Origin of the sequence: Caenibacillus caldisaponilyticus (genome assembly GCF_002003465.1) — a bacterium.
Lineage (GTDB): Bacteria > Bacillota > Bacilli > Bacillales > Sporolactobacillaceae > Caenibacillus > Caenibacillus caldisaponilyticus.
Genome location: NZ_BDDQ01000003.1, coordinates 1 through 57,671, shown reverse-complemented (window position 1 = coordinate 57,671; position 57,671 = coordinate 1). Strand labels below are relative to the sequence as shown.

52 protein-coding genes, 2 pseudogenes and 1 CRISPR repeat array are annotated in these 57,671 nt (G+C 51.7%); of the genes and pseudogenes, 23 read left to right on the top strand and 31 right to left on the bottom strand.

Annotated features, from left to right (window positions below; genetic code table 11):
- Window positions 1–268 precede the first annotated feature (268 nt).
- The 3 genes from msrB to CCB157_RS17175 all read right to left on the bottom strand — a co-directional run bounded on the left by msrB (window position 269) and on the right by CCB157_RS17175 (window position 4,027).
- Window positions 269–1,228 carry a peptide-methionine (R)-S-oxide reductase MsrB gene (gene msrB, locus CCB157_RS01285; protein WP_274519604.1) on the bottom strand — a complete coding sequence of 320 codons (960 nt, stop codon included), beginning with the start codon at window positions 1,226–1,228 and terminating at the stop codon, window positions 269–271.
- 724 nt (window positions 1,229–1,952) lie between these two features.
- Window positions 1,953–3,557: an APC family permease gene (locus tag CCB157_RS01280; protein WP_077614121.1), complete on the bottom strand. Its 1,605-nt coding sequence runs from the start codon at window positions 3,555–3,557 to the stop codon at window positions 1,953–1,955.
- Window positions 3,557–4,027 (bottom strand): hypothetical protein, encoded by a 471-nt coding sequence (locus CCB157_RS17175; protein ID WP_143286875.1) that lies wholly within the window; start codon window positions 4,025–4,027, stop codon window positions 3,557–3,559. Before CCB157_RS17175 ends, CCB157_RS01280 begins: the two co-directional genes overlap by 1 nt.
- Between CCB157_RS17175 and CCB157_RS01275 the strand changes: the two genes are divergently transcribed.
- The 6 genes from CCB157_RS01275 (at window position 4,020) to CCB157_RS01250 (ending at window position 9,251) form a co-directional block, all read left to right on the top strand.
- Window positions 4,020–4,811, top strand: coding sequence for a hypothetical protein (locus tag CCB157_RS01275; protein ID WP_077614120.1), 792 nt, complete (start codon window positions 4,020–4,022; stop codon window positions 4,809–4,811). The genes CCB157_RS17175 and CCB157_RS01275 overlap by 8 nt on opposite strands.
- Before the next feature lie 56 nt (window positions 4,812–4,867).
- Entirely contained in the window at window positions 4,868–5,416 is a 549-nt protein-coding gene (locus tag CCB157_RS01270) for a hypothetical protein (protein WP_077614119.1), read from the top strand.
- Window positions 5,417–5,666: 250 nt separating this feature from the next.
- The gene (gene pdxK / locus CCB157_RS01265) at window positions 5,667–6,476 is read left to right on the top strand and encodes a pyridoxine/pyridoxal/pyridoxamine kinase (protein WP_077614234.1); all 810 of its coding nucleotides are present in this window, start codon (window positions 5,667–5,669) and stop codon (window positions 6,474–6,476) included.
- 322 nt (window positions 6,477–6,798) lie between these two features.
- Window positions 6,799–7,965 carry an FtsW/RodA/SpoVE family cell cycle protein gene (locus CCB157_RS01260; protein WP_077614118.1) on the top strand — a complete coding sequence of 389 codons (1,167 nt, stop codon included), beginning with the start codon at window positions 6,799–6,801 and terminating at the stop codon, window positions 7,963–7,965.
- A 129-nt stretch (window positions 7,966–8,094) separates the two neighbouring features.
- Complete coding sequence (locus tag CCB157_RS01255; protein WP_077614117.1) at window positions 8,095–8,526, top strand: Rrf2 family transcriptional regulator; 432 nt, start codon at window positions 8,095–8,097, stop codon at window positions 8,524–8,526.
- Between the two features lie 89 nt (window positions 8,527–8,615).
- Window positions 8,616–9,251 carry an NAD(P)-dependent oxidoreductase gene (locus CCB157_RS01250; protein WP_077614116.1) on the top strand — a complete coding sequence of 212 codons (636 nt, stop codon included), beginning with the start codon at window positions 8,616–8,618 and terminating at the stop codon, window positions 9,249–9,251.
- Between the two features lie 125 nt (window positions 9,252–9,376).
- Here the strand turns inward: CCB157_RS01250 and CCB157_RS01245 are convergent, their stop codons facing one another.
- Both CCB157_RS01245 and CCB157_RS01240 read right to left on the bottom strand, forming a co-directional pair.
- Complete coding sequence (locus tag CCB157_RS01245) at window positions 9,377–10,630, bottom strand: BaiN/RdsA family NAD(P)/FAD-dependent oxidoreductase (protein ID WP_077614115.1); 1,254 nt, start codon at window positions 10,628–10,630, stop codon at window positions 9,377–9,379.
- Window positions 10,631–10,850: 220 nt separating this feature from the next.
- A complete protein-coding gene (locus CCB157_RS01240; RefSeq protein WP_077614114.1) occupies window positions 10,851–11,171 on the bottom strand; it encodes a PTS sugar transporter subunit IIB in 321 nt (106 codons plus the stop codon).
- A gap of 231 nt (window positions 11,172–11,402) precedes the next feature.
- Here CCB157_RS01240 and CCB157_RS01235 point away from each other — a divergent pair, with 231 nt between their 5' ends.
- Window positions 11,403–12,155, top strand: a complete 753-nt coding sequence (locus CCB157_RS01235) for a PIG-L deacetylase family protein (RefSeq protein ID WP_158077161.1) — start codon at window positions 11,403–11,405, stop codon at window positions 12,153–12,155.
- Between the two features lie 40 nt (window positions 12,156–12,195).
- Complete coding sequence (locus tag CCB157_RS01230) at window positions 12,196–13,503, top strand: MFS transporter (protein ID WP_077614112.1); 1,308 nt, start codon at window positions 12,196–12,198, stop codon at window positions 13,501–13,503.
- A gap of 351 nt (window positions 13,504–13,854) precedes the next feature.
- On the opposite strand, the gene CCB157_RS01225 is transcribed toward CCB157_RS01230, so the two are convergent.
- From CCB157_RS01225 to CCB157_RS01200, 5 genes and pseudogenes are all read right to left on the bottom strand, one after another.
- The gene (locus CCB157_RS01225) at window positions 13,855–14,487 is read right to left on the bottom strand and encodes a response regulator (RefSeq protein WP_077614111.1); all 633 of its coding nucleotides are present in this window, start codon (window positions 14,485–14,487) and stop codon (window positions 13,855–13,857) included.
- Window positions 14,480–15,544, bottom strand: a complete 1,065-nt coding sequence (locus CCB157_RS01220; RefSeq protein WP_077614110.1) for a HAMP domain-containing sensor histidine kinase — start codon at window positions 15,542–15,544, stop codon at window positions 14,480–14,482. The genes CCB157_RS01225 and CCB157_RS01220 overlap by 8 nt, the downstream gene beginning before the upstream one ends.
- The gene (gene liaF / locus CCB157_RS01215) at window positions 15,544–16,320 is read right to left on the bottom strand and encodes a cell wall-active antibiotics response protein LiaF (RefSeq protein ID WP_077614109.1); all 777 of its coding nucleotides are present in this window, start codon (window positions 16,318–16,320) and stop codon (window positions 15,544–15,546) included. Before liaF ends, CCB157_RS01220 begins: the two co-directional genes overlap by 1 nt.
- Window positions 16,321–16,661: 341 nt before the next feature.
- A pseudogene (locus tag CCB157_RS01205) lies at window positions 16,662–17,347 on the bottom strand (PspA/IM30 family protein).
- 39 nt (window positions 17,348–17,386) lie between these two features.
- Entirely contained in the window at window positions 17,387–17,761 is a 375-nt protein-coding gene (locus tag CCB157_RS01200) for a LiaF transmembrane domain-containing protein (protein WP_077614107.1), read from the bottom strand.
- Window positions 17,762–18,165: 404 nt separating this feature from the next.
- Between CCB157_RS01200 and CCB157_RS01195 the strand changes: the two genes are divergently transcribed.
- From CCB157_RS01195 to tpx, 4 genes are all read left to right on the top strand, one after another.
- Window positions 18,166–18,519 carry an SH3 domain-containing protein gene (locus tag CCB157_RS01195; protein WP_077614106.1) on the top strand — a complete coding sequence of 118 codons (354 nt, stop codon included), beginning with the start codon at window positions 18,166–18,168 and terminating at the stop codon, window positions 18,517–18,519.
- A 283-nt stretch (window positions 18,520–18,802) separates the two neighbouring features.
- A complete protein-coding gene (locus tag CCB157_RS01190; RefSeq protein ID WP_077614105.1) occupies window positions 18,803–19,621 on the top strand; it encodes an ATP-grasp domain-containing protein in 819 nt (272 codons plus the stop codon).
- Between the two features lie 249 nt (window positions 19,622–19,870).
- Complete coding sequence (locus CCB157_RS01180; protein WP_077614103.1) at window positions 19,871–20,731, top strand: NAD(P)-dependent oxidoreductase; 861 nt, start codon at window positions 19,871–19,873, stop codon at window positions 20,729–20,731.
- 320 nt (window positions 20,732–21,051) lie between these two features.
- On the top strand, window positions 21,052–21,549 hold the full coding sequence (tpx, locus tag CCB157_RS01175) for a thiol peroxidase (protein ID WP_077614102.1): 498 nt from the start codon (window positions 21,052–21,054) through the stop codon (window positions 21,547–21,549).
- Between the two features lie 209 nt (window positions 21,550–21,758).
- On the opposite strand, the gene CCB157_RS01170 is transcribed toward tpx, so the two are convergent.
- On the bottom strand, window positions 21,759–22,127 hold the full coding sequence (locus CCB157_RS01170; RefSeq protein WP_077614101.1) for a hypothetical protein: 369 nt from the start codon (window positions 22,125–22,127) through the stop codon (window positions 21,759–21,761).
- A 450-nt stretch (window positions 22,128–22,577) separates the two neighbouring features.
- Between CCB157_RS01170 and CCB157_RS01165 the strand changes: the two genes are divergently transcribed.
- Together CCB157_RS01165 and CCB157_RS01160 are read left to right on the top strand one after the other, a co-directional pair.
- Window positions 22,578–23,831 carry an ATP-binding protein gene (locus CCB157_RS01165; RefSeq protein WP_158077160.1) on the top strand — a complete coding sequence of 418 codons (1,254 nt, stop codon included), beginning with the start codon at window positions 22,578–22,580 and terminating at the stop codon, window positions 23,829–23,831.
- A gap of 137 nt (window positions 23,832–23,968) precedes the next feature.
- Window positions 23,969–24,808, top strand: coding sequence for a phosphotransferase family protein (locus CCB157_RS01160; RefSeq protein ID WP_077614099.1), 840 nt, complete (start codon window positions 23,969–23,971; stop codon window positions 24,806–24,808).
- Between the two features lie 112 nt (window positions 24,809–24,920).
- Here the strand turns inward: CCB157_RS01160 and helD are convergent, their stop codons facing one another.
- Window positions 24,921–27,263: an RNA polymerase recycling motor HelD gene (gene helD / locus CCB157_RS01155; RefSeq protein WP_077614098.1), complete on the bottom strand. Its 2,343-nt coding sequence runs from the start codon at window positions 27,261–27,263 to the stop codon at window positions 24,921–24,923.
- 623 nt (window positions 27,264–27,886) lie between these two features.
- Here helD and CCB157_RS01150 point away from each other — a divergent pair.
- The 4 genes from CCB157_RS01150 (at window position 27,887) to CCB157_RS01135 (ending at window position 32,516) form a co-directional block, all read left to right on the top strand.
- Window positions 27,887–28,678, top strand: a complete 792-nt coding sequence (locus tag CCB157_RS01150) for a phosphotransferase family protein (protein ID WP_077614097.1) — start codon at window positions 27,887–27,889, stop codon at window positions 28,676–28,678.
- 310 nt (window positions 28,679–28,988) lie between these two features.
- Window positions 28,989–30,278: an alkaline phosphatase gene (locus tag CCB157_RS01145; RefSeq protein WP_238594546.1), complete on the top strand. Its 1,290-nt coding sequence runs from the start codon at window positions 28,989–28,991 to the stop codon at window positions 30,276–30,278.
- Between the two features lie 286 nt (window positions 30,279–30,564).
- The gene (locus tag CCB157_RS01140; protein ID WP_077614095.1) at window positions 30,565–31,302 is read left to right on the top strand and encodes a glycerophosphodiester phosphodiesterase; all 738 of its coding nucleotides are present in this window, start codon (window positions 30,565–30,567) and stop codon (window positions 31,300–31,302) included.
- A gap of 5 nt (window positions 31,303–31,307) precedes the next feature.
- Window positions 31,308–32,516, top strand: coding sequence for an SLC45 family MFS transporter (locus CCB157_RS01135; RefSeq protein WP_077614094.1), 1,209 nt, complete (start codon window positions 31,308–31,310; stop codon window positions 32,514–32,516).
- A 216-nt stretch (window positions 32,517–32,732) separates the two neighbouring features.
- Here CCB157_RS01135 and CCB157_RS01130 read toward each other — a convergent pair whose 3' ends face one another.
- The 9 genes from CCB157_RS01130 to CCB157_RS01095 all read right to left on the bottom strand — a co-directional run bounded on the left by CCB157_RS01130 (window position 32,733) and on the right by CCB157_RS01095 (window position 40,964).
- The gene (locus CCB157_RS01130) at window positions 32,733–33,071 is read right to left on the bottom strand and encodes a PTS lactose/cellobiose transporter subunit IIA (RefSeq protein WP_077614093.1); all 339 of its coding nucleotides are present in this window, start codon (window positions 33,069–33,071) and stop codon (window positions 32,733–32,735) included.
- Between the two features lie 27 nt (window positions 33,072–33,098).
- Complete coding sequence (locus CCB157_RS01125; RefSeq protein WP_077614092.1) at window positions 33,099–34,397, bottom strand: PTS sugar transporter subunit IIC; 1,299 nt, start codon at window positions 34,395–34,397, stop codon at window positions 33,099–33,101.
- Between the two features lie 29 nt (window positions 34,398–34,426).
- On the bottom strand, window positions 34,427–34,744 hold the full coding sequence (locus tag CCB157_RS01120) for a PTS sugar transporter subunit IIB (RefSeq protein ID WP_077614091.1): 318 nt from the start codon (window positions 34,742–34,744) through the stop codon (window positions 34,427–34,429).
- Window positions 34,745–34,756: 12 nt separating this feature from the next.
- Window positions 34,757–34,921 carry a hypothetical protein gene (locus CCB157_RS17500; RefSeq protein ID WP_158077159.1) on the bottom strand — a complete coding sequence of 55 codons (165 nt, stop codon included), beginning with the start codon at window positions 34,919–34,921 and terminating at the stop codon, window positions 34,757–34,759.
- Window positions 34,922–34,991: 70 nt separating this feature from the next.
- Window positions 34,992–35,216 carry a hypothetical protein gene (locus CCB157_RS01115; RefSeq protein WP_077614090.1) on the bottom strand — a complete coding sequence of 75 codons (225 nt, stop codon included), beginning with the start codon at window positions 35,214–35,216 and terminating at the stop codon, window positions 34,992–34,994.
- 367 nt (window positions 35,217–35,583) lie between these two features.
- Window positions 35,584–38,697, bottom strand: coding sequence for a sigma 54-interacting transcriptional regulator (locus tag CCB157_RS01110; RefSeq protein WP_077614089.1), 3,114 nt, complete (start codon window positions 38,695–38,697; stop codon window positions 35,584–35,586).
- A 258-nt stretch (window positions 38,698–38,955) separates the two neighbouring features.
- Window positions 38,956–39,159, bottom strand: coding sequence for a hypothetical protein (locus tag CCB157_RS01105; RefSeq protein ID WP_077614088.1), 204 nt, complete (start codon window positions 39,157–39,159; stop codon window positions 38,956–38,958).
- Window positions 39,146–39,412 carry a sensor histidine kinase gene (locus CCB157_RS01100; protein ID WP_077614087.1) on the bottom strand — a complete coding sequence of 89 codons (267 nt, stop codon included), beginning with the start codon at window positions 39,410–39,412 and terminating at the stop codon, window positions 39,146–39,148. The genes CCB157_RS01105 and CCB157_RS01100 overlap by 14 nt, the downstream gene beginning before the upstream one ends.
- Window positions 39,387–40,964 carry a multicopper oxidase family protein gene (locus tag CCB157_RS01095; RefSeq protein ID WP_077614086.1) on the bottom strand — a complete coding sequence of 526 codons (1,578 nt, stop codon included), beginning with the start codon at window positions 40,962–40,964 and terminating at the stop codon, window positions 39,387–39,389. The genes CCB157_RS01100 and CCB157_RS01095 overlap by 26 nt, the downstream gene beginning before the upstream one ends.
- A 246-nt stretch (window positions 40,965–41,210) precedes the next feature.
- On the opposite strand from CCB157_RS01095, the gene CCB157_RS01090 reads away from it, so the two are divergent.
- The 3 genes from CCB157_RS01090 (at window position 41,211) to CCB157_RS01080 (ending at window position 44,045) form a co-directional block, all read left to right on the top strand.
- Window positions 41,211–42,293 (top strand): tetratricopeptide repeat protein, encoded by a 1,083-nt coding sequence (locus CCB157_RS01090; protein ID WP_077614085.1) that lies wholly within the window; start codon window positions 41,211–41,213, stop codon window positions 42,291–42,293.
- Window positions 42,294–42,311: 18 nt separating this feature from the next.
- Complete coding sequence (locus CCB157_RS01085) at window positions 42,312–42,587, top strand: hypothetical protein (RefSeq protein WP_077614084.1); 276 nt, start codon at window positions 42,312–42,314, stop codon at window positions 42,585–42,587.
- Between the two features lie 282 nt (window positions 42,588–42,869).
- Window positions 42,870–44,045, top strand: a complete 1,176-nt coding sequence (locus tag CCB157_RS01080; protein ID WP_077614083.1) for a L,D-transpeptidase family protein — start codon at window positions 42,870–42,872, stop codon at window positions 44,043–44,045.
- A gap of 165 nt (window positions 44,046–44,210) precedes the next feature.
- Here the strand turns inward: CCB157_RS01080 and CCB157_RS01075 are convergent, their stop codons facing one another.
- The 6 genes and pseudogenes from CCB157_RS01075 to CCB157_RS01055 all read right to left on the bottom strand — a co-directional run bounded on the left by CCB157_RS01075 (window position 44,211) and on the right by CCB157_RS01055 (window position 50,701).
- Entirely contained in the window at window positions 44,211–45,533 is a 1,323-nt protein-coding gene (locus tag CCB157_RS01075; protein ID WP_077614082.1) for a 6-phospho-beta-glucosidase, read from the bottom strand.
- Between the two features lie 42 nt (window positions 45,534–45,575).
- Complete coding sequence (celB, locus tag CCB157_RS01070; RefSeq protein WP_077614081.1) at window positions 45,576–46,904, bottom strand: PTS cellobiose transporter subunit IIC; 1,329 nt, start codon at window positions 46,902–46,904, stop codon at window positions 45,576–45,578.
- 93 nt (window positions 46,905–46,997) lie between these two features.
- Window positions 46,998–47,303 (bottom strand): PTS sugar transporter subunit IIB, encoded by a 306-nt coding sequence (locus CCB157_RS17910; protein WP_238594556.1) that lies wholly within the window; start codon window positions 47,301–47,303, stop codon window positions 46,998–47,000.
- Between the two features lie 84 nt (window positions 47,304–47,387).
- Window positions 47,388–47,663, bottom strand: a pseudogene (locus tag CCB157_RS17905) (PTS sugar transporter subunit IIB); the annotation flags it as partial.
- Window positions 47,664–47,774: 111 nt separating this feature from the next.
- Complete coding sequence (locus CCB157_RS01060) at window positions 47,775–49,616, bottom strand: BglG family transcription antiterminator (protein ID WP_158077158.1); 1,842 nt, start codon at window positions 49,614–49,616, stop codon at window positions 47,775–47,777.
- Between the two features lie 482 nt (window positions 49,617–50,098).
- Window positions 50,099–50,701 carry a nucleotidyltransferase family protein gene (locus tag CCB157_RS01055; RefSeq protein ID WP_077614078.1) on the bottom strand — a complete coding sequence of 201 codons (603 nt, stop codon included), beginning with the start codon at window positions 50,699–50,701 and terminating at the stop codon, window positions 50,099–50,101.
- A gap of 424 nt (window positions 50,702–51,125) precedes the next feature.
- Here CCB157_RS01055 and pepT point away from each other — a divergent pair, with 424 nt between their 5' ends.
- Complete coding sequence (pepT, locus tag CCB157_RS01050; protein WP_077614077.1) at window positions 51,126–52,358, top strand: peptidase T; 1,233 nt, start codon at window positions 51,126–51,128, stop codon at window positions 52,356–52,358.
- Window positions 52,359–52,574: 216 nt separating this feature from the next.
- Here the strand turns inward: pepT and CCB157_RS01045 are convergent, their stop codons facing one another.
- The 3 genes from CCB157_RS01045 to CCB157_RS01035 are packed head-to-tail and all read right to left on the bottom strand — an operon-like array spanning window position 52,575 to window position 55,185.
- A complete protein-coding gene (locus tag CCB157_RS01045) occupies window positions 52,575–53,279 on the bottom strand; it encodes a hypothetical protein (RefSeq protein ID WP_077614076.1) in 705 nt (234 codons plus the stop codon).
- Window positions 53,251–54,120 carry an ATP-binding cassette domain-containing protein gene (locus CCB157_RS01040; protein ID WP_077614075.1) on the bottom strand — a complete coding sequence of 290 codons (870 nt, stop codon included), beginning with the start codon at window positions 54,118–54,120 and terminating at the stop codon, window positions 53,251–53,253. Before CCB157_RS01040 ends, CCB157_RS01045 begins: the two co-directional genes overlap by 29 nt.
- Before the next feature lie 15 nt (window positions 54,121–54,135).
- Window positions 54,136–55,185: a M1 aminopeptidase family protein gene (locus tag CCB157_RS01035; protein WP_143286872.1), complete on the bottom strand. Its 1,050-nt coding sequence runs from the start codon at window positions 55,183–55,185 to the stop codon at window positions 54,136–54,138.
- A 109-nt stretch (window positions 55,186–55,294) separates the two neighbouring features.
- On the opposite strand from CCB157_RS01035, the gene CCB157_RS17170 reads away from it, so the two are divergent.
- On the top strand, window positions 55,295–55,528 hold the full coding sequence (locus CCB157_RS17170) for a hypothetical protein (protein WP_143286871.1): 234 nt from the start codon (window positions 55,295–55,297) through the stop codon (window positions 55,526–55,528).
- Between the two features lie 346 nt (window positions 55,529–55,874).
- Here CCB157_RS17170 and CCB157_RS01030 read toward each other — a convergent pair whose 3' ends face one another.
- Window positions 55,875–56,255 carry a hypothetical protein gene (locus CCB157_RS01030; protein ID WP_077614073.1) on the bottom strand — a complete coding sequence of 127 codons (381 nt, stop codon included), beginning with the start codon at window positions 56,253–56,255 and terminating at the stop codon, window positions 55,875–55,877.
- 495 nt (window positions 56,256–56,750) lie between these two features.
- Window positions 56,751–57,646: a CRISPR direct-repeat array (repeat unit 28 nt; unit sequence TTCAATTCCTCATAGGTAAGATCTAAAC).
- Window positions 57,647–57,671: the final 25 nt, after the last annotated feature.

Below are 57,671 nucleotides of genomic sequence, written 5' to 3'. Positions count from 1 at the left end.
TGACGTTTGTCATCGACAAACGTCGGTCCGCGCTCCCAAAAAAGCGACGCTTGTGAAAAAACAGGCCGGCGTACATCCCATTTCCCCGGATGCATCCGCCGGCCGAAAGAAAAACGACGCAGCTGGCCTGCGTCTAGTGATAAGGAATTCATTGTATAAAAAAGGCAGCCGAAACCTAGGGCTCAATCCGCCGAAGCCGTTCTCATCGGCGCAACGGCACGGCCTCCGCCCAAAACAAAACGGTGCGCTTCGCCGCACCGTTCATCGGTCAATCTTCGAATAAAACTTTGTATTCCCCATATCCTTCTTTTTCGAGATCTTCTTTCGGAATAAAGCGGAGAGCCGCGGAATTGATGCAATAACGCAAACCGGTGGGCTCCGGCCCGTCATCGAAAACATGGCCGAGGTGGGAATCGCCGTAGACGCTACGCACTTCCGTCCGGATCATCCCATGGCTTGTATCCAGCCGTTCTTTAATGAAGGCATGGCTCAACGGCTTGGTGAAACTCGGCCAACCGCAATGGGCGTCGAATTGATCTTTCGTGCTGAAAAGCGGTTCTCCGGAAACAATGTCAACATAGATGCCTTCCCGTTTATTGTTCCAATACTCGTTTTCAAACGGCGGTTCCGTTCCGTTGTTCTGCGTCACTTCATATTGCAAAGGCGTCAGGCGCTTGCGCAATTCCTGATCGTCCTTTTTGACCGTCCAATGTTTTTCTATGAACGCCTTGCGGCCGGATCCTTCGAAGTAGCGGTTGTAATGATACGGGTTTTTCTTGTAATAATCTTGATGCGCTTCTTCGGCCGGATAAAACGGCCCGGCCGGCAAAATTTCCGTGACGATCGGCTTGTCGAACCGGCCGCTTTTCTCAAGCTCCGCTTTGGATTTTTCCGCCAGTTCCTTTTGCCGTTCATTGTGATAAAAAATCGCCGTTTTGTAGGATGTGCCGCGGTCGTAGAACTGACCGCCGGGATCCGTCGGATCGATTTGCCGCCAAAAAATATCGAGCAATTTTTCATAAGGAAAGATGGCGGGATCAAAGGTGATTTCCACCGCTTCACGATGGCCGGTTCCCCCGGCGGCGACTTCTTCATAAGTCGGATTGGGTTTATGCCCGCCGGTATAACCGCTCACGACGCGTTCAATCCCGGGCAGTTCGTCGAATGGTTTGACCATGCACCAGAAACAACCGCCGGCAAACGTCGCCTTTTCGAAACGGTCCGTCACATTCATCCCTCCTAGCGAACAGGTTGCTTCTTAGTTTAAACAAAGCCCCCATCGCATACACTTCATTGGGCAAACATTCCTATATTATATATTGTACCTATATTGTACCGGTCACGGCCGATATTCCCCAAATATTGTGCCGCCCGGACATCCTCGCTTGCGGCACGGGCGGCTGGAGAAAAATCGATGGGTGCACTCGGCCGAACCGGATCGCACGGCGACGTGAAATATTTATCTTTATTATCGCAACGAATGGACAAAAACACCAGTCGCTGCACTCCGAAAAGATCGGTGTGGGCTGCGGCGCTTTCAAACCGAATCCGGGGATCTTCATGCCATGACCGTAAGTAACGGCTCCGAAGAGAAGCGGCCTTTATACAGCCGAATCCTATTCTAGTTGCCCCGCTTCATGTACAGAGAAGCAGGCGTTCGGTTATGATCGCCGTGGTCTATAAGCAACACACGAAATCCATCCGCTTCATGAAGATCGGGTCTGAGCGATCAACGTGAAAAATGGCCGATAACCGTGTCAATCCTTCTTGCCAGCGATTCAGACTATCCTGAGGTCTATCGGGAACGCGCGCGATGCGGCGGTTCATCCCCGCTAACAATCACTCGGCCACAGGTATTCCTGTGGGCCGAGTGAACCGCGGCGGAACACTTCGTTGCCTCGGTAAAAAACCGATCTCCAATCAGCCAAAGGTTCAGTGAACGGCCGACGCGATCACGCGTTCACCGCCTTGACCTCGACGTCTTCTTCTTCATCCGAGTCTATCACCGGCTGCGGCAAGGCGCTGGCGACGGCCCAGTAGTACACAATCAACGAGCCGGCAGCGACCGCTAGCAGATCCCAGCCGTACGGAATCACCGGATGCTTCAGCGGACCAAAGGAACCCAAGTAAGACATCACCATCATGAAAATATAGTAAGTGATCAGCCAGATGCCGGCCCGCCACTCCGTCTTCAGTTTATGATGCCACTCCTTATCGCGGTCCATGAAAGCAAAGTAGAGGATCAGCGAAGCGAGCGACAGGCCAATCAGAATGCGGTTGTTGTTCCATCCGCCCCAATAGATGATGAACGAGCCGGCGATGAACGCCAACGGCGCGATGACCGAAACGGCCGGCAGGCGGAAGGGGCGAGGCAAGTCGGGCGAAGTTCGGCGCAAAGACGCGATCGAAATGGGACCGCAGACGTAAGTCAAAACGGTCGCTCCGGTAACGGCGCCGACCAGGCCGCTCCAAACGCTATAGTTTTCCGGCAGGATCCAAGCTATCGCTAAGACTACGGACAGCCACAAGGCGCCGCGCGGGATCCCCGTTCTCCGGTCGATTTTGCCGAAAAGCGAGTAAAACAAGCCCGTCTTCGCCCAAGCGAACAAGACGCGCGTCGTGCCCGAGACATAAATGTTTCCGGTGCCGGACGGCGAGATCACCGCATCCACGTACAGCAGATTGGCCAGCCAGAGCATGCCGAGTGACGTCGCCAATTCGGCGTAAGGCGCTTGATCGAACTTCAAGTTAGCCCAGCCCCCGGCCTTCGCCAGCACTTCGGGCGGCACCGCGCCGATGTACACCAACTGCAACGCGATGTACAGCAAAGCGCTGATGACGATGGACAGGATAATGGCGAGAGGAATGTGCCGCTGCGGGTTTTTCGCTTCCGACCCAAAGTCGACCGCTTGCCGCCAGCCGAGAAAAGCGAAGGCAATGCCGGACAAGGCGACCGCCTGCATGACGCCTTTAAGACCGCCCGGGCTGGCGCCGTCAACCGAGTAGTTGCCGCTATGGAAATTGAGGAGCAAAATCACCAACGTCACCAACGGCACCAAAAACTTAAACATGGTCACCACCGAATTGACCTTGCCAAACACATTGACGCTCCAATAGTTTAACAGGAAGAAGAGGACGAGCAGAGCGATCTCTAGAATGTACCCCCAAAACGAAGGCCCGCCGCTGTCGGTCGCCAACCCCGGCAGCCAGCGCGAGGCATAACCGCGCACGGCCTCCACTTCGACGCCGGAGACGCTGGAATAAGCCAGCATCGCGATAAACCCGGTCAGGTAGCCGGTAAGGCTCCCGTGCGTATAGTTTGGGTAGCGGACGAAGCCGCCCGCCCGCGGCAACATGCCGCCCAGTTCAGCGTACGTTAAACCGATAAGAATAAATGCGATAGCCGTGATCACCCAGGCCAGCCAAGCCGTCGGACCCGCATACACGGCCGCCCCTTGCGCCGCAAACAACCAGCCGGATCCGACGATGGATCCAACCCCCAGGAACGTGAGGTCGAGCAAGTTTAACTTCTTTTTGAACGATGCCGACCGAGCCATCATTCTTCTCTCCCTTCACTATAAAAAGTTGAATGCTTTCTGATAATAGCCATTATAATAAGGTTGTTCAGATAAATCAAATGATTTTTTATGGTATTATTTGTCATAATTAATAGCCGATGAAATAAAATAAAGCGCCCTATTTTGTTAACCCAAACGTTAAAAAGTTCATGCTGTCCGCCGAACGCGCGCGGTGTCGCCGCTCCCTTTTGAAAACGCACCGCAGGAAATGGGCCCGGATGTGGAATCGAACCATTTTTTGTCGAATCATAAAAGCGACAAGATCGCCTAAATTTTTTTAACAGGCGAAAAACAATGTCCGGGATGAGGTGCTCTGAATCCAGACGGAACGACAAAGGCCATCGGCCATCATGTGGACGTCGCGCACTCTTTTTTATTTTTACAAATTCGCCTAAACGCGCTAAAATTATCACAATTATCGAAAAAGGTGTGGAAAAGCGGATGAACAAAGCGCTCTCAATCGGCTTGGTTTCTTTGTTAATCGGTGAGTGGCTTGCGGGATGCAGCCATGACAACCACGATAAAGGCCGTCGAATCGCGGCTGCCGAAACGAAAACGGCCAAACATCCAACAGCATCTAAACAAAAAACAAAAGAAGAAAATCAAAGCGCGCTCGAAAAATTGACGGGCGATTATCGCCGCATCGCCATCATCGCACGGGATTATCAACTTCCCAAAGAAGGAAGGATTTCAAAAAAAGAACGGCCGGATTTATACAAATACGAGCCTGACGGCGTCATCATTTATGACAATCTTTATGTCTTTCAAAACGATGGCCGCCTTGACAGCCGAATAGCCACCAATGACCATCCCGCGATCCAACCACCGACGAAAGGGCAATATCTCGGTGTAATCATGGCGATGGTGGACGATATCGTTGACGAGCTCGATTTCAAAGGTCTCCTACTAAATCCCGGCGTTTTGAGTCAAGAAGAAAAAAGAGAACAATATTTTAAAGACTGGAATACCCAAACCGACGGAAAACCGACGGATTTGGCCCATAAATACAAACGATTAAATGAACTCATCCGCTATGCCCAGGGCTACCCGATCATTTTGACCAAGCTGAAAGACATCCAAGCCACATTCGAACAAGCGGAACAATACGGGCAGTCCAAAGACACCATCGAAAAGGCATTAGAGCTTTATCATCAAGGGTGCGAAAAAGCGAAAAAATTAAGCGAAGCATTTGCCATCGGCCGGGAATTAAAAAGGCGGAATGGATCTTTATAAAAACCATGCAACCCTTGATGCGGGCGATTATTAGACTGAAAGGATAGATAGGATAGATGAAAAACAAATACGCCGCCATTTTCGTTCAAATCCTGATCACGGCAACGTTCATTTTGATCATTGGGTGTTCAATCGCAGAGTACAAGAGCGATGAAACCAAGCATGCATCCTTAACCATCGGCGTTTTTGGCAAAATTCCCGGGATAAATGACCGAAACGTCCGATTCAAAAAGGTAAACTTAAAAGACTTAAACCGGAAGATCGATGATCACCTGGACGGTTTATTTATAATGCCTGATCGGCTCATCGAAGCGGATAAAGGACAGTACGCCGATTTATATAAAAAATTGCCTTACCCCACTTTTTTTATCGGTTCTGAAAAGCCTTATTATGTGTTTACAGATAAATCCATATCTTATGAAGAGGGAATCACCGTAAAGGATGGCATATACGCTTGGGGAGTATTGGGATTAGAAAACGGTCAGTTCAAAGTTTGGGGATTCGGGCTAAAAGCCGATGTTAAAAATGATAAAAATATAAAAGAAATGTATGAAGAAATTTTCCAACTGCTGAGTGATCTAAAGAAAACGAAAAATGAACAGTGATTTCACTGTTTATTTTTTTAGGGTTTGTTTTTACCGCTTCCGGATGGTGAACATAGCCTCATGAACCTTCCACCCATATGTGGATGATGTTTGCTTGTTCATGTCAGCGGCTGATGGATCCAGCAATGATTCATGAAGCGCCGCATCACGCGATGTGAGCGGCAAGTCCATCCGTTTGGCGAAAGCCGGCGATTATTATTATAATAAAATTGATATTTCCGAACCTCTTTATGAAGGAGAAGAATGCAAAATGAAAAAAGCATTAACCGTCGCGGGATCGGACTCTTCGGGAGGAGCCGGTCTGCAAGCGGACTTAAAAACCTTTCAAGAGCTCGGCGTTTACGGCATGTCGGCCGTAACGACGATCGTCGCGATGGATCCTTATAATAGTTGGTTCCACAACGTCTTTCCGGTGGACGTCGATACGGTCAAAGCCCAGCTGGACACGATCGTCGTCGGCGCCGGTGTGGACGCGATGAAAACGGGCATGCTCGGTTCGCCGGCGATCATCGAACTGACGGCCAAATACATCGACGACCACGGCATCGAAAAAGTGGTCATTGACCCGGTCATGGTGTGCAAAGGCGCGGATGAAGAGCTCCACCCGGAAAACACGGAAAGCTTGCGCGAATACTTAATCCCAAGAGCGTTGGTCACGACGCCGAACCTTTTCGAAGCGGCGAAACTGGCGAAAATGCCGCCGATCACGACGATCGAGCAAATGAAAGAGGCGGCAAGCGTCATCCATGAGCTCGGCGCCAAATACGTCCTCGTCAAAGGCGGCAACAAAATCCAACACGATAAAGCGGTCGATGTGCTTTACGACGGCAAGACGTTTGAAATTCTCGAAGGCGAACGGATCGACACGACGTATACGCACGGCGCGGGCTGCACGTCTTCCGCGGCCATCACCGCGGAACTTGCCAAAGGCGCCGATGTGAAAGACGCGATTCGCACCGCAAAAGCGTTCATCACGGAAGCGATCAAAAACGGCTGGAAATTAAACCAATACGTCGGGCCGGTCGACCACGGCGCTTACCGCCGGCGCGCGAACGCCTAACCGGCGTATTTAGACCGTCCGAACCCAATCCAATCGGAACTGTTCATAAGATAGGGGCTAGCCTCCTATCTTTTTTCCTTTGTAGTGAGGCGTCAGGGTGACGGCTAAAAACGAGGGCTGGTCCCTTTTTCCCTGGCTGCGAAGAAACGGCGCCATTCCCGGAGAATCCATCGCCAATTTTTCCGGCACGAAACCGAAGGCGGATTGCGCTCGTAATCAAATTGAGTAGACCAGCCTTCTTTCGACGCCGTTCGGGATCATCCATGATCGTTTGACCCTTGCGGAAAATCATGGTTTTTGTTGCGGAGGAGGTGGCATCCGTATGGAACGGAATAACCCCATCGGCCGACGCATCGATGTCAATATGTTGTTCGTCCTGTTTCTGTTGATCGCCACCAGTTTGGTCGCGGTTTACGCCGCCCAACTCAGCGATTCGTCGCTCGGCAATATCGCCGTCAAACAAGCGATGTGGTTTTTGGTCGGCGCCGTTATGCTCGTGCCGATGACGCTTTTTGATATGGAGCAATACGAAAAAATGGCATGGGGGCTGTACGCGATCGGCCTGGCGTCGCTCGGTTTTTTGATGGTCGCGCCCGCGAGCATCGTCCATATCGGAAACGGGGCGAAAAGCTGGTATTCATTTCCCGGCATCGGCACCTTCCAACCCTCGGAATTGATGAAGCCTTTTCTGATCGTGTGTCTCGCCCGGGTCATCGACCGCCACCATCTCAATGAACCGGACAACAAAACATTAAAAGACGATGGGCTGCTCGTATTGAAAACAGGGCTCATCACGCTCGTTCCGATCGCCTTCATCATGATGCAACCCGATCTCGGCACCTCGCTCGTCATCATCGCCATTTACTTTACCATGCTGATCGCCTCGCGCATCTCCGGAAAAATCCTCATCCCGTTGTTCGCTGGCGTCGCCGCCTTCGCGAGCGCGGTCATTTACATCGCCGTCCGCTACGGAGAATGGCTTAAGAAAATCGGCGTCGACACGTATCAGCTCAACCGGATCACGAGTTGGTTAAGCGGCGGGCAAATCAATAACGACCAGACGTATCAACTCCATCAATCGCTGCTTGCGATCGGTTCGGGGAAAGTGTACGGCAGCGGCTTTTCCCCGAGCGACGCCGTCTATTTGCCCGAGAGCCACACCGATTTCATCTTTAGCGTCATTACCGAACATTTCGGCTTCATCGGCGGTGCGCTCGTCATTTGCCTCTATTTCATCCTCATTTATCACATCATCATGACGGGCATCCATTCAAACCAGGCTTTCGGCAGTTATCTATGCGCCGGCGTCGTCGGCATGCTTTCCTTCCACGTGGTCGAGAACATCGGTATGGTGATCGGCCTTTTGCCCATTACCGGCATCCCGCTCCCCTTTATCAGTTACGGGGGAAGCTCCGTGCTCGGCAGCATGATGTCCATCGGCCTTGTGATGAGCGTAAAATATCACACCCGCTACTTAATGTTTTCATAGTCCATAGATAGCCGACATGCCCGTCCGCTTGGAACACCCATCCGGCGCCATGGATGGCCGGACAGGTCGGCCAAGTTGACTTCCACACAAAAATGTAACTATAATGGTTACAACAAGAGGGTGAACGCGTTGAAAATCAGCAGCCGTTTTTCTGTTGCCGTCCACATTTTGTCGCTATTGGCCATCGCAAAAGATGCGCACTGCACCTCGGAATGGATCGCGCAAAGCGTCAATACCCATCCCGTCGTGATCCGCCGCATTTTGGGCATGTTAAAAAAAGCCGGATTCGTGAAGATACCGAAGGGCTCCGGTGGCGCATATTTGATCAAAGACCTCGATGACATCACGTTGCTCGACGTCTACCGGGCCGTGGACGCCGTTCCCGGCGGAGAATTGTTCCAATTCCATGAACATCCCAATCCGGCGTGTCCGGTGGGCGGCAACATCGAGGCCGTCCTCCAACTCATTCTGTTGCGCGCCCAGGCGGCAATGGAGCAGATCTTGGCCGATGTGACGATGGAACAGCTCGTGGAAAACCTAAACGAAAAAATCGGATCGTAGAAACGGTTTTACAAAGATATTGTAACGTAATCGGTTACGTTACAATACGCCCTCTCAATTATGAATCCTGCGAAAAGGTGGAATGAACCATGAAAATCGCTTTGCTCGGCGCTACGGGAACGATCGGACAACGCATTTTAAAAGAAGCGCTGAACCGCAATCATGAAGTAACCGCCGTCGTTCGCGATCCGGCGAAGCTGACGGTCCAGGACGCCAACTTGCACGTGGCCACCGCCGACGTCCTCCATGCCGACCAAGTGGCCGACGCCGTGCGCGGCCACGACATCGTCATCAGCTCGATCGGGCCGGATCCCGGGCAAGAACGCACCTTTATAGACATGTCGAAATCGTTAATTGAAGGCGTCAAACGTTCCGGTGTCCGCCGTTTAATCGCGGTGAACGGCGCGGGAAGCCTGGAAGTCGCCCCCGGTGTTCAACTGATGAACACCCCGGATTTCCCGGAAGAGTGGAAGGCGATTGCCCAAACGGCCGCTGAAGTCCTCGACATTTATCGCCAGGAATCCGAGCTGGACTGGACCAACATCAGCCCCGCCGCGTTCATCGCGCCCGGGGAAAGAACCGGGAAATACCGCACCGGCACGAACCAACTCGTGACCGATGAAAAAGGCGAAAGCCGGATTTCCGCGGAAGATTTTGCGGTCGCCATCCTGGACGAGGCGGAAAACCCGAAATTCATCCGCCAACGATTTACGGTTGCCTATTAACGGTTTGCCGGGGCCATGCCCCGGCTTTTTTATTATGAACGGGCGGACTCATTTGGCAGATTCGTCCGACTGTGACAGTCTCAAATTGGACGCCTGAGCCGGAAAGCGCGTCAAATCAGGCGGCCTCAACGCATGGCGGCGGCGCGGCCCGCCGTGTAGCCGGTCGCAAATGCGGCGGTGATGTTGTAGCCGCCGGTGTAGCCGTGGATGTCCAAAATTTCGCCGCAAAAATACAAACCGGGCATTAACTTGGACGCCATCGTTTTCGGATCAATTTCTTTTAACGACACGCCGCCGCCAGTGATGAACGCCTTTTCGATCGGCAGCGTCCCGTTCACTTTCACGGCGAAGGCTTTCAACGCGTGCGCCAGATCCCGCACTTTGTTTTTCGGCAGGTCGTGAAATGTGGCATCCGGATGGATGCCCATCCGTTCGAGCAAAAACACGAGATACCGCTCCGGCACGATCCCCTTCCACACGTTTTTCACCGCTTTTTTCGGCTGCTGTTGTATCCGCTTCATCAACATTTGAAAAACGGTTTCCTCGTTCTCGTCGGGGAGTGCGTCGATCAACACATCGATCGCATCGGTCTTGAACTTTTTCAAGGCTTTGACGACGAATTGGCTCGCGCGCAAGACGGCAGGACCGGACAGCCCGAAATGGGTAAAGATCATATCCCAACGATGCGTGATGAGGATTTTCCCTTTCGGATCGCGGACCGATACCGCGACATCGCGGAGCGATAAACCTTGCAGCGTTCTCGCCTGAATGAACGGTTCATTCGATGTGAGCGGGACCTCGGTCGGATAAAGATCGGTGATCGTATGCCCGGCCGCCTCCGCCCACGGGTAGCCATCCCCAGTCGATCCCGTCTGCGGCACGGACTTGCCGCCGACGGCGACGATGACGTTCCGGGCCCGGATCTTTTCCCCGGAGGCGGGGACCACACCGGTCGTTCTCCCTTCTTCATACAGAACATTCGCCACCGGCGCGTTCACCCGGATTTCCACCCCAAGATCTTTCACCTTTTGGACGAGGGCGCGGACGACGGTTTTCGCGCTGTCGGTCACCGGAAACATCCGGCCGAAATCTTCCTCTTTCAATCGAATGCCGAGATTTTCAAAAAAGCGGATGATATCTTCATTGTTAAACACCGAAAACGCGCTGTATAAAAATTTGCCGTTTCCGGGAATGTGGCGGATGAGTTCGGGGATCGGCATGCGGTTCGTCACATTGCAACGGCCGCCGCCCGAAATGGCCAGCTTGCGCCCGAGCTTGTCCCCTTTGTCGACCAAAAGGACGCGCGCGCCGTGCTCGGCCGCCGCGACCGAAGCCATCAATCCCGCCGGTCCGCCGCCGACGACGATCACATCGTACATAGATAACCCCTCCCGATTCCATTGCCTACTATAGCATAAACGGAAGGGGGCCGCTTTAAAACGGAAGCATCGGCGCGGCGGGGATCGGGGCAACCGGGTTTAAGGATTTCGGGATGGGCTTTCTCATCTTTTCCGCTGATGGCCCAGGCGCCCTGGCAAAGCCGCGGCGAGCCATGGCCTTTCCTACCGTAAGCTCGAGATGGCTCGACCGCCGCTCCGATTATAAATTCTCGTGACTTCCTTGCAGCCGCAAAGCTTGTTGAAGGACGGCGTCCCCATGGATCATTCCGTAATGCACCGGATCGATGACCCCGACGCGGATCCCGTATGGCTCGGCGTCTTTTTGCACCTTATCAACCATATAACGGACTTGCGGGCCGAGGAGCACCACGTCGGCTTGATCGAGATGGCGAGCGGCCTCGGATACGGCAACCGCCCGGATGTTCACTTCAAGCGCTCGGGCTTTGGCCGCGTTTTCCATTTTGGCGACGAGCAAACTGGTCGACATGCCCGCGGCGCAGACGAGAAGAATGTTGACCATCGGAGCACCCCTCTTTTGTAATCGGTTTCATCCTATTATAATCGAAAACAATGGCGTTGTTTATCCTCTTTATCCGCCCGAACCGCTGCCGGCAGCGTCTTGAAAAATCCCTTTTTACAGTCGGCATGATCACGCGAATATCCAGGCAGGAATCGTCTTCGTTCGGTAAGAATATTTATAATAATAACATTTCTGATGCGGACAAGAAGCCGGAGAACGGAGGAGACGGCTGTGAATGTGTTTGATGTCAACCGCCTGACGGAGATCAAGCGGGCACTGTTCATTCAACCCCATCCCGACGACAACGAAATCGGCGCCGGCGCCACGGTGGCCTGGCTCGCCGACCGAGGATGCGATGTCCATTATTTAACGGTCACCGACGGCCGAGCCGGCAGCGACGACCCCCATGCGGCGCCGGAACAAATCGCCGCCATGCGCCGCCAGGAACACGAAGCGGCCGGCCGCATCCTCGGCGTCTCTCATTTTCATTGGCTCGGTTTTCCCGACGGCCGCCTTCGCGATACAGAACAGCTGCGGGAAGCGATGACCCGGGTGATCCGCACGGTTCGACCGGAAATCCTTTTTACCGTCGATCCTTGGCTTCCATATGAAGGGCATCTCGATCACATCGTCACCGGACAGGTCGCCGCCTTTTGTGCTTTAACGAGCGGGAATCCGCATTTTTTCCCGGAGCATCGGCACCAAGGCCTTGCCCCTCACGCCGTGCACGCCGTCGCCTTCTATACGACGCGTGCACCGAATGCCTTCATCGCAGCCGACCCCTATTGGGAGAAGAAACTGGCGGCCATCGGCGCGCACAAGAGTCAATTCAGCGGCGAATATTTCGCCTTCGTCAAAGAATATTTGACGACGAAAGCGCGGGAATACGCGAAAAAAGCTGACACACCTTGGAAGCTGGCGGAAGCGTTTAAAGTGCTGACGCCGGTCATGCTGCACATGAACGTTGACGCCGCCGAGATGTAAAACAGGCGCCAGATGTCCGGCCAAAACAGAGGGAGAAAAAATGAACGCTCAAACGCGTGCAACAGGAAGCAAAAAAGTCGCCTACAGCTCCGGCCATTTTGCGATCCAGCTCATGAGCCAGGCCTTTGCGACGTATATCGTCTTCTACTATGCCGACGTGTTGAACGTCCCGCCGGCATGGCTCAGCTTCGCCATGGTCCTTCACGGCATGGTGAACGCGCTTTGGAATCCCATATTCGGCTATCTGTCCGACCACACCCAAAGCCGCTGGGGCCGGCGCACGCCTTACATCGCCATCGGTTTTGCGCCGCTTGCGGCCAGCTTTGCCCTATTGTGGTGCCCCTTTGTGCCAAGCCATCTCATATTCGGCTATTTTCTCGTCGCCGTCTTGATTTACGATACGTTGTTCGTGCTCGTCGTTCTCAACTGGACGGCGCTCTATCCGGAAATGTATCCCGATTTGAAAACGCGGACCGAAGTTTCTTCATGGCGGCAAATGTTCGGCCTCGTCGGCATGATCGTCGGCGTCGCCTTGCCGCCGCTGATTTACGGAAGCGTCGGCTGGCCAGCGATGGGGATCCTCTTCGGAGTACTGGTCGGCCTCGTCTTTGCCTTCACCCTCACCGGAATACGGGAAAACCCGCGCATGCCGAATCGTCCGATCCCTTTGGTTCAAGCGCTGCGCGATGCATTGGTGAACCGCTCGTTCATTTGGTACGTGGCGGGCAGTTTTTTCGCCCAATTGACGTTTGCGCTCCTGCCGGCGGCGCTGCCGTTTTTCTCAAAATATGTCTTGCACATCTCCGACGCCGAACATTCCGCCATGCTCGGCGCGATCTTTTTGACGGCCATCCCGTGCGTTTATCTGTGGGGAAAAGCGGCCCGGCGCTTCGGACCGAGGAAAACGGCGCTCGCCGCGACCGGCCTTCTCCTCATCGCCCTCTTGCCGTTCGCCGCGATCCGTACGTTCGCTTTCGGCATCGTCACGTCGGCCGGTGTCGGCGTCGGATTGGCAGGCCTCATCGTCCTGTTGGACGTCATGCTCGCCGAGATCATCGATGAAGATGAAAAGCGCACCGGCCTGCGCCGTGAAGGCCTGTATTTCGGCGTCAACGGCTTCATCGTCCGCTGGAGCGTCTCGCTTCAAGCCGTCATCATGGGATGGATGCTGGCGTCCACGGGCTATTCGGCGAGACAGACCGTCCAGCCGGAGGCGGCGCTATGGGGCTTCCGGCTATTGCTGTCCGCCGTGCCGATCGCCTTTTTGCTGCTGTCTCTCTTATGCTTTTATTTATATCCCATCGGAAAAACGCCGTCTTCAACAACAAACAGCCAAAACGCCTCATAAGCAGGATTACCCAGAAAGAAGTGGTTGCGGAGTTTTCAAGCAGGTCGATAAGGGCGCTTTCATTCGAGGAAAAGTCGGATCAGACCGGAAAAGCGTTTAAAAAAAAGATTGACCCTGACATCACGTCACCTTTCATTCTAACAAGAGAAAAGAGAGGAGCGAACCTTGAATAGGACTTGAATCAACGGCGTTCTTATCAAGACCGGCAACCGACGGGCAAAAAGACACCGGACGAAACCTCGGAAAAATCCATGAGGGGCTCGGCGTAAAACCGAAGGCCATAAAAAAATACGGCGAGGCACGCCGGCGTTCCTCCCGTCCGGCCGATCGCCGCCTTTCTTGGCGCATTTTTTATTTGACCAACCCGTTCCGATGCGCGTAAATGGCCGCCTGGGTCCGATCCTCGACTTCGAGCTTCGCGAGGATGTTCGTGACGTGGGCCTTGACGGTTTTCAGTGCGATGCAAAGCCGATCGGCGATCTCCTGATTCGACAAGCCTTCGGCAATCAAGTTCAATACTTCCCGTTCCCTGTCCGTCAATTGTTCATGGGGAAGGGGCGCCTGTTTCTTCCGCATACGGGACAACACCTTGCCGGTGACGGCCGCTTCCAGAACCGGTTCGCCTTTGGCCGCACGGCGGATCGCCTCGGCAATTTCAGCGGCTTTGGACGTTTTGAGCAAGTAGCTGAGCGCCCCCGCTTCGATCGCCGGATAAACTTTATCATCATCGACGAAGCTCGTGAGCACGATGATCTTCGGATCGTCCAGCGCCTGGCAGATGCGGCGCGTCGCTTCGATGCCGTCCATGCCGTCCATCACCAAGTCCATGAGGATCACATCCGGGCGCGTCTCGAGCGCAAGGCGTACGCCTTCTTCCCCGTTGCTCGCTTCCCCCACGACTTCAATGTCCTTCTGGGTGGACAAATAAGCGGACAGCCCCAAGCGCACCATTTCATGATCGTCGACCAACAACACTCTAATCATGCGGCTCCTTTGCCTCCTTTATCACCGGAACTTTGACGTCGATTTCCGTGCCTTTGCCGGGCATCGAAAAGATTTCCACCACCCCGCCGATTTCGCTCACGCGTTCGCGGATCGATTTCAACCCGTAGGACGACGCCTTTTGGGCTTTGACATCAAAACCGATGCCGTCATCCGTAATTTTCAAATGGATTTGCTTCTCCGAGCGAATGAGGCGGACGTTCAAGGTTTTCGCCTTCGAATGGCGAAGCACGTTGGACAACCCTTCCTGCACGATGCGGAAGAGATGGTCTTCGACCCCTTTCGGCATCCCGGCCACATCATCGATTTTCCATTTAATATTGATAGGCTGCTTCGCTTGGAATTCGGCCAACAATTCCTCGACGCCTTGTTTCAGCCCTTTCCCGTCAAGGCGGGCCGGGCGCAAATGCAAAAGAAGCGCGCGCATTTCATTTTGAGCGTGCCCGGCCATCTCTTCGATGATCGCGAGTTGCTTCGGCGTCGCCTCCGGATCGACGCGATGGGTTTCCCGAACGGCGGAAGACAACATGGAAATGGCAAAGAGCTGCTGGCTGACGGCATCGTGCAATTCCCGCGCCAACCGCTGCCGCTCCTCGGCGATGGCGGCGTGCTTCAACTCTTCGTTCCATTTGGCTTTCTCCGACGACAATTTCTGCAAAGAGGCGACCTGGTTCTCGATATGTTCGGCCATGGCATTCAGGTGAAGCGCCGCTTGTCCGATTTCGTCATCGCCGAGATCCGGGACGCGGTACGCGTAATTCCCTCTTTCAAACCTCAAGATGGCGGCGACGAGCTCCTCGAGCCGTTTTTTCAAAGATTTGCCGAAAACGTAGCCAAAGGCGGCTCCGACGGCCAAAACGACCACAAGGAGGAAAGCCCCGCTCGGAATGCCCCATACGCGATGGAACAACAAGCGCCCGAGCTCTACGTTTTCCATGTAACCCGCAACGACGAGAGCGACGGCCGCGGCCAGAACCGCCGCTCCGACGGTATATTGAATGACGCGCCATTGAACGTTGACCAATTTCCTTCGCTTCATCATAAAAACCTCACATTAATGTCGCCGATAAAAAGCGATACTATGATTTTCACCCGGCGCGTAGACAACTTATAATCCTTGGTCGCTACGGAAAGATGGCGCTGAACGCCGGCCGCCCGCCGATCGAGAATATCCAATTCGCCGACCGTGACCGTCGCGTTGACGGACACGTCCAAATCATACGGAATGTAAATGTCGACGTCCCCAAACCAGCCGTTGATCACGAGCACGGTTTCCCCTTCGGGAATGATCGCTTTGGACAGGTCGATCTTCACATCCCCGATGCCGTGCCAAATATTCATGTCCTCGAGCACAAAGCGATGATGCATGAGATGAAGATCGCCGATAAACGAACGCTGGAAGAGCGGGCCGCCGGCCGTGACCGGCTCCGGGTCCGGATGAATATGCTTCTTGATCCGTTCGATTTCGGCGTCGATCCAATCGCTTCCCCCGTCCCGGCCGCGCCTTTTGCGGCGATCCCGTTGAAAAGCAGGGCCATCCGATTCATCGCGTCTTTTCAACATCCGATAACCAAAATACAAAAATAGGATGGCGACCAGTACGGTACCCAGATTGATATGAAAAACTGTGTTAAAGAAAGCGACGATGCCGAGAGCCAGCAGGATGATGCCGATCAGCCGCCGCTTCTTCTTCAAAAAGACAATGCCGAGAACGATGAAAATGAGCGGACCGATGAGCATGGCTCCGATTCCGATGAGGGTCAACAAGACGATGAAGCCGATCAAAATCAAAATCGCGCCGATCAAGCTGTTCATTGAAGACACGATGTCCCTCCTTTCAACGGGATCGCTATCACGCTGTCTCTATTTTACTATTTGCACCGGGAAAGCAAAACGTAGCCGGCAGACTGCCGCCGCGATCACTCCTGCGCGCAATCGGCCACATGGGCTATCCCTTTAACACAGGGCTTTTCCTCATTCCGGCAAGCTTTCAAGAGAGCGCTTTGCCGCTGTCCGACGCCCGGGATCCGGCGGCCGAAACAATCGTTTCACGACCGGGCTTTCGTATCGCTGACGGCGGACGCCCTCCTTCACTCCCGGATTTTCCCATCATGGCTTCCGCGTAAAATAAGCGGCGGTGACACCCGCCGCTTTTGTCAGGCTCTTTCCTCCGCGCTATCGGTGTCTTCCGGTTTGTTTTCACGAAGAGCCTTCTGTTTCCGCATATGTTCTATTTCTTTTTCGATCTCGTCATTCCACTCCAGTTTCGCCAATTTGGCGTCCGCACAACGTGCGCCGTAAAACGCCGCGACGTTGGCGCGAATTTCCATTTCCCGGATGCGGTCTTCCATCCTTTCGAATTCCCTGAGCGCTGACTCTCCGTTATATCGGTGCAGGGAGGCTTGAATCCGCTCCTTGGTCATGGCGGCATTCGCCCGCGCTATCAGCGAAAACTTGCGATCGCGAAGGGCTTCATATTTGTCCTGCAACCGGCGGAGATCCTTTTCCAACTCGGCCGCTTGATGGCTCGCTTTATCGGCCAAGTCCTTGTAATACTCGGCCCGTTCTTCATAATATTTTCGTTCGCCGATCGCCTTTCTGGCGAGATCCTCTTCGCCAGCATCAAAGGCAACTGCGCTTGACGCGACCGTTTTTCCGCCATGTCTGCCGCATGGCGTCCTTGGCGCATAAAGCTTTCCGCCAGCGTTTTATGCTTGACGACCGAGGCCTTCGCCCGGTCGATCTCCGCTTCCATGTCCCGCAAGTACTGGTTGATCATAACCACCGGATTTTCAATTTTGTCCAAACCTTCGTGAATGGTCGCAACGAGGATGTCGCGCATGCGTTTCAATACCATCACCGGTACCTCCTTAATTATGAGTTAATCCTTCATGAACCGTTGCCATTCTCTATCAAAATCATCATCGATACGCGAGCGGAGAACCCCACCTTCGTGAACCGCTTCCCGTTTTCCTCCGGTGAGAAGCCTGAATCCGAAATAGACGATCATCAAGGCGAACAAGGCCTGAAAAATCAAGCCGGGGATGCCGACGATCAGGAGTAAACCGAAGGCCAGAACGGCGCTGCCGAACCATTTTTGCCCATTGGCGATTTTCTTTATGCCGTATATCACGAGGCAGAGGGCGACCGCCAGTTTGACCAGACCGCCGAGATGAATCCCGAAAATGTTCAGCATGACCGTCGCGCCGACGACCACGAAAACCAATCCGATCATCGTTTTGCCGGTGACGCTCATCAGGCCACCTCCTTTCCTTTGCTGTCTTAAGCATAAAAAAAAAGCCCGGCCGGCCGAAACGAGCCGCGGCTTTATTTTTGAATAAGACTTAAGTCCAACCGGACGTCGGGCTTTCAGACGTCACGGACATGGGATCGGGAAGCCCTGGATGCGTTTCACGGCGGGTATTTCGCAACCGCCATCCGGAAATGCGAAAGCCCGCATCGCTCCTCCGGCACCCCACCGCTTTTACGAGAAGAGCACTCCAAAAAAGCAGCCCTATTTTCAACGGACGCTCCTGTTTAACGCCAACACTCCTTTAGTTTTTGGCAAAATATTGCGGCCATTGCCGCTTTTGATACAATAGAAAATGAGAAAGTTTGTTCGCCGGCACTGTTCCTTTTCGGAAAACAAGGAGGATGGGCATGGACTATGAAGTAATAAAAGAACACCGGAGCAATTATCCGAATCCGATCACTCTATCAAAGGGACAATCCGTCATCTTGGGAAAAAAATACGATGGCCCCGAGGATTGGGACAACTGGGTTTATTGTTCCACCATCGATGGCTCACAGGAAGGCTGGGTCCCGGAACAAATCATCCAAGCAAAAAAAGGTGTAGGCGTGGTATTGGATGATTATACGGCTAAAGAGTTAAATGTCGAGGTAGGGGAAACCGTGGTTGGGATAAGAGTCCTTAACGGCTGGATCTGGTGTGAAAAAGCGAACGGCAAAGAAAGCGGTTGGGTGCCGAAAGACCACTTAAAACCTTTACGATAACCCTTCTGCGATTAAATCGGACATTTCATAACAAACCCATTTAAAAAACCATCATTGGCGCAAATCCGGCCGATCCTTTATACGCGGCCGGCGCATGCATGTATGCAAGATAGGTGGCCTCCTTATCGCTGATTTGTTGAACGGCATGCCATCATCAACGCGTTTATACAGGACCGCCAAGCGCGAAAACTCTTTCACCTTGCTTTTTATACCGCCCGATTTATAATAGTTTCGGCGGAATTCGTTCTTTAAGAGATTTTCATAAATCAGGAGCTTGAGAACGGTGAAGTGTGTGACCTTCAACCCGCTGAGAACGATTGGCATTCCTCACGCGCTTTACATCAAACCGGAACATATGCACCGGCATATGGAGGCCATCATGCAGGCGGACTGGGTGTTGTTCCCGGAATATTGGCAAGTGAACGCCCTCCATTATGCTTTGAAAAAACGGATTTTTCCGAGCGTGGCAAGCTTCCATCTGGGGCACGACAAAATCGAAATGACCCGGGCGTTGGAAGCGCTCTGTCCGGAGCACGTTCCGTACACGGAGATTTTGGCCAGCACGCCGGCCAACGTCGAACGCGTGCTCGAAACGTTTACGTTCCCGTTTGTCGCCAAAACGGTCCGAAGTTCCATGGGCCGCGGCGTCTATCTGATCGAAAACGAAAGCCAATTCCGCCACTATGCCGACACGCACGAAATTCTATATGTCCAGGAAAAACTCGACATTGACCGCGACGTCCGCATCGCCGTCGTCGGCCGCAAGGCGATCGGCGCCTATTGGCGCATTGCCGGACGCGACGGATTTTTAAACAACGTCGCCCAAGGCGGGCGCATCGCCTTTGACCCGGTGCCGCGCGCCGTCATCGATCTCGTGGAAAACGTCGCCCGCGCCCTCGATATCAATCACGCGGGCTTTGATGTGGCGATCGAAAACGGCTGGCCTTATTTCCTTGAATTTAACGTGCTGTTCGGCCATGACGGTTTTCAAAAAATGGGCGTCTCGGTGGAACAACACATCCTCGAATATTTGACGAACGAACACCATACGACGACCCCGCCGTTTACACCGGTTTCGTTCGGCGGGAAAAAAACGTCGTGACGACTTCGAAGGGCCGATGGGCTACCATCGGTCCTTTTTTGCCGACGCCTGTACGCCTGCCGAGAGCGGTGCGCAAACCGTTTGGATTTCGCTTCGCCGATGTCGACCGCACCAACGGCCATTTGCCGCCAAAAATCGAAAAAGTTGTCACCCGGGTGGGCATCATCAATAATAAAAGAAGAAACGTCGCCAAGCGTCATCGATTTCTGAACGCGAATCATAGCCTTCCATGTCGGAGGAGGATTTCCAATGATCGGATTTATCGGATTGGGCATCATGGGCAGCCGGATGGCCGGCCGCCTGCTGGCGCACGGCCATGCGCTGATCGTGCACAACCGTTCGCAAGAAAAAGCCGAGCCGCTTTTAAATCAGGGCGCCCGCTGGGCGGCTTCGCCGAAAGAAGTGGCAGAACACGCCGACATCGTTTTTACGATGCTCGCGAATCCGAAAGCCGTCGAAACGGTCGCGATCGGCGAGAACGGCTTTTTGGATCATCTGGCCGAAGGCAGCCTTTGGGTCGATATGAGCACGGTTGATCCGTCCTTCAGCCGTCGAATGGCCCAAGAGGCAGGCAAACGGAAAGTCCGCTTTCTCGATGCGCCGGTCGCCGGATCTAAAATCCCTGCGGAAAAAGGCGAACTCGTCTTTCACGTCGGCGGGAAGGCGGAAGATCTAGAGGAAGTCCGCCCGCTGCTCGAATGCATGGGCCGTGCGGTTCATCATCAAGGAGAGGTCGGCAGCGGCACGGCGATGAAAATCGTCATCAACTTGATGCTCGCCCAGTCGATGGCCGCCTTTGCCGAAGCGGTCACGCTCGGCGAAGCGCTCGGATTCGACAAAGCGCACGTCGTCGATACATTGCTCGGCGGAGCGACCGCGGCACCGTTTCTCCGCGGCAAACGCGACAAAATCGTCAATGGCGATTTCGAGCCGGAATTTCCGCTCGAACACATGCAAAAAGATTTGCAGCTCGTCGCCCAAACCGCTTTTGAGCAAAACGTGGCGCTTCCCTTAGCCAATGCCGGCAAAGAGCTCTACGCCTTAGCCAAGCAAAAAGGTTACCGCGGACAAGACTTTTCAGCGATCTACCAATTTTTAAAAGACCGGTAAACGCGGCCAGGTAACGGGCGTCGCCTATTCCAAAACCGGGAAAGCAAGCGGACAGGGCCATGCGCCCCTATCTTCACCTGCGGCGCTTTAAGAGGCGTTGCATCAGCTCCCGCTTTGACTGAAGCATCACCGCTTTCATGGCGGCGCGCCGTCCGGCCACTTTCCACCAAATTCCGAATGACCGCTTGCGCGCTTTAAAGGCGCCGCGCCCGTGCAAGCCGTTATATCTGTCGTTTGTGTCCCTTACGTCGCTTTTTCTTTGCTTTTTCTCACCGGATCGCGCTATGATGAAACTAATACATATTGCGGAGGTGTTCGAAATGGCTCACGTCACTTTTGGCGGCAAACCCGTCACGTTGCTCGGCAATGAGGTCAAAGTAGGCGATAAAGCGCCGAACTTCACGGTGCTCGATAACGCGCTCAATGAAAAAACGCTCGATGATTTCAAAGGGGTGCGGATTATCGCCTCCGTCCCTTCGCTGGATACCGGGGTCTGCGACGCGGAAACGCGCCGCTTCAACGAAGAAGCGGCGCGCTTGGACGGAGTATCCGTGCTGACCGTCAGCGTTGATCTGCCGTTTGCCCAAAAGCGTTGGTGCGGAGCGGCCGGACTTGAGAACGCGATCACGTTGTCGGATCACCGCGACTTATCTTTCGGCAAAGCCTACGGTGTCGTCATCGAGGGTTTGCGCCTGCTCGCCCGCGCCGTTTTCGTCGTGGACAGCAACAACAACGTCACCTACGTGGAATACGTGAAAGAAGTCACCGAACATCCGAATTACGAGGCCGCCCTCGAAGCCGCGAAACGCGCGAAATAACGTCTTTATTCAAGGCAGCCGATTAAAAAGCCGCCCGGCGGTTCCCTGTCCCTGTCCGCGGCGGCGAACAAAAAACAAGCCCGATAAAAGCCAAAAGAAAGGCTTTTATCGGGCTGATCATTTTGGCGCATCCTTTACGTCGATGCGACCCGCTAGCGGGGGACATCCTAAGTCATCCCCAGAGCGTCCACAAACGCTCTGCTTTTACATTAAGCCGGCTTTTTTTGTACAAGCGAACCGATCGCCAACAGGACGCTCGCCACGATAAAGACATAAGGACCGGTCGACGATAAATTGACGCTCGTGCCGAACAGGCTGACCGATGCAGACGAGATATAAAAAATGCCGGCGATGACGCCGATGACAGCTAAGATGAGACCGGCGATTTTATTGATCGGTTTGTGCCTGATGAGCTGTATGACGGGATAAATAAAAATAATGAGAAAAATGAAGGCGCCGGAAGTAAACCCATTCTGCGAGATTAATATCGCGTCCGTCCATTTAAAGAACATGGAGATGAACCCGGCGATCACCGCAATCAAGATCGTGATTTGCCCGCCGTTCCACTGATTCTGCATCACCATTTCCCCCCTTTTTCTCTCTGTACGCGGCCGTTTTTTTTAAAAACGACCTTTTTCATTCTACCATCGCGAAAATATCGTGACAACACAATTTTTTAAATTTTGGCATTCAACATGAAGGCGTCTTCGTTCTTCAACAAGGTTTAACTCGCACACAATAAGAAGGATACAAGCGTCGAGAGAAACATAGACTGCCTTTTCTCCATCCGATTCACGGAAGACACGCCGCCTGATTTAAAACAACCTTTTGTTCGATATTATGAACAATCATATTTCAATCCAAGATTCATAGGCTTTATTGAACCTGATATATAAATGATTCGGTTGATCGCAAAGTTCGATATAATGCAACATTATTATTTTATTGCCGACATTTCCCACTATTTCCTATATAATTATTATATGAAAAATAACAAAGTGGGATTTGAGAATAGGGGGGGATCCTCCATGTGGTCGGTCACAGCGGACGCGCTGGTCAATATCCTGTTTATTCTATTCCCGCTGCTTTTATATCTCATCTTTATCAATAATAAAGACGACATTGAAAACGGCAAAATCACGTCCAAATTTTTTATCGCCCTCCTCCTATCCCTTATATTGACTTTAAGTCTGCGAACGACTTATACGTATAGCTATTCAAACGACTTAATGATCATCCCCGTGATCATTAGCTTCGTGTACATAGGGGTATGGCCCGGCATGGTAATGAGCGCGGTCGTGGCGTTCGACGCGTTGCTCTTTGACCGGCCCGAATTCATTGCGACCGCGGTATTCTACGGCATCAGCGCCGGCATTCTTTCATGGTTGGCGAGATTTTACAAGCAATATTCGATAAAATGGAAAATCACGGCGCTCAGCCTGTTTTACGGCGCCGTCGGAACGGCCAAATTTTTATATTTGCTTCATAAAGCATCGGGGAAAAATCTGACTTTCAGCGCCTTTAATTTGTTCTTGACATGGGTGACGTTAATCGCGGCGGTCTTCTTTCTGGAATTCATCATTAAACAGCTGGAAATGAAAAGCGAATGGGCCAACACCGAAAAGACCAATATCGTTAGCCAACTGGCCGCTTCCGTTGCGCACGAAATCCGCAATCCCATGACGACCGTGCGGGGGTTTCTTCAGCTCCTGAGCAACAGCGACCATTTGACGGAAAAGGACAAATCCTTTGTTCAGCTGTCCATCGGCGAATTGGACCGCGCCCAAAATATCATCAACGAATTTTTGGCCCTATCCAAACCGCAAAAGCGAACGTTTTCCACCATTGATTTGACCAAGGTCATCCAAGATGCCGTCAACATCATCTCTTCTTACGCGACTTTAAAAAACATCGAAATCGTCTCGGTGATCGAACCGTCGCTCACGATGATGGGCGACAAATACGAACTGCAGCAAGCGCTGCTCAACATCATGAAAAACGGCATCGAAGCGATGGAAGGCAAAAACACGTTGGAGATCTACGCCTTTAACAAAAACCAACACATTCAGATCGTCGTTAAAGATCATGGCTGCGGCATGCCTCCGGAACGCATCAAACAGCTCGGCACGCCCTATTATTCGACAAAGGAAAAGGGAACCGGCCTCGGCCTCACAGTCAGTTTTGAAATCATCCGGAAAATGCACGGCAAGGTCGATATCAAAAGCAGGGTGAACCATGGCACGACCTTCACGTTGACCTTTCCCCGCTTTTATCTGGAATAACCGTTTATCCGCCGCTTTTTCCGAACCCTCTCCCCTCATCCGCACCAAGCGCGTTCCAACATATGGCATGAGCAGGCGGAAGGCGCGCTTGCGGAACACACATACATAAATTATAGATTTTAAAGGGTTGTGATCATTTGGATCGGATCATCGAAATATTGACCAAAAAGTACGGGCGCATGCGCCCTTTGTCCGGCGGCTTCACCCATGCCGCTTACCGCCTCGAAGGACCGCCTCCCCTCGTGGCGAAAGTGGCGAGCCGTTCCAAACACGATATCGACAATGAAGTCAAAGCGATCACCTTTCTACAAGAAGCGACGTACACCCCTAAATCGGTCGATTCGCTATCGGCGGATGGCTTCTCCGCCATCGTCACGACGTTTATTGAAGGCGTCAATGGTCAAGCGATTTTGGATACCGGCGACATCGAGCGCTCCGAGGCGTTGTTCCGACGGATGGGCGTCCGCCTCGCCAAGGACATTCATGTGCGGCGCTACGATGGTGAGGCTCGTGGTCTCCGTATCGCCCGCCCGGAGGCTTATCCGTTTTATGCGCCCTTCCTCCCCGAATGGGCGGTCGAAGCGAGCCGTTCGTTTCTTGCCCGCATCGACACGGCCCAAAAGGATTGGGTGTTCACCCATGGGGATTTCGGCGCGCACAATGTGCTCGACCAAAACGACGGCGGACTGGCGGTTATCGATTGGGAATGGGCCGAATGGTTTCACCCGCTCGCGGACGTCGCTTGGACGTGCTGGAATACCAAACTCCATTATCCGCAAATCGCCGATCGTTTGAATCGCGCCTTCCTCGCCGCTTACCAATCGGTGCGTCCGATCAACGCCACGTCCGACTTGATCAAAACTTACAGCCTTTATAAAATATGGACCGTTTTGGATAAGATTCGGGACGCGGATGCCGACGTCCAGGAAAAATGGGTACAGCGGTTGATCTGGACGTTAACCGAGGCGAACTTTTAAATTTCAAGGTACGGGCGCATCCGCGGCCTGACCGACAAAAAAAGCTCCGCCCAACAAGGACGAAGCCATGACGCGATCCGGCCTTTAAAAGCTGGATCGCTTTCATTGTCCATTATTCATCCACCACGGTATACAATTCCGGCGGGACGTTCTTTAAGAAAGGGGTCGGTTCTCCCAAGGAGAACAAATGCAGCTCGTGCATCGCGCGCGTGCAGACGGTATAAAACACATGGCGCTCCGATTCTTTCCGATACTGCTCTTTGGACGCGTTGTACACCAAAACGGCGTCGAATTCGATACCTTTGGCCAAATAAGACGGAATGACGACGATGCCTTTCTTGAACGTATACGTTTCTTTATCCAATAGTTGAACGGGCAGCCGGTCTTTTAACCGGAAATAGATGGCCGCGCTTTCCGCCATCGTTTTTCCGATCACCGCGATCGTCTGATGGCCGGCTGCCTGGAGTTGTTGAATTCTGGCGACAACCTTTTCATCCAAAGCGGCTTCATCTTCCATAACGCAAAGCGTCGGCTTTTCTCCGTCGCGGTTAAACGGGATGATCCGCTCGCCCCCGGGGATCAGCGGCTTGGTGAATTCGACGATCGGGCGGGTCGACCGGTAGCTGCGCAACAACGTGATCTTCTCGATGCCTTTTTCCGGATCTCCGTCTTCCGCCAGAACCGAAGGGGCCGTCAACGCGTAGGCGTAAATCGCCTGATTGATATCCCCGAGCAACGTCATCTTGCTGTTCGGGAACAATGCCTTTAAATAAGCGAGCTGAAACGGCGTATAGTCTTGGGCTTCATCGATGAAGACGTGGCGGATATCCCGATTGGCGATGCGCCCCATCAGGTGGTCGCGAAGATACAAAAACGGCGTCACGTCTTCCCACAACCAATTGTCCTTTTCCAATTGTTCGATCGTAAAGCGGCTGATCTCTTCCCACTGATCGGGCAAAGAACCGTCCTCACGGGCGAATTCCGGCGCCAATCTAAAGAGCTGCGCATACGTGGCCTGGACGTCGATAAAGGCCAAGCGCTTAATTCGCTTGCGAATCGGCTTGAATCGTTTTTTTACGATCAGCCGGCCCAAATAATTGCGCATGACATCGAAGTCGTTGGAAGATTGGCCGGAGATGCGCCCTTTTTTATACAGTTTCTCATAAGCTTTCCGGTAGACCTTGTCGTCCAAAACCTCGACGATATCCTCCACCCACGGTTCCCGCGCTTCCCGGCGCTCCAAGTCCGTGAGCTCCTTGAGCAGCCGTTCGGCGACTTTTTCCATGCGGTAAGGAATCGTCAGCGTGCGCTCGGTTTCATAAAAATAACGCTGAATTTGTTCAGGCGTAAAAAGCGTCCGGCCGCGAAATGTGATCGGTTTAAAAATCAAGTTTTGCTTTTCCAGATACCGGACATAGCGATCGATCAACGCTTTGAATTCGAGCGATGCTTTGTAACGAATCGCCGCCAGCCGCCTCGTGTCGTCGCCATCTCCAGCGGCCAAATAATATTCCAATTGCTCGAAGGGATCTTCGAAGGTGAACGACCCGCCCAAACGATCTTCGACGAACTCCTTGTAAGTGGTCTGTTTCATGTTTTCTTCGCCCAGTTCCGGAAGCACCGTCGACACATAGCTGTTGAAAAGCGGATTGGGCGAAAAAAGCAGCATGTTTTCCGAACTCAACGTTTTGCGGTGGGCATAAAGAAGATACGCGACCCGCTGCAACGCGGCTGACGTTTTGCCGCTTCCCGCCGCTCCCTGGACGAGCAGCATCTTGCTTTTTTCATTGCGGATGATGCGGTTTTGCTCTTTTTGAATCGTGGCGACGATGCTTTTCATCTGCGTGTCGGCGTGGCGGCCGAGCACCGCTTGCAGCAAATGGTCGCCGATCGTGACGCCGGTGTCGAACATGCCTTCGATTTTTCCTTTTTTAATGATAAACTGGCGCTTCAAGGTCATCTCACCGCTCACCGTGCCGTCCATCGTCTCATACTGCGCCGGACCCGGGGAATAATCGTAATAAAGGCTTGAAATCGGTGCGCGCCAGTCGTAAATGAGAAATTCTTCTTCGCCCTCATCCATAAGGGTGGCGATCCCGATATAAATCGGCACCGGTTCGCCTGAGCCGTCTTCCTTAAAGTCAATCCGGCCGAAATATGGGGAGTCTTTCAGGCGTTCCAACGTCTTCAGCTGACGGTTGATATGTTCGTGCGTTCTTTCCCGCTCGGACAACAGCTCTGCTCGCTGATGAATGCTCGCCTGCGTTTCGATGATTTCGTCGGGTTCATCGATGTTGACCGTCACATCTTCCCAGAAATTTTTGCGCAAAGCGATGATCCCTTGCTTTAATTCGTCGGCCCGTGCGCCAAGTCTCCGTTGCTTTTCTTCTATGACGTCGACGACATGGTCGACGCGCGCTTGCTCGGCGTGCCATTCTTTGTCTTCCTGGCTCATGCCACCACTCCCCCAAAAAAATTAATGTTCATGCATTGACATTCTGATCGGCTTGTAGTATAATTATCATGAGTTTTTATATTTAATATTTCACCTCGGTTGAAGGCCACTTCCCATCATATCACCTTTTCCGGACGGATTCAAGGCAAAGCGGCTTTTTTCGCCGTTTCTTTTCCATTGTTTTTCACCGGAACCCCTCAAACGGAATTTCCCCAGCATCGGAACTTACAGCCATCGGCAAAACCAGGAATAGGATGATCCGGTTTCGATCCCGATCACCTGATAACTACATCTTTTCGTTGATCTAAACCCGGCTTCAATGGCTTTACGCTTTTTATCACTGACCATACATTGGGTTCTTGCCTATTAAACGAATTCCATTGGACGAACATTGGCTAAATCGATTTTCTTTTCATGTCATCCCGCTTGAACATGAGTTAGGCGATTATCGGCGGAATCGGGATCTTTGTTTCTCCGCTTTCTCACTTAAAAATTCACAACATTTTTCCTCATTTTTGTCGTACCATTATAGCATGGCATCGATGGTGATGGACCGCCTTTACTATACAAAAAAAGATGTCTTTCACCCCCATGGAAACACCGAAATATCCAGGAGGAGATCCATGCCGCTGTTTACGATTCATGAAATCCCTGAAGCATTTCTCGACGAAGTTGGAACGATCCGTACTCTCTGCTTTCCGACACAAGGACACACATCCGATGTCGCCGTCATCAAAGCCGCGCGTGGAACCTTTGTCATCAAACGAGCGAAGGGAGAACGGTTTAGCGTGTGGCTGGCGAGAGAAGCCAAGGTACTAAAGGCTTTATCCGCTTCGTCATTGCCGATCCCCGCCGTTTACCGTTTTCAAGAAAACAAGCATCGAAACGAAGTATGGGCGTTGTTTGAATATATCGAAGGAGAACCGCTGCGACAAGCATTAGAGAAAGAAACGAACGAGGATAAAAGACAGCAAATGATTTTTCGCTTTGTAGAGATGCTAGCGAAAATCCACGCCACACCATGCCCGCGCGAACTCATGGGGCGCAAACCGTGGCTGGATGAAATGCTGGACAAAGCGGCGGATTATCTCGCACATGGTGACGTGGACGGTACAAGGGAGCTGTTGGACATCCTAAAGAAAAAGCGGCCAACGCCTTGCCCTTCCACCCTTATTCACGGGGATTTTACGATTGACAACATTCTGGTGCGCGATGAAAATATCGTCGGCGTCATCGATTGGAGCAACGGCGCTTTCGGAGATCCAAGGTACGATGCGGCATTGGCCATCCGACCGAAGCGCAACGCGTTTCAACATGAATCGGACGTCCTCACGTTTTTTAAAGGGTATGGGCAAAAGCCCATCACAAAAGAGGAATATACGTACTTCGCAAACGGATTGTACGAGTTTTTCTAATGGAAAAAGCCAATGAACCTTCATTTTTGATAATCGATTGGTCTCCGATGCCGCAATCGTATGGCCGATCCATGGCACAACAAGTTCCGAATCTATGCGAAGAAGGTATGGTTCGCTTCCGGCGCGTCACGCTGTGACCAAATAAGAATGATGGGGATAAACGGCAGGATTGGCGGCAAAAATGGTCGCCGCGGTCACGCGCTCATCTTTCTAAACTTTTAATAAATTTTACAAATGTTTAATCATCTCTTAACCCTTCTCCTTTATAGTGGGGATGAACAAACTTCCCCATAAAAGGAGAGTGGAAAACTTGAAGTTCGGCAAATGGCGGTTGGCGGGAGTCGCTTTGGGTCTCGTTTTCACGGCGCTTGGTGCGGTCGCTTTCCCTTTCTCCGGAGCCGGCGCCAAAGATGAATCGCCCCTTTCACACAGAAAGGCGAAAAACGTCATTCTCCTTATCGGCGACGGCATGGGAGCGGCGCACCGCGAGGCGATACGCTTGGCCACTCAAGGGCTCAACGGGACAACGGCCATGGACAGTTTACCTTACAGCGGGCTCGTTCACACTCATTCCGATGATCCCAACGGCTTTATCACCGATTCGGCAGCCGCGGCGACGGCGATGGCGACGGGCGTCAAAACCTACAACGGCGCGATCGGAGTGGACGCGAACGGAAAACCTGTGGAAACGGTTTTGGAAGCCGCCAAAAAAGCCGGAAAATCGACCGGCCTGGTCACGACGAGCCAAGTGACCGACGCGACACCCGCCGCTTTCGCCGCACATGTCAAAGACCGCTCCGAACAAAGTGAAATCGCGCGTCAATTCATCGAAAACAGCCGCGTGGACGTCATATTGGGCGGCGGCGAAGACTATTGGTACCCAAGCGGCGATCCCGGAAAATTCCCGGACAACCCGGCGGAAGATCCTTCTGAAGCCAGCAAAGGCACCAAGGGAAACCTCGTCGCACAAGCCAAGCAGCTCGGCTATACCTATGTCAGCAACGAAAAGGAACTGAATGCGGCCAAGGGAAACAAGCTTCTCGGGCTGTTTGCCAACGAAGAAATGTTCCAACAACGCCCTGAAGGCGAAGGGGATCTTTACAACCCGCGCGTGTCGCTTCCGGACATGACGAAAAAAGCGATCGACACTTTGTCCAAGAACAAAAAAGGCTTCTTTCTCGTTGTGGAAGAAGAAGCGATCGACGAAATGAGCCACGAAAATAACGCGGCCTTAATGATTCAGTCGGGGCAAGCCTTCGACCGCGCCGTGGCGGTCGCCAAATCCTATGCCCAACGCCACCCCGACACATTGGTCATCGCGACCGCCGATCACGACTGCGGTGGCCTGGCGATCGAAGCCGCGGACAATAGCGACGAATCCGGCGACGGGAAGACCATTTCATCAGAAGACGGTCCCTTTCCCATTGCCCACACCGATAAAAAGTTCTATCTCGACTGGACGACGACCGGGCACACCGGCGTTGATGTCCCTTTAACCGCGATGGGGCCGGGAGCCGCTCAACTGATCGGCGTTTATGAAAACACCTACATCCACGACGCCATTTGGAAGGCGCTCGGTCTGCACAAATCCCATCGCTAAAAAGGGCCGGTCATCTCTCAGGCAACGGAAAGACCTTGGGCAGCCGCCGGCCGGTTATATAGAAAAACAACGCGACTTCAACCTTTTTCCGCATCGTTGGCGGGCTTTTTTATGAGAAAATATTGACTATTCTACAACACATGATAAAATGAGATTCCACGATTTCCGTTAGCGATTTTCAACCGAATTTTTTGTCCCTTAACCCCGCGTCTTTGACGATTGACCCCTTACATCATGCGTTCCAAGGTTTTGCCTTCAACCCTATCGATAAGAAAGGATGCTGTTTATGGGTTTCGTCATCAATTACGCGCACCGCGGTGCGTCTGGCCACTGCCCGGAAAACACGCTGGCCGCCTTCGCCAAGGCCATCGACCTGGGCGCGACCGGTATCGAAACCGATGTCCACATGACCAAGGACGGCCGGCTCGTCCTCATCCACGATGCGTCGCTCAAACGGACGACCGGCATCAACGCCTACGTCAAGGACCTCACTTTGGACGAACTGAAAGCGGCGGACGCCGGCTCTTGGTTCCACAAGGATTATAAAGGCGAAACCGTTCCGACGCTGGAAGAGCTGCTCGACTTCGTCAGAACCAAGGACGTGATGCTGAACCTGGAGCTCAAAAGCGGCATCGTCCAATATCCGGGCCTTGAAGAAAAAACGGTGGAAACCGTACGCCGATACAAAATGGACGACCGAGTCATCATTTCAAGTTTTAATCATTATTCTTTAGTAAAGGTGAAACAAATCGCACCGAAAATGAAAACCGGCATCCTGTACTCGGAAGGCCTCTACGAACCGTGGGTTTACGCCCGGCGCCTCGGTGCGTCGGCATTGCACGCGGCGCATTACGCCGTCCTTCCGGAGTTCGTCCAGGCGGCCCGAGCGGTCGACATCGACTATACCCCATTCACCGTCAACGACGCCGGGGTGATGGCCCGGCTCCTCGCGGCGGGCGTCGCCGGCATCATCACCGATTACCCCGACCGACTCGCCGCATTACTCTCTTTAAAAGGGTCGTGAAACGGATGAAAAAAGTGTGGCTCCTCGGCTTCGGCTTTTTCAGCATCAGCCTGACTTGGGCACTCTACAACGCCTTTGTCCCGCTGTTTCTCGATGACTACTTAAAAAGCACGGCCGCCATCGGCTTTTTGATGACCGTCGACAATTACTTCGCTTTGTTCATCCAGCCTTGGATCGGCAATTTGAGCGACCGCACCGACACCCCTTTCGGCAAACGCATGCCGTACTTGTTGATCGGCATGCCGCTTTCCGCCGTCTTCTTTTCCCTCATCCCTTTTCGCACGAGCTTGGCCACTTTGATCCTTTTCATGGTATTGATGAACCTGTCCATGAGCTTGTACCGCTCTCCGACGGTCGCCCTGATGCCGGACATCACGCACGAAGCGCGGCGCTCGCAAGCGAACGGCATCATCAATTTTATGGGCGGGATCGGATCGGTGCTCGCTTTTGGCGTCGGATCTTTTCTCTACAAGATTGGGCCGCCCGTCCCTTTTATTACCGCCTCCCTGGCCACGATCCTGTCGCTTGTGATCGTCGCCTCGGTCATCAAGGAAAAGCGCGACGCCATCGCGTACCCGCCCGCCGGTGCGTCGGCTCCCGTCCGCTTCAGAGGCGAACTCGACCGGACGACCGTTTGCCTCCTGGGCGCCATCTTTTTTTGGTTCGTCGCTTACCAAGGCATCGAAGCGCTGTTCACTTTATACGGCACCCACTATTTGGGCATGAGCGACAGCGCCGCGTCGTTCTCCTTGCTGTTCTTTTCGGGATCGTTCCTCCTTTTTACCTTGCCGAGCGGCTGGCTCGGCGCCCGTTTCGGAAAAAAACCGGTCATCACGGCCGGCGTCATCGGACTCGGGGCTTGTTTTGCAATAATGATATTCATCGATGCGACGGTCTGGCTCCGCTTATTTTTAGTGCTCGGCGGTCTGTTCTGGGCGTGCATCAATATCAACTCTTATCCCTTCGTCGTCTCGATTGGACGCGCGGAAAGCATCGGCACGCGCACGGGACTGTATTATCTCGTGTCAGCCGTTGCCGCCATCCTTTCCCCGCCCCTGCTTGGCCAGTTCGTCGATTGGTTCGGGTATTCCGTTTTGTTCATTTACACGTCGCTCGGCATGTTGGCCGCGTTGGTCTTTATCCTGCTTGTGCCGAACCGCGGGCTCGCCGCCGGAACGCCGCCGACCCTGTCCGAAGAAAAAAGGGGAGCCTAGGGAACTGGTGCCCACGTTCTGACTTTCAACGCGTCCGAACCGAGAGAACCAAGGAACGCGCAAATCCCTTGAATCCTGAGATCCGTTCACTCGGCGTCCATATATAAAAAAAACGGACAAACGCGCCGGCCGATCTGCCGTCGGTTTGTCCGTGTGCCCTCTCGCTGATCCTAGGGCACGGCGCCTTTTTGATCGCTCATGCCACGCGGCGCCGGTTTATTTGTTTTCCAAGCGTTCGATGCGTTGTTCAAGCTTTTGAATCACGCGGTAGCTGTCGATGAGCCGTTTGATCAAGTTCAGCTCCGCCTGAGCCGTCATGACGTGGTCTTGCGCATGGATCAGGAGCAGATTGTTTCCTTCCGCGCCCGATTCGCCCGACGAACGGATCACTTCCGTCTGCGCTTTGTGCGCTTCGGAAAATTCCTTCTCCGCTTCTTTCAGATGTTGTTCGGCTTTTTCGAAATCGAATTCTTCTGCGGCATCCAAAGCTTCATAGGCCTCGCCGCGGGCGTTCCCGCCGTGCAAGATCAGCTGAAAAATGGTTTCTTCATTCATCGTGATCGCACCTTTCTATCTCTCGTTTTATTCAGCGTCTGCGGCATCTTGTTTTTCTTGCTCAAGCAGGCTCCGTTCATAGCGTTTAAAGAACGGCCAGTAGATGAGCGCCGCGATGGCCGCATCCATGATTTGCACCAGACCGGCGGTTACCGATCCGCCCGTCGCGATAAATCCGCCGAGGAAAATCGGCACCGTAAACGGCGGCTGAATGACGATCGGCGGCAAAATGTGCGTCGCAAACAAGATGTAGTTGATCGTGACGATGATGGCCGGACCGAGAATGAACGGAATGAACAACATCGGGTTCAAAACGATCGGCAAACCGAAAATGACCGGTTCGTTAATGTTAAATATCGCCGGAATGATCGACGTGCGGCCGACTTGCTTGATTTGTTTCGATTTGGACAACAGCATGAAGATGACCAAACCGATCGTCGCCCCGGAACCGCCGAGGTGGGTAAACATGTGGAAGAACGGTTCGGTGACGATGCCGTGCGCCGTCTCACCGGCTTTGACCGCGTTGGCGTTGGCGGCGAGCTGGCTCATCCAGAACGGATAAGCGACCGAAGAGACGACGTTCATGCCGTGAATACCCATCGACCACAAGACCATCATGAGCAGGATCATGCCCAATGCCGCCCAATAAGAGTTCGACGCGGCGACGAGCGGTTTAAAGATTTCCAACACGGCTTGCGGCAGCGTGATGTGGAAATTGGCCCAGACGATCCACTCGATCGCCCAAACGGTCGGCAAGATCAACAAGAAAGGCACGAGGGCACGGAACGTCCGCATGACGTACGGCGGAACTCCCGGCGGCATTTCAAAGGCAAACCCTTTTTTCAGCAAAAAGCGCATCGCTTCGGTCGTCAAGATCCCTAAGATGATTGCAATGAATAAACCTTGTCCACCGAGATAATTCAAAATGTCGCCGAAAGGAACTTTCGTGATGTCCGTGACCGGAAAAGCGGTCATTAAGAAGGCGAGCATCGACAATATACCGGACATGACGGAGTCGAGATCGCGCCGTTCACCGAGGCTGTAACCGACCCCGAAGGCTACCGTCAAGGCCATGATGCCGAACGTTAAGTTAAAGGGAAACAGAATTTGGTTTTGGATCGGTTTGATCCCATTTTCCCACGCGTGAATGATGCCCCAATCGATCGATGTCGGCGGGTTCGCGATGATCAAGAAAATCGCGCCGGTCAAGATGACCGGAAGCGCGAAGATGACGAAGGCGTCGCGAATCGCTTGCAAGTACGTGTTTTGGGCGATTTTGCTCAACGGACCCATCAGTTTGTCTTCCAGCCATTCCATCACATGCATCGGAATGCCCCCTTTATTTTTCAATCCTTTTATTTTCCAACCATTTTCAGCACTTGATCGAGCACCTTATCGCCGTCCATCAAAGCGAACGCCCTTTGATCCACAAGGTCGACGGGAATGTTGTTTTCTTCCGCGATTTTCGTGATTTCTTTTTTCAAATGGCGGACTTGCGGTTCAAGCAAAGCCACGTCATAATTGGCCGCTTGTTTCTTAAATTCGCCGGTGCCGCCCGCATCGGCGACCAGATCCACGTTCCGTTTTTGCGCGGCTTCTTGGACTTTTTTCGCCAATTGGCTGGAAGTCGCTCCCCAGCTGCACAAAATGATCAATTTGATTGGTTCGCTCATTTTTCATGCCTCCTATGAATGATAAGGTTTGTTGATAAAGAACAATGCATCCGGATGACGACGGTGGGAGATGCTGATCCGGTTTGCATCACCCGGTCGCAGCGCTGGCCAGAACGATCCGCCGGCCACAACGCCGGCGCGGACAGCGCCACGCTTGGAATCTTGAATCGCCTTCATTCAATCGCTCCGGACACCGTTCAGCCGAAAAACGATGATGTTCCCATTAGTCCTTTTAGCGGGAACCGGCCTATGGCCGTTTCGCCAACAACTTTTTGCTCTGTTTATCCACTTCTTTATAACGCCGGAACAACCATTGGCTAAAAACGGTGGCCATGAAGAACACGACGGAAAACCCTACGCCGTATATAAGGGTATTTAAAGCGCCGGGCCGATGAACGAGCAGGCTGAACACCCCGTTGCCCACCCAGATGGCGGTAAAAACAGCGACGTAAATCTTGGCAAACCGGCTCACCTCGCCACCTCCCTTTATAACATTGTTCTTTAATCGTCCTCACTCTATTCACATGCAAGATTCGTGCCAACTTTTAATTTGTCGACAGACGGCGACACGATCCGCATTTCAAGATCTTTCGCGAAATCCCTTTCAACACTTTTGCACAGTTAAACAAAAAGTGTGCAAGACGGCACGGAGCCTTGCACACTCTAATGAACGGATGAACGTTTTGTTTATATAAATGTCACAGCGCCGCTTTATTCTTTTATGGCAAAAAAGAAAAGAAGGCGTCTCGGCGCTCGGCATGCGGTGGACCCGCAGCAGGCTGCGGCCGAAAGGCGGGCGTGGCTTCAAAAAAGCAAAGAACCGTTACCAAAAAACCGCATCATGCCAGCGCGACGAGATCCTTCTTCATTTTTTCGGAAAAAGTCAAGTGGAAGTGGGCTTCCAACGCTTCAAACAAAGGCTGCCAAACGGCAAAATCGTCCGGCGTCGGCGTTTTACGGGCCGGGACGTCCCGCCTTTCGCGGTCGAGCCGTTCGGCGTCTCCCAGCAATTGCGCCTGGATGATTTGGTCGACGAGGCTGCCGATGTGCATCCACATGCCGAGCTCTCTCGACAAATCCCAACCGTAATGGGCTCTGATGGCCGGCATATGCTGTTCCAAAATCCCGCACAAAACGCTCGGATTCAGACAGCGGACGATCTTCGCCAGCCCTTTTTCCACAAGATCTTTCATTTCTTCGTAATCATCGATGCCGTCCGGTTCGATGAAAGCTTCAGGATGTTCCGGTCTGGTCATTTCCAGCAAGCGCTCAAGCCTCGTATGGCCGTCTTCTTTAAACAGTTCCCAAGCGGGAATGAACGGGATGTGCGGCAAGGAAATCGGCACCGTGCCGACGACGGCGATGAGGTGGTATTGCTCCTTCAACTGCTGCAACAAACTGTCGTCGCGCGTCACCGGATCGATGCGGATCGAACGGACGACGACGTCCTCGTCCAACGGCGACAACTTTTTATCGATCCATTCCTGCAACAATTGGGCGGTGCCTTCTCCGGTAAAACAAACGGTCGCGATGAGCCGCCGTTTGTCAGCATCGCGGTCGGGAAACTGCGTCTCGGGCGCCATCGCCCAAAACGCTTTTTTGACGGCCCGATAGACCGCTTCCAAGTCGTTTTCCGGAATGAGCGCTTTTCTGCCCGCTTCGATAAGCATCGGCAGATTGACATTGGCCAGCGTTTTGATCGGAATGCCGAGTTCCCTCGCAAGCGCGTCGCCCATCGTCACGAGCGACCCGATGTCGACCAGCATGAGCACCCCGGCTTTGCCCGCTTTCGCCTTGAGCATTTTGCTCAAGCGTTCATAGGTGACGCTCGTCGGTTCGTCGAGCGGCATGTCGACCGCCTGGATGACCGGATTCCCCAACAAATAGTTGGTCACCTCGGCCATGGATGTTGCCGTGGAAGCGCCATGGGTGACGACGAACACAGAGACTCCGGCTGGTTTTTCCTCAGCCGTAAAAGGCGAAGCGAGCAGATGCGCGATCAGTTCAATTTCTTCGTCGGGCAGATATAATTGAATTCTTTGATTCAAAAACTCGGCGAGCTGGCGGGCGGCTTCGCGGTAGACGGGATCGGCGAATTCCGTGACCGGAAGGGTTTGCTCCCGCCCGCCCTTTATCGCGTGCAAGCGGTACGCTTGCAAATGGAGGCCGATGGCGATGAGCTGCTTCATGGTGTACGGAAACGGAAATTGGTCTTTAAAGTAATATTCCGATTCGCGCAGCGCGTCGAGCAAATCGCGGTCAATAAAGTGGGACCAGCCCGGTTCCGCTTCCAGCCTTTTCTCGGAAATCACCTTCAACTCATTGATATAGTGGTCGAGTTGCCGTTGGAAGGTTTCATTCAACGACGACGGATCGCGGCCATTTTCCTTTTCCTTAAGCCATTGCGAATAAATGCTCGGGATCGGCAGCGCGTCGTCCGCTTCCGGAGCAAGATAATGGCTTTGATCATCTCCGCTCGCCGGGCCGCCGACCAAGCTGCTGATCACGTGAGGCGGCAAATCGTCCTTTTTGATCGTGACAACGCTTTCGTCGTTTTGCAAATAACGCATGAACGCTTTCGCGCATGAAATTTGAATATCGCTTTTCAGCTGCCCGATATTGCCCGGGCAGACATATTTCAAGAAGGCTTCCCGGCATTCGGCTTCGATCGACAACGGCGCCCCCATTTTCTTCGCTTCTTGTTCCAAAAAATAGTGTAAAAATTGGTCTCTCTCTGCGAGCGGCCGCTCTCTCAGGGAGGGAATATTGATTTTCACGGAAAAACGCCTGAGCAAAGTCGGCAGCAAGGTCGCTTCCAGCGATTCGGTCGTCGCGCCGATCAAAACGATGTTGGCATGCCGTTCGACGTCGGCTTCGCCGAGACGCCGGTAGATGCCCTTGTCGATCAAATAAAAAAGCATTTCTTGTCCGGCGGGCGGCAAGCGATGGATCTCATCGAGGAAAAGGATGCCGTTGTCGGCCTGGTCGACGAGTCCTCTTTCATCCTTGGTCGCCCCGGTAAATGCGCCTCTTTTGATGCCAAAGATGTGGCCCATCAACAGCTCAGGGTTTTGCGAATAATCGGCGCAGTTAAAGACGACAAACGGCATCTGCCGTTTCCCCTTGCCGCGCATTTGCCGGGCGGCGATGTTCGCCAGATATTCGGCAAAATGGCTCTTGCCGACACCGGTTTCCCCGGACAATAATATATGCAACCCTTTTGCAGGGTAAAGCAACGCCGCCAATCCTTTTTCGATAAGGGGTTTTAAACTTCCGTCCGCACCGATCAGGCGCTCGGATTCGGGATGTGCCCCGGCGAAAGGTTCCTTATTAAGGAAGCCGTCGCGCGGCCGTTTTCCGTCGGGGGTCGCCGTCTTCCCTTCGTACCGCGCATCCGCGGGCGTGATCGACAAGCCATGTTTTGTTGGCGCCGTCCGGTTCTCCTCGATGCCGGCCGCACTCCGGTCGGCATGCACGGACGTGGTCCCCCGCCCTTGGACGTCTTCCGGGGCTTTCCGCATCCGCGGGTTTTCATCATGCGTTGCCGGTGTTTTCGCGCCGTTTTCATGATCCCCGAAATTAGCCGTTCCATTGCGAGGATCATGGACCATGGCCGCGGCGGACGAAGGGTTTCCGTGTCCGTTGTCGGCCGCCTCCATCCTGGAGATGGGGTGATGGTTGTCCGGCAGCGAATCGTCCTTCATGGACCGCCGGGACAGCGATGGCTGTGCGCCATCCGTCGCGCCGCCTGCATCCGGTTGGATGAGGTAATAGACGACGGGTTTTCCGTTCGTTTTGCCGACGAGCTTTTGTTTTTCCAATTCATTTAAATACCGGCTCGCCGTCGAACGGTCGAGCTGAAGGACGTCCGCCATCTCACGGGCCGTGACCCCTTCTCTTCCTTCTTCGGCCAGCTTTTTCAAGGCGTGATAAACTTCTTCGATTTTTTTCAACGGCGTCACCCCCTTTTAGACCCCACATTTGTCCCAGTATTATTATACTAGACAACCGCGCAAATCGTCGGTGATAAAGTTTACAAGGACAAGGAGGTTTTGCCTGTTCAAAATGGAAAATTCGGTGTCCCCACCCTCTCGACAATCGCGAAGACCCGGCTGAAACGCATATGATTCGCGATCACGCGCAAACCGTTCACATGAACCGCCATCTCCACTCCGATTGACAGATGGTTTGTCATGAACGGGCCAATCCCCTTATTTTCTTTTTTTAGCGAAAAGGAAAGCCAAAAGCAAAAACCCCAATAAGACAAACGGAATGCACATCCAAAAACAGACTTGGAAAACGATGCCGAAGAAGGCCACCGTATCGATATGCCAACCGGGTTGGGCGGATAAGGCGAGACAAAGCAACCCCAAGCCGATGAATGAGAGCGCGATCATCCATTCAAACCACTTCATGATCGTCCCCTTCCTGAACACGGGGAAAACGGACGGTGATGCAGGTGCCTTTGCCTACATCACTTTCGACGCCGATTTGCCCTTGATGAAGATGGACCAATTCTTTCACAATGGAAAGCCCCAGACCAGAACCTCCCGTGTCCCTCGATCTGGACTTTTCCACCCGGTAAAACCGGTCAAAGATTCGCTGAAGCGCATCCGCAGGGATCCCCTGTCCCGTATCCCTATTATTCGCCTCTATTCGTTTGGTCATCAGGGTCGGGCGTATAGTCAGATTTATAATCTTTATACTTGACTTCCGTCACCATTCCGGCCGACGCATGGTGCAGCTCATGGCAGTGAAACATCCAATCTCCCGGATTATCCGCTTTAAAGGCGACGACATATTCCTCACCCGGTTTGACGTTCAAAGTATCTTTTATCAACGGGGAGCCCGTCAGCGGCTTTCCGTTTTTGCTTAATACTTGGAAGAAGTGTCCGTGCAAATGCATCGGATGATCCACGGGCGAAGCATTCACTAATTTTACTTTTACCCGATCCCCTGTCTTCACATAGAGAGGTGCCGTTTCCGGATAGGTTTTGCCATTAATCGTATAGACCATGCCGTTTTTGCCCATAGCGGTTCCTAAACGCATGGTGTACGAGACATCGTATTTTTGATCGAGTGTAAAGGGGCCCGATGCCGGTTTTCCGTATTTTGTAAGGTCAACGGCCGGGAGATCTTCTTTGGCGTTTGCTTTGTCCGTGCTGCTTTTTGCGCCTTCATATTGAATTTTTACTTTCATGCCAGCGGCTCCTTTCATATTGCCGTGACATTCCAATAACCATTCGCCCGGATGATTCGCTGTAAATTCGATATCATAGCGTTCGCCTGGGGCAATATTTAACAGCTTATCTTTGATGGGTTGCGGATCATTCAACGGATGCCCGTCCGTCGCAACAATTTTATACTCATGACCATGCAGGTGGAGTGCGTGCGTCATGTATCCTGCGTTTATAAGGCGGAGCCGCACTTTTTCACCTTGCTTGACTTTTAACGGCTTGATAGCGGAACCGCTTTTCCCGTTAATCGTGAAAAGACCATACATGCCCATATCATGACAACTGCCGCTCGTATCCGTTTGTCCGTCGCCGGTACAACTTCCGTGATTCATATCGCCATGGTTCATGCCCGCCATGTTCATTTGCGCGTTTCCATGGCTCATCCATTCATCGAGCACGAGCGTATATTCACGATCAAACGTTGCCTTATTTTTCGGTTCCACAATTAAAGCCCCGTACAAACCTTCATCGACTTGATTGACGCTGTTTTGGTGGGAATGATACCAATACGTTCCCGGCACCGTTGCCGTAAATTCATACGTATAGGTTTTACCGGGTTTGATCGCATCCATAGTCACCCCGGGCACTCCATCCTGGTTATTCGAAACGGGGTAGCCGTGCCAATGGATGGCGGTCGGTACAGGCAGGTCATTTTTGAAATGGATTTTTACCCGGTCCCCTTGTTTCACATGAAGTTCCGGGCCAGGCACCGATCCGTTATACGTATAAACGGGCAGGCGGACTTTGTCGTTTATTTTTAACAACGCTTCTTTGGCAGTGATATAAAACTCTTTTCCGGACAATACTTTTGTATTCGTCGCTAACGGTAAGTTCTCGCCGGAGTTCCGCGCGGCATTTTCCCCCTGCCCGTTCATATTTGCCATGTCATGCTTTTGCGCGGATTCGTGCGGATCAACGTTTGAGCAGGCCGCGCCAATCGCGATGAAAACCGCCAAAAGGACGCCAAACCACAATTTTTTCATGTCCGTTCAATCCCCCTCCCACCCTTATGGTAAAAAACAAATGTGCAAAATGTGTGGAGAAAACGGGAATTTTAAGATGCTCTCTTCTTAACCGCGGCTTAAAAACGTTGGTTTGGACGGTGTGTTCGTAAAAACGAACACACCGTCCCCCGATCATTGGCGGTTTTTTACGGGCATTTTCCCAAAGAATCCCTCTTTATTTTCATGTTAGAATAATTTTGAAAATGGAAACCGGGTGGGGTTCTAATGGATGAGCCATTCATCGCTGAACGAAAATCACTTCTCCAACAATGGAATCACTACTTACTTCTCCAAGACAAGGAAAAGGCACTTGAAGCCAAAGATACCGCTGACCAATTCATACGGAGAGCGAATGGCAGGCACATAGACATCGATTATTTATTGGTGTCGTGCCGTCATGAACTCTCAATGACAAAGGACTACGGACAAGCGGATCGCCTCCTCACTCTCATTGAAAACTTTCATTCGCGATTAAGCCCTCGACAAGCATATACTTTTCACTTTCTGAAAGGGCTGTATTATTACAGTTTAAAACAGTACAGCGCATCGCTTGATGAATACCAACTGGCGCACGGGCTCAGCCATGCCGTCCATGATAAAATCGAAAAAGCAGAACTTTATTATAAACTCGGTACGGTTCATTTCCATTTAGACTATTTAACCCCATCGATTGAATGGGTAAATAAAGCCCTAAACATCTATGTCCAATCCAACGCAACGAAAAGATGCGCAGATTGCCATGTCCTTCTCGCCCACAACTATCAGGATATAAACGACTTTGAAAAAGCAACATCCCACTTGCAAACCGCTCGAGAACTCTATGAACAACTCAGCGATGATCAAAATTTTAACATCCTGTGTCAAGCGCTTGGCTATTTGTATGTCAAACAAAAGCGTTCGCGAGATGCGATTGCCGCCTTCGAAAAGGGCCTCGAACGCAACACAAATGTTGGTCTTCTTTTGTCCATTCTTTATCCATTGAGCAAGGAATATTTCCGGGTCGGAGAAATCGAGAAAGGTAAACAAACGTTGGCGAACGGATTGGAAATCTGCAAGTCGAACGGCATTGACGAATACAAGCATCATTTCGCCATTCTCGAAGCCCGATACATCCTAAATGATTCGCTTAAAGGACAACTTATCAATGGCATCGTTTACTTTCAAGACCGACAAATGTGGTCATATGTTGAGGAATACGCCAATGAGTTAGCCGATATGATGTTTAATGAAGGAGACTATAAAGAAGCTGCCAACTTTTATCGGATCGCTTCGGCTGCTAGGAACAAAAACTCGATCAGAGGAAAATAAAACGAGGAGGGGTTTGTCGTGAAAACATATAAAAGACGGTTGATTGGATTGGTTGGGATTTTGTTCGCTTGTCTTAGTCTCCTCTTGTTAAAAGAATCGTCCTGGGGGGACAGCGTAGCCAAACACGAATACGTCCCCGATTCTCCGAGTTATCAGGATGTCGCGAAACACGAATATGTGCCTGATTCTCCGAGTTATCGGGATGTGGCAAAACATGAATATGTGCCCGATTCGTTTGATTTTCAAGTAGCCAAACACGAATACGTCCCCGAGTCCATCGGTAACCAAATTTGAAACGGGAGTGAGAGCGCCTAACCCGCGCTCTTTTTTATCAATCAAACTGCTCATTGCTTATCATTGATCATTCATGATAAATCCCGTGAAAACATGTACGTCATCGTCAACTATATTTAAAGCGGTCAACATTTATAAATGGAAACCATTTGCTATTTCCCTTTCTTGTTTTACACAACAGATCTTAAAAATGCACCCATGGCATCATCAATGGCGTTAATAAGCACCACCCAAATAATCTGTTTTGTAATAAAATATAAAAAACGAAAGGGAATGTATTAAATGAATGTTTTTAAAAAGGGGGCTTATTTGCTCATTGCCTGCATCGCATTGACCGCTTGTAATGAAACCTCTATTGATCATCAAAAGAAAAATGCGGAAACCATGCATCATGCAACGGCATCATTCACACCGTCGCAAAAAAATATGACATCTCCAACGTTCGATTCAAAAAATGACGTTTCCGATGAAACAGTCTCTGCCTCCTCTACATCAACAAAAACATCTGTTGCTTTACCGAAAAAAGCTTCTATTACCTCCTATCACGCAACCTTTTATCTTTCATCATCCGGAAACATCCGAAGCGGCGCGGGAACAAATTATTCGATCCTCGACGTATTAACACGCGGTAAGCAAGTCCATGCTTTTGAGAAAAAATTGAACGGCAAAACGATTTGGTACCACGTTCATTACGGCCAGCACAATCAAACAGGCTGGGTCTCTTCCTCGATTTTAACGACTAAAAAACCATCGGCTCCGAACAAGGCAAGTAAACCGTCGGCGGTCGTTTCTCATTCGCGACCCCTATCAAAGCCATCAAAATCAAAGCCTTTGTCTACGACAGATCGATTGTTAAATAAAGTCTATCGAACAAGGCACGCCACCCAGGCCATGATTGTAACCGCCCGTTCATCATCAAGTTACAGCGCCACATTATCTGCATACCAATATCGTTCAGGGCATTGGACGAAAGTTTATACCATGATTGCGGTCATTGGTAAACGAGGCATCACGTTTAATCATCGCGAAGGCGATATGCGTTCGCCTGCGGGCATCTTTGACATTGGCAAGGCTTTCGGAACGGTTCCCAAGCCTTCCGGCGTGAAGTTATCATACAAAATGACCACCAAATATGATTACTGGGTCGATGACGTCACATCTTCCGACTATAATAAATGGATCGTTTACAAAGGCGATCCGAAAAAACGATGGAAATCGTTTGAACGCCTTCGAATTCCTGCGTATAAATACGCGATGATCATTCGTTTTAATATGGATCCGATTATCAAAGGCCGCGGCAGCGCCATCTTTCTGCACGTGATGCCCGGTCCTTACACCGCTGGATGCACGGCCGTATCCGAAGCAAACATGCTTAAACTGCTCAAATGGGTTTCCCCTTCGGCACACCCTGTGATCATCCAAGGAACCCAAGCACAGCTTTCTCAACTCAGCCGGTAAAAGGGCTCGAAGGCGGACTTTTTCTGCGGAATGGGAAAAAACGATGTGTCGAATCTAAGGCTTATCGTCCAACCAGAAAATGGACCCAAAAGGTCATTGTCGCCTTTTGGGTCCATTCCTCTCTTCTGCTATTCGCATGCACTTTTCAGAATGCGAATCCGCTCATCAAGAATGGGCGCGGCTAAAGAATTGCGGGAGATAATCCTTGTGCGCTTCGAGCATGTCATCCAGAATTTGTTTGGCGATCGTGTCGGACGGGACGAGCGGGTTGATCGTCATCGCCAGCAGCGCTTTGTGGTAATCGCCCGTGACGGCGGCTTCGATCGCCGTGCGTTCAAAAGATTTGATCTGTTGGACGAGGCCGTTGACGGCGACCGGCAAGGCGCCGACGTGAATCGGCTGCGGGCCGTCCTTCGTGATCACGCAGTTCACTTCGACCGCCGAGTCGTCGGGAATGCCGGCAATCGTGCCGTTATTCCTGACATTGACCGTTTGAATGTCGCGGCGGTCATTGTAGATGGAGGCGATCAAGTTGCACGCCGCGTCGCTGTAATAAGCGCCTCCCCGCTTTTCAAGTTGCGGCGGCTTGACGTTCAGGTTCGGATCTTTGTACAGCTCGAACAAGTCCGCTTCCAATTTCTTGACAACCTCCGCCCGGACGCCTTCCTTTTTCACCGCTTCCAGCTCTTCCTCGAGCATTTTTTGCGTTTGATAATAATAGCGATGATAGGGGCAAGGCAAAACGCCCAGCGCCTTGATAAAATCGGGCTCCCAGCCGAGATCGGGGATGTTTTTCACGTCGATGTCCGACGAGGTTTCGCCCGCGAGAATCCCCAATACCTTTTGCGTCACATTTTCGCCGTCCAAAAAGACGTTCAAGCCGTACACCATATGGTTGAGCCCGGCGAATTGAATATAAACGCGTTCGGGTTCAACGCCAAGGACTTGGGCGATGCGGATCTTCGTGTGGATCGGCAGGTTGCAAAGCCCGATGACCTTTTTTACGGCGCCGTAACGGAGCACCGCCTCCGTCACCATGCCCGCCGGGTTTGTAAAGTTGATCAGCCAGGCGTCGGGACAGAATTCCGCCATGTCCTCGCAGATGTCGAGCATCACCGGTATCGTGCGAAGCGCTTTAAAAAGCCCGCCCGGCCCGTTCGTTTCTTGGCCGATGACGCCGTACTTCAACGGGATTTTTTCATCTTTCACGCGGGCATCGAGGAGGCCGACGCGGAATTGCGTCGTGACGAAATCGGCGCCTTCCAACGCTTCACGCCGATCCAACGTCAAATGGATGTTGATCGGGACGCCCGCTTTCTCCACCATCCGCTTCGCCAACGCCCCGACGATTTCAAGCTTTTCGCGGCCTTCTTCGATATCGACGAGCCAAATGTCGGAGACGGGCAATTCGTCGTAACGCTTGATAAAGCCTTCGATCAGCTCGGGCGTGTAACTCGATCCGCCACCGATAGTTGCGATTTTCAGCATGGCACATTCCCCCCAGTAAACATTATGCTTCGGCACGGGCGTTTATTGTTCCGGCGCTTCTGCCGCCCGCTCTTCTCGATAATGTTGTTTATCCAACATCCGGAAGAACGGATAATAAATGAGGAGCGCCAAGAGCAAATCGACAAGTTGAATGACCGCGCCGGAAAGCTTCCCGCCTGAAGCCAACAGGCCGCTGATGAAAATCGGGGTCGTCCACGGGACGGCGACGCCGCTCGGTTTGGCCACCAAACCCATATCCATGGACAGATAAGTCACCAACACGATGACGAGCGGGGCAAAAATAAACGGGATGATCAACATCGGATTCATCACGATCGGCGTGCCGAAGATGACCGGCTCATTGATATTAAAGATCGCCGGACCGATCGCCAAACTGCCGAGCTGCTTCAACTGTTTGCTGCGCGCCAAGAACAAATAATAGAGAACGAGTGCAATCGTAAAACCGGAACCGCCGACGGTCGTCCAGACTTCATAAAATTGCGACGTGACAACATTCGGCAAATCGGCGTGCGGATGAGCCATAAACACTTTGCGGTTTTCATCCATTAAGGCGAGCCAAATGGGCATCATGATGCTGCCGACGATCGCATCGCCGTGCAGGCCGACGACCCAAAGGAGCTGGATGCAAAACACCGCGATCAAGATACCGCCGAGCCCGCCGCCAAGATGCTTCAACGGCATGCTGATCAACGTGGAAATCATCGTCGGAATGTCTTTCCACGGCGTATAAGCAACGGCCAGGCGTATGAGCCAAACCACAACGAGAACGGCAAATGCCGGAATTAATGCGGCAAAGGATTTCGCCACGGCCGGCGGGACGGTCGGAGGCATTTTGATCGTAATGTCCTTTTGGACGATGATTCGGTAAATTTCGGTCGAAATCAAAGCGAAAATCATGGCGATAAAGATGCCTTTGCTGCTCAATAGGCTGACGGGCAGCACCCCCGTCACCAGTTCCGATTTGCCCGCCGCCGTCGCATACAACATCTCATGCGGCGTTGTCAGGATAAAGGCGGCGAGGGAAATGACGCCGGCCGACACCGGATCGACGCGATACCGCTCGGCCAACCGGTAAGCGACCCCGAAGCTGACGACCAGGCCGATGATGTCAAAGGTGGCGCCGACGGGATACGTCAGTTTATCTTGCCATTTCTCCCCGAACAGGTGCGCCATCATATCGCCGAAGCCGGGGATCGGCAGGTTGGCGACGATCAAAAACAGTGAACCGACGATGATCAAAGGCATGGTGACGATGATGCCGTCGCGGATGGAAACGAGATGGCGTTGATTGCCCAGCTTGGCAGCCAGCGGTGTGATGTATTTTTCAAGCCAATTCATCAATTTGTTCATCCTGTTTCATCTCCCTTCTTCCTCGCGTTGCAGGCCGCAATTCAACGAATGGAAAGCCCGTTTCATGGATAAAAAATCCGGGTAGGCCCTTCATCAACTCTTAATCAAATCCACCGCTTGTTTGAGAACGGCCGCTCCGTCGCAAAGCCCGTAATGCATCGGTTGGATGACATCGGCTTTAATGCCATGTTCATATGCAAGCGTTTTCATTTCGTTGAACAAATAACGAACTTGCGGGCCGAGCAAAACGACGTCCACCTCATGCAATTTTTGCTTGGCTTCATCCGCAGGCAGCGCGGTGATTTCCGCTTCCAAACCTTCCTTCTTCGCGGCTTCCTGCATTTTGGCGACGAGCAGACTCGTCGACATGCCGGCCGCGCAACAAAGCATGATTTTCATCGTCCCACTCTCCTCATCCGAGAAAGATTTTCTCCGACCCGGCGCGGCTACCATGTTGTACGAAAGGATTTGGTCCAAGAGCCGGTGGCCGTCGAACGTTTGGTAAATCGCCGTGTCAATGATGGCCACGCGCACGGATTTCGGCGCCCGCCTTTGAATGCTGTCGGCTTTGTACCGCAAGTGCGGCCCCAAAAGCACAAGGTCCGCACCCTCGAGCTTCCGCTCCAGCAGATCGCTGTCCACCGCTTGAATGTCGATGGAAACGGAACGCTCGGCGGCGGCTTGCCGCGCCCGTTTCGCCAACAGGCTCGTCGACATCCCACCCGAACAACAAAGATAGACCTTCAAGGATCCTTTCATCCTTCCGCCCCTTGCGGCCTCTTTTGTCGCAAAGGGCGCTTCACCTCCAATATAAGAAAATTCCGCCCATATATACAGTTCGACCTTTTTCCGCTATGCAACGGAAAAAGGTCAACGGACCGCATCGAGCTGTTCCCAGAATCGTTGAAAAGCCGAAAAACCGTCCAGTTGCAACGCTTTCTTCTGCAGCGCCGGGCGTTCCATGATGAGGAGCAGGCGTTCATAAATGTCATCCAAGTCGCGATCGTTGCCTTTTTTGACCGACAACAAAAACACCAACTCCACCTTTTGGCGGTCCGGCCCCCAATCCATCGGTTTGTTCAACAAGGCGACGGCCAAAACCGTCTCATAACCGCACGGTTCCGCCGGATGCGGCAACGCCATGTTGCCCCCGAAAGCCGTTGGCGACACGCGCTCCCGCTTTAATGTCAACGCCAGCAATTCTTCAGGCGCATAGCCGTTCCGTATCACCGCGCCGGCGAGGAAAACGATCGCATCCGTCGGCGAGCGGAAGGTCACGTCCCGGAAAAATAACGGCGGCTTCAGCGGAGAGCGATCGGATGATTTGATGGCCGTCTGTATTTTTATTTGATCATCGGCCGTCAACAATGGATGGACGACGAGCACCGGACAGCCAACATCGTCCGGTAACGGAACGGTCGATAAGATCAACCGGCAATGGCGCCCGATTTTATCTTTCAATGCCCCGCTGTCATACAGCCCGGTAATCTGGAGGCGGTTCCCGTATAGCCCTTCCACCTTCTTCTTTAAAATTTGCGCCGACGCGATGCCCGACGTACATACGATGGCGACGGGAATTTTTTCAAGGCGAGCTTCACGGGCTTGCTGCAAATGCAATGCCAAAAAGCCGGCTTCATCTTCCGAGAGGGTGATGCCGAAGCGATCCTTAATCAAATCGATCGCTTGCAGCGCCAAGTCAAACGCGTGCGGATATTGTTTTTTGATTTCCTCCAACATCTCGTTTTTGGCGACAAGTCCGTACCGCGCCCGTTTTAAAGCGGGCAGAAGATGGCGGATAAAATATTGCCGCCATTCCTTCGTCGGGCGAAGCGCCAACCGTTGCTCCAACAAATCGGTCACCGCTTCGGTCAGATCGGCGAGCCCTCCCGCATCGGCAAGATCGTTTGGATAGACCATGCTCGTGACGCGATGTTTGATGATGAGCATGGTCAGGAAGAGCCGGTCGCCCGCTGTCAAAGGCGGCGCCTCTTCAGAGAGGCTTTTGAGCATGCGGCCGCTCCATTCGAATTCCGCCTCGTTCCGCAAACAGCCGGGATCAAAAGGCAGCGTTTTCAGCGGATGTCCCGCCGCGTTGCGCCGCCGGGCGATTTGGATGTACCGGGCGATTTCCGCAATGCCGTCGCCGCGCAGCACCACGCCGGTCTGCCCGGCCCATTCATGGATCAAACGGACAAGGGCCGGATCGGCTTCTTTTTTCGGACCTTCATTCAATAAAAACAGGCGGAAATCATATTCTTCACCATCGATGTAAATGCCGTAATTCGGCTTGGATTTGAGCGATAGTCCGTATTTTCCCAAAATTGGTTTCAACGCTTTGAGATCTTGCGAGAGCGTCGAGCGACTGACATAAAGTTGGTCTGCGGCCCGGTCCAATTTTAAATAGGTATGATCCACCAAAAATTCAATGATCCAGCGCTTTCGACCGTCCCGATCCCCTTGTGCTTCCTTTTGCCTTTTGGTGCCGTCCGCCCATTTGGCGAAAGCCCGGCTGTCGTAAATGATCAATTGATAGCCGCTCCCGCGCCGTGATTCGATGGCCGCCCCATATGCTTTGAGCGACGCATTCAATTGTTTTATGAGATTTCGGATGGTCCGCGAAGACACGTTTAACTCTTCGGCCAACGCGTTGCCGCTGACCGGCTCTTTGGCGATGCGCAGCCGTTCCATGATATACGCTTGCCTCGTCTCCACGGTCAAAACCCCTTTCGGCCTCGAAGGGAAATCGCTTACATAAAACCGTGTCGGTTTCGTTCGGCGCATGAAAACGGGGATGGCAAAGGCATCTTGAACGCCCAAATTACTCATGCGGTTGGTGGACATCGACCGAAATCAACGCATCCCCTCAGCCTCATCCTTATGAGGCTCGAACAAAATGTTGAATCTATTTTAATATTAATTGCACAATGGTTCCTATGAAACAACCGAAGCCGGCGCTTTTTAAGAAGGAAAGACGCCCGGCGGAGGGAAACTCCATCTTCTGACACATAAAATGCCCCGATGTTTCATATCAAAAAGGGCACACCAAATCATTGAAAAACAGGGACTTACAGGAGTTTTAACATCATCTCATTAAGATCATCCGCCTTCCTGCTGTCGCCTGCCGCTACTGGACATCCTTTCGATCGATGCCCGCCACCATGAGAATGAAGAGGCACCGATTTTTCCTGCACGCTTTATAGACGCTGGTCGGATGAGGCGCGGTTTTCACCAAGATGATATATCTTCAATTGAGGCCAAATCGCCTTCCAATTCTTTTTAGCGAGCCGTTCTTCGTAGACCTTGGCCAGATCCGGCGTTTTTTCAAATAAAGGCGTCGGTTTGACACGCAAACGAAGCACATCATCCAGCCCGTGCGGAGCCAGCAAAATCAGCTCATCCCGGTCATTCAGCTTGACGCCTAAGGCGGTGGCGGTTTCCGGGAATTTCGAGATGGCGTCCGCCGACGACGTATAAGGGGGAAGCTGGTTCACCGCATGCATGCGTGCCTCATTTTTCACGGACCAAGGGACATTGGGCAGAAGGCTTCTTAGCTTGGCTTCCCACCTCTTTTCAATCCCTTCATCTCCATTTGTCCCATCAAAATAAACGACATCAATATCGGAGAGCGGCGTCCGGTTTTTAAAATCGTGCAGAACATCCCAAATTTTTGAGCGCACAAACCCGGCGCAAATCCACCAATCGGGCAAATTCAACGATTTGGCCGCCCTTAATATTTCCATCATCCAATGATCTTCCCGGATGATCCTCAAGACATCCTCTTGATTTTCCACGCGCATGGATTTCCCTCCAAACAAAAATATTGTATCATAAAACTCACAAAATACTTTTTATTCTATGGATGCAACCCGCGTATTTGCCGGCTTTTTTGGCGGATGAAGGATCCCGTGATCGGCGCCGCGCGGTTTAGGGCGCTCCATCTACGGGTGGATTCGGCCAATCTTTTGAAGCGGAACGGCGCGGTAATCCGGATGTACGGCCGCTCGGTTCTTAAGAAAATGAAACGGTGTTGATGGCCGGCGCTACATGGCTGAGGGGCACAGCCATTTTCAAATCATCGGTTCGCAAAACCTCCCGCCGCTTCATGTGACGGTCGGCGGGGTTTTCCGCTTTTTCCGATCATGGTCGCGCTGGCCGGGAGGATGTGGCGGTCGTTCGATCGTGATATGATAAAACTAACCGAGAAAAAGGGAGGCAGGCGCAGTGAAAGAGGAAATCATCAAACGCTTCACGTCCTATGTCAAAGTGAACACACAGTCCAATGAAGACAGCGACACCTGTCCGTCAACGCCCGGACAGCTCGAGCTCGCCAACCAGCTCGTCGACGAATTGAAAGCGATCGGCATGGAAGACGTCACGATCGACGAAAACGGCTATGTGATGGCGACGCTTCCCGCCAATACGGATAAACCCGTGCCGACGATCGGCTTTTTGGCGCATGTCGACACGGCGACCGAAATGACCGGGGCGGGCGTCAACCCGCAAATCGTCGAAAACTATGACGGCGGGGACATCGTCTTAAACGAAGACTTACATATCGTGCTGTCGCCGCAAGATTTTCCGGAACTTTCCCGCTATAAAGGCCATACGCTCATCACGACCGACGGCACGACGCTGCTCGGCGCCGATGACAAAGCCGGCATCGCCGAAATCATGACGGCGATGGCCTACTTGATCAAACACCCGGAAATCAAGCACGGGCGGGTGCGCGTCGCCTTTACGCCGGATGAAGAGATCGGCCGGGGGCCGCACAAATTCGACGTCGCCGCTTTTGACGCGAAAGTCGCTTACACGGTCGACGGCGGCGCGCTCGGCGAGCTGCAATACGAAAGCTTTAACGCCGCCGCGGCCAAGATTACGGTGAAAGGCAAAAATGTCCATCCCGGATCGGCGAAGGGGAAAATGATTCACGCGGCAAAGATCGCCATGGACTTGCACAATCGATTGCCGGCGGACGAAGCGCCCGAATTCACCTCAGGGTACGAAGGGTTTTATCATTTGCTGTCCATAAACGGCGACGTCGAGCAAACCAAGCTGCACTACATTATCCGCGATTTTGACCGGGATCGTTTTAACGCCCGCAAAGCTTATCTCGAAACCGTCGTCAAGGAATTCAAAGAGAAATACGGCGAAGAAAACATTCAGCTGGAATTGAACGACCAATATTACAACATGCGGGAAAAAATCGAGCCGGTGAAGGAAATCGTCGACATCGCGCAAGAGGCGATGAAAAATCTGGGGATCGAGCCGATCATTTCCCCGATCCGCGGCGGTACGGACGGCTCGCAGTTGTCCTACATGGGCCTGCCGACGCCGAACATCTTTACCGGCGGCGAAAACTTCCACGGCAAGTACGAATACATTTCCGTCGACAACATGATCAAAGCGACGAACGTCATCATCGAAATCATCAAGCTGTTTGAACAACGCGCTTGAATGAAGCACGGCGAGCCATCCGATAACCGCCGCTTAATCATGTGACCCACGTACGGCGTCCGCCTGCGCTCCGATTCCCGTTCAGGGTCCTACGAGGAGCGCGGCGGGTGCTTTTTTTAACGGAGCATGAAACGACCGTTGCAGAAACACCGCGGGCACTTTTCTTGAAGCGGCATGGGCGCATCCACATCCGCGGCCATCCAGATGCCGGCCACCTCACCGGCGTTGATAACAAGCAAGACCTAAGAAACATCCGGCGGCCAAACAAATCAATAAACGATTGAAAAGAAAATATTCCGGCGAGATGGCGTAATAAAAATTAGCTGTATTCGCCCCCATCGAAAAGAGCTTAAACAATCGGCCGTCCGAATACAGATCAAGGACAAAATAGACGAGCGTCACGAACAGACCGGCATAGCTGTTCTTCGTTAAAGCGATGATGCACAACATGAGCGCGGAAAGAAAAACAATATTCGGGAGAAAACGCACGCTCAACAAAAAGCCGATCAGGCCGAAAAAAGAAACATTGCGGTAATAGAATCCCGCTGAAACAAACGAGCCGATGCAAAAGAGGAAAACAATGATCGCCCAACGGTAAACCATTGGACGGTTGAAAGAGGCCGGATGGTAGAAGGCCAGAAACCGGTAGGTCTGATTCTTATAATCATTGAAAAACGCAAAAGCGGTCATCAAGGCCGCCAAAAGCGGCACGGCATAATCATACAAATCATCCACGCCTTTAAGAAGGTTTTTTGCCTTTATTGATATGAGGTAGTTTGATGGAGCGGGGAACAAAACGGAATAAACGAACAGGAGCAAAAGGAGAGCTAAGGTCAATATCAATTTGAACCCGCGAATATCATAGATTTTAAAGTAATGATTGAAAAAGACGTTATCGGTTTTGAAAATAGATGTACGCATTTTCCAATGAAATCTCCTTTTCTTGATAACTGTCGGCGACGTCCTGTTCATTCTTGATAAACCGGATTTTGTAACGATCGGTGCTCAGCCGTTTTTCTTCAATGACGGTCACCTTTTTCCGCAAGGCCATCAACGTCGAGAAATCCGTTTCAAGCGTTCGTATATACGGGATGCTTTCGGAGATCATTTCTGCGACCGAGCCGTCAAAGGCAATGGAATGATCTTTTAAAATGATGATCTGTTGGCTGTACAACTCGACATCTTCAATGATGTGCGTGGAAATCAGAGTAATGGCGTCGTTGCTGATTTCGGACAGATAGCTCCTGAATTGCGCCCTCTCCTCCGGGTCCAAGCCCGCCGTCGGTTCATCGATGATCAGCAACGTCGGTTTTCCGATGACCGCCTGGGCGATGCCCAATCTTCTTTTATAGCCGCCCGAATACTTCCCGATTCTTTGGTGGATGACGGGTCCCAAGTGGAACCGTTCGACGATTTCATCGATTGTTTCTTTTTTATTCGTTTTTATCTTTTTTAAATCAAACACATAGGACAGAAGATCATATCCGGTAACGTTGCCGTACATATCGAAGGTTTGCGGTAAATAGCCGACCTGATCGATGGGGTAAGGTTTTGTCTTTAATAAATCGATGCCGTTCAACATGATCCTTCCGCGCGAAGGTTTTTTTAATCCCGTTAATAGATTCATTAATGTCGTTTTACCGGCTCCATTATTTCCCAATAGGGCGGTGATCCCGTCTCGACAGGCAAACGAAATATTGTCCAGCACCACATTTTTCCCATATGAAAAGGACACGTTTTCGATCGATAAGTGGTTCCCCATGCGCATCAAGCCCCTTTAATAATTAGAATCGTTGACAATAAGCGTATCTCCAACCAATCGAAGGCCTTCGTCGTCTAAACCATTGGGCCAACTTCCGACGATCACCGTTTTGTAGGCCCTGTTTTGCAAGGATTGAAGATCGGAGGCTGACAATGTCCGGTGTCGTGCTTTGGCCGCTTGGTTTATGAGCCCCTTAAGACTGGATTGGAATACATCCAAATGGGCATCGATTGGAAGAATGTAAGTCACCCCATTATCCGTTAGCGTTTGATATTGTCCGGCAAACAGGCTTAAACTCGACGTTTCCCCTTTCCGTTCGGTTTCGCCAGTGAATATTCCCAAATTGGAATAAATCTTTGCCGAAGCGTCCAAGCGAACATCGTAATAGGAAGGTTTTGGTTCGGGCATGGCGGGATACCACGCAAAGAGCCATCCGGGGAGATTGACGGCATCGCTCGTCACATAATAAGTCAGCACGCCCAAGTCGTCTTCGAGCTGGACATCGCCCTCATAGGAAACGACGATCTTTTTCGTTTCGTTTGGCCGGTACGGGACGTCGATTTTTAGAAGATTATTTTTATGGCTATACTTTACGGGAGAATCGTTGACTTTCACCGAATCGATCGTGAAACAGTCGTCCAGCAGCAAGTTGATGGCGTCGCCGGCGGAGGAAAAAGACATTTCTAATTCCGCCGTATTTTTCAGTCTATTCGTCAAAGCCAGGTCCATTTTATAGGTTTGAACGGCATAAGGAACATGTGCGAACTCAGCAGTCGGATACGCCCGGATTTTTTGCACGTGTTTTTCGCCGTAAATGACGACCCCCTTCATGGCCAGCAAGGCCAGAACCGCCAACAGGATATATGCCGTTTTTTTCTTACGATAAACGCTATAAGTGATCAATAACAAGAATAGCATCAATAAAATCAAGAACAATTTGTCCAAAAAATAATTCAGGTTAAAGATCGTGCCGGACATTGTATTGGTCTCGACTTGCATATAATCGTCGAAAATATTTAGGAGTTTCTGCTGATAGGTAATGGTCGTATTAATCGATTTCCACAAAAAGTAACCATATAAAAGTAAAGAAAGTAAGATGGATGCCCTGTGTTGCACTAAAATTCCAATGGTCGTCCCGATCGTGGCCGCCAGCATGTTTGAGAGGGTCCACAATATGAAGAAATGGACCAGGCCTTTCCATAGAAAAGACCCATCCGTCAGAGGGTTTTTAAAAGCGAGCATGGCCGCCATCGGCAACAGGGCGACGACAGAACTGATAATGAAAGCAGAAAAAAGCAACTTCCATTGTTTTTTCAACACGTCGCGTTCCAAGAAAACGAGCGATTCATACCGCTTGGAAATTACCCACGCCGTAGAAATCAAAAGAAACAAATTGGAACAAATGTAACCATGAAAAAAGAGCCTAACGAACTCAAAAATGGTAATATGCAAAGAACCTTTTATAAAATATACAAAAAATAAAACAAATGAAATATAAATAAAAAAGATAGGGTTTTTTATCATGGCTTTAATATAGAATGTGGGAAATCCGTTCATCGCTCACATCGAGTAACGGTTAACGGTTACTCGTCTCCTTTCCGACAAAAATGGATGTGTTTTTAAGAGGCCGCGTGGTTCATGAGCACGAGCAACATTTGATCGCATAATACCCGAAAGCGGTCAAGTGTTTCTGCGATTTGCGCGTTTCTTCACTTATCCCGCCCCATTTTTTGCACAAATAGATGCGGAGCCCTTTAAATTCTTTTTAAAAGAACCAACTGATAGACGGCGTATGGGATGAACGAAAGGATCAGAGCGAATCGGATGGACAGGTTGCCGTCAACGACATGAAATTGAGCGAGAACCGCAAATATGAACAAAATGACCAGATTGGTCAATCCTGCCCAGCTCGCCGATTTTAATTTGGCGATTTTAACTTTTTCATCCCTTTTATTCCCGACATTGACAGACATAAAGAGGATGTCGGTCACACCCACGACGAAAAGAAACAAGTTGATCATAAAAAAGTCATTCATCTGTTCGTGGATGAAGCCGTTCATTACATTAAAGCCTGTTATGACGCAAATGATCCCAAGAATTAAAAACCCCAGTATCGACCTTCGTTTTTTTTGCATCGTCGCTCACCTCTCAAACATTTAATCGATTAACGCCTCAGATGCCGTAAATTTGTAAATAATATTTTTTATCCCAAAAATAAGTATACATGATTTTCCGGCCATTGGATTCGAAATTTTTCTACAAAACTCGTTCCATTCATTCAAACTTTTATCTCACTGAGAAAAGTTTGAAGCCATAAAAGATAGGGTCTCCGGAAGAACGAAACAGTCTGAGTCCCTTTGAACAACGGGACTCAGGCTGTTTAACCGGGCGGATTGATTTCCGTCTGCTGTTTTGTACAGAAAACCTTTCCCTTTTGGAATAGGCCATTGTATTTGCAGACTTCTCATACTTCATTTGCTAAGAAGAAGACAATCATTTATTTGCTTTTCAATTCTCACTCCCGTCCGTAAGAGAATTATCCGTCTCGGGGACCTGATGACCAAGCCTCCGGTAAGGGGACTACGGGTTACGTACGGCCATCACTCATCATATGGAACGTCACGACAAGCATCAATTCCTCATAGGTAAGATCTAAACGGTGATCCAACCGGCCGAACGATATTCCATCCTGAGGTTTCAATTCCTCATAGGTAAGATCTAAACAATGTAGCCTTCTAAATATTCATCGCCGTTGTTGTAGTTTCAATTCCTCATAGGTAAGATCTAAACCAAGTATGCTGACAACCATGCCGACAACTATGCCAAGTTTCAATTCCTCATAGGTAAGATCTAAACGACGCAAACGGGAACGGAATGAGCGATACACCGGATGGGCTTCAATTCCTCATAGGTAAGATCTAAACCAGACTCCGGAATGTTTTGTGCTTCCGAGAGTTGAGGTTTCAATTCCTCATAGGTAAGATCTAAACTTGGTATGAGAACCGTGAGCCGGTTGGAAAGGCCGAGTTTCAATTCCTCATAGGTAAGATCTAAACGATTTGGAGTGAGGATTACCCAATGTGGGTTTTCCAGTTTCAATTCCTCATAGGTAAGATCTAAACCGCATTGCCATTCGCCAAAAGCTCGATGATGTCGCTGCTTTCAATTCCTCATAGGTAAGATCTAAACGGTCATACGCTTGGACAAGATGGGATTTTGCGGAAAAACTTTCAATTCCTCATAGGTAAGATCTAAACAATGTCCAGATCCATGGCTATGCTCCTTTCCAAAAACTTTCAATTCCTCATAGGTAAGATCTAAACCTGGGATCGGCAGCCCAATCCGGCCGGCATTTTCAACTTTCAATTCCTCATAGGTAAGATCTAAACACGGACCGAATCCCGGTCTATTACATGGACAGCGAATACTTTCAATTCCTCATAGGTAAGATCTAAACGGACCTTGATCTTCATGCTCCACCCTCCAAAAMAAAAAACTTTCAATTCCTCATAGGTAAGATCTAAACGCTTTCTCCAATATGGGAAAGCGGT

Bases quoted from the DNA above. Each gene is read 5' to 3' on its own strand.
- CCB157_RS01090 (WP_077614085.1), top strand. From the start codon at position 41,211: ATGGATGAGCCATTCATCGCTGAACGAAAATCACTTCTCCAACAATGG.
- CCB157_RS01165 (WP_158077160.1), top strand. From the start codon at position 22,578: ATGTGGTCGGTCACAGCGGACGCGCTGGTCAATATCCTGTTTATTCTA.
- CCB157_RS01230 (WP_077614112.1), top strand. From the start codon at position 12,196: ATGAACGCTCAAACGCGTGCAACAGGAAGCAAAAAAGTCGCCTACAGC.
- CCB157_RS01260 (WP_077614118.1), top strand. From the start codon at position 6,799: ATGGAACGGAATAACCCCATCGGCCGACGCATCGATGTCAATATGTTG.
- CCB157_RS01180 (WP_077614103.1), top strand. From the start codon at position 19,871: ATGATCGGATTTATCGGATTGGGCATCATGGGCAGCCGGATGGCCGGC.
- CCB157_RS01105 (WP_077614088.1), bottom strand. From the start codon at position 39,159: ATGAAGTGGTTTGAATGGATGATCGCGCTCTCATTCATCGGCTTGGGG.
- CCB157_RS01120 (WP_077614091.1), bottom strand. From the start codon at position 34,744: ATGAGCGAACCAATCAAATTGATCATTTTGTGCAGCTGGGGAGCGACT.
- CCB157_RS01140 (WP_077614095.1), top strand. From the start codon at position 30,565: ATGGGTTTCGTCATCAATTACGCGCACCGCGGTGCGTCTGGCCACTGC.
- CCB157_RS17500 (WP_158077159.1), bottom strand. From the start codon at position 34,921: ATGAAGGCGATTCAAGATTCCAAGCGTGGCGCTGTCCGCGCCGGCGTT.
- CCB157_RS01075 (WP_077614082.1), bottom strand. From the start codon at position 45,533: ATGCTGAAAATCGCAACTATCGGTGGCGGATCGAGTTACACGCCCGAG.
- CCB157_RS17170 (WP_143286871.1), top strand. From the start codon at position 55,295: ATGAAGAAATGGACCAGGCCTTTCCATAGAAAAGACCCATCCGTCAGA.
- CCB157_RS01170 (WP_077614101.1), bottom strand. From the start codon at position 22,127: ATGCAGAATCAGTGGAACGGCGGGCAAATCACGATCTTGATTGCGGTG.
- CCB157_RS01055 (WP_077614078.1), bottom strand. From the start codon at position 50,701: ATGCGCGTGGAAAATCAAGAGGATGTCTTGAGGATCATCCGGGAAGAT.
- CCB157_RS01240 (WP_077614114.1), bottom strand. From the start codon at position 11,171: ATGGTCAACATTCTTCTCGTCTGCGCCGCGGGCATGTCGACCAGTTTG.
- CCB157_RS01225 (WP_077614111.1), bottom strand. From the start codon at position 14,487: ATGATTAGAGTGTTGTTGGTCGACGATCATGAAATGGTGCGCTTGGGG.
- helD (WP_077614098.1), bottom strand. From the start codon at position 27,263: ATGAGCCAGGAAGACAAAGAATGGCACGCCGAGCAAGCGCGCGTCGAC.
- tpx (WP_077614102.1), top strand. From the start codon at position 21,052: ATGGCTCACGTCACTTTTGGCGGCAAACCCGTCACGTTGCTCGGCAAT.
- CCB157_RS01200 (WP_077614107.1), bottom strand. From the start codon at position 17,761: ATGAGCGTCACCGGCAAAACGATGATCGGATTGGTTTTCGTGGTCGTC.
- celB (WP_077614081.1), bottom strand. From the start codon at position 46,904: ATGAACAAATTGATGAATTGGCTTGAAAAATACATCACACCGCTGGCT.
- CCB157_RS17910 (WP_238594556.1), bottom strand. From the start codon at position 47,303: ATGAAAATCATGCTTTGTTGCGCGGCCGGCATGTCGACGAGTCTGCTC.
- CCB157_RS01135 (WP_077614094.1), top strand. From the start codon at position 31,308: ATGAAAAAAGTGTGGCTCCTCGGCTTCGGCTTTTTCAGCATCAGCCTG.
- CCB157_RS01220 (WP_077614110.1), bottom strand. From the start codon at position 15,544: ATGAAGCGAAGGAAATTGGTCAACGTTCAATGGCGCGTCATTCAATAT.
- CCB157_RS01275 (WP_077614120.1), top strand. From the start codon at position 4,020: ATGAACAAAGCGCTCTCAATCGGCTTGGTTTCTTTGTTAATCGGTGAG.
- CCB157_RS01095 (WP_077614086.1), bottom strand. From the start codon at position 40,964: ATGAAAAAATTGTGGTTTGGCGTCCTTTTGGCGGTTTTCATCGCGATT.
- CCB157_RS01125 (WP_077614092.1), bottom strand. From the start codon at position 34,397: ATGCATGTGATGGAATGGCTGGAAGACAAACTGATGGGTCCGTTGAGC.
- CCB157_RS01040 (WP_077614075.1), bottom strand. From the start codon at position 54,120: ATGGGGAACCACTTATCGATCGAAAACGTGTCCTTTTCATATGGGAAA.
- CCB157_RS01270 (WP_077614119.1), top strand. From the start codon at position 4,868: ATGAAAAACAAATACGCCGCCATTTTCGTTCAAATCCTGATCACGGCA.
- CCB157_RS01130 (WP_077614093.1), bottom strand. From the start codon at position 33,071: ATGAATGAAGAAACCATTTTTCAGCTGATCTTGCACGGCGGGAACGCC.
- liaF (WP_077614109.1), bottom strand. From the start codon at position 16,320: ATGAACAGCTTGATCGGCGCGATTTTGATTTTGATCGGCTTCATCGTC.
- CCB157_RS01100 (WP_077614087.1), bottom strand. From the start codon at position 39,412: ATGACCAAACGAATAGAGGCGAATAATAGGGATACGGGACAGGGGATC.
- CCB157_RS01245 (WP_077614115.1), bottom strand. From the start codon at position 10,630: ATGTACGATGTGATCGTCGTCGGCGGCGGACCGGCGGGATTGATGGCT.
- pdxK (WP_077614234.1), top strand. From the start codon at position 5,667: ATGAAAAAAGCATTAACCGTCGCGGGATCGGACTCTTCGGGAGGAGCC.
- CCB157_RS01195 (WP_077614106.1), top strand. From the start codon at position 18,166: ATGGACTATGAAGTAATAAAAGAACACCGGAGCAATTATCCGAATCCG.
- CCB157_RS01250 (WP_077614116.1), top strand. From the start codon at position 8,616: ATGAAAATCGCTTTGCTCGGCGCTACGGGAACGATCGGACAACGCATT.
- CCB157_RS01280 (WP_077614121.1), bottom strand. From the start codon at position 3,557: ATGGCTCGGTCGGCATCGTTCAAAAAGAAGTTAAACTTGCTCGACCTC.
- CCB157_RS01045 (WP_077614076.1), bottom strand. From the start codon at position 53,279: ATGCGTACATCTATTTTCAAAACCGATAACGTCTTTTTCAATCATTAC.
- CCB157_RS01080 (WP_077614083.1), top strand. From the start codon at position 42,870: ATGAATGTTTTTAAAAAGGGGGCTTATTTGCTCATTGCCTGCATCGCA.
- CCB157_RS01030 (WP_077614073.1), bottom strand. From the start codon at position 56,255: ATGCAAAAAAAACGAAGGTCGATACTGGGGTTTTTAATTCTTGGGATC.
- CCB157_RS01150 (WP_077614097.1), top strand. From the start codon at position 27,887: ATGCCGCTGTTTACGATTCATGAAATCCCTGAAGCATTTCTCGACGAA.